This window comes from Paenibacillus sp. FSL H8-0261 (assembly GCF_045040645.1).
Classification (GTDB): domain Bacteria; phylum Bacillota; class Bacilli; order Paenibacillales; family Paenibacillaceae; genus Paenibacillus_AQ.
Genome location: NZ_CP150297.1, coordinates 865,072 through 922,742, shown reverse-complemented (window position 1 = coordinate 922,742; position 57,671 = coordinate 865,072). Strand labels below are relative to the sequence as shown.

At 45.2% G+C, this 57,671-nt stretch carries 48 protein-coding genes (2 of these 48 only partly in view); 13 read left to right on the top strand and 35 right to left on the bottom strand.

Features of this window, described 5'->3' with window-relative positions:
* From MHI27_RS04025 to MHI27_RS04015, 3 genes are all read right to left on the bottom strand, one after another.
* Positions 1 to 760, bottom strand: partial view of a carbohydrate ABC transporter permease gene (locus MHI27_RS04025; protein WP_042184949.1) — the 5' portion only. The gene continues 140 nt to the left of window position 1, outside the view; only the first 760 of its 900 coding nucleotides appear in the window; it begins with the start codon at positions 758 to 760; its stop codon lies beyond the left edge, outside the window.
* Positions 761 to 832: 72 nt separating this feature from the next.
* Positions 833 to 2,149: an ABC transporter substrate-binding protein gene (locus MHI27_RS04020; protein WP_405175659.1), complete on the bottom strand. Its 1,317-nt coding sequence runs from the start codon at positions 2,147 to 2,149 to the stop codon at positions 833 to 835.
* Between the two features lie 58 nt (positions 2,150 to 2,207).
* A complete protein-coding gene (locus MHI27_RS04015) occupies positions 2,208 to 4,301 on the bottom strand; it encodes a glycogen debranching N-terminal domain-containing protein (RefSeq protein WP_405175658.1) in 2,094 nt (697 codons plus the stop codon).
* Between the two features lie 234 nt (positions 4,302 to 4,535).
* Here MHI27_RS04015 and MHI27_RS04010 point away from each other — a divergent pair, with 234 nt between their 5' ends.
* Positions 4,536 to 5,546, top strand: coding sequence for a LacI family DNA-binding transcriptional regulator (locus MHI27_RS04010; protein ID WP_405175657.1), 1,011 nt, complete (start codon positions 4,536 to 4,538; stop codon positions 5,544 to 5,546).
* Between the two features lie 91 nt (positions 5,547 to 5,637).
* Here MHI27_RS04010 and MHI27_RS04005 read toward each other — a convergent pair whose 3' ends face one another.
* The 5 genes from MHI27_RS04005 to MHI27_RS03985 form a co-directional block, all read right to left on the bottom strand.
* Positions 5,638 to 6,291, bottom strand: coding sequence for a M48 family metallopeptidase (locus MHI27_RS04005; protein ID WP_076286153.1), 654 nt, complete (start codon positions 6,289 to 6,291; stop codon positions 5,638 to 5,640).
* A gap of 80 nt (positions 6,292 to 6,371) precedes the next feature.
* On the bottom strand, positions 6,372 to 7,745 hold the full coding sequence (locus MHI27_RS04000; RefSeq protein ID WP_405175656.1) for a hypothetical protein: 1,374 nt from the start codon (positions 7,743 to 7,745) through the stop codon (positions 6,372 to 6,374).
* Between the two features lie 118 nt (positions 7,746 to 7,863).
* On the bottom strand, positions 7,864 to 8,460 hold the full coding sequence (locus MHI27_RS03995; protein WP_076286151.1) for a hypothetical protein: 597 nt from the start codon (positions 8,458 to 8,460) through the stop codon (positions 7,864 to 7,866).
* 169 nt (positions 8,461 to 8,629) lie between these two features.
* On the bottom strand, positions 8,630 to 9,283 hold the full coding sequence (gene bshB2, locus MHI27_RS03990) for a bacillithiol biosynthesis deacetylase BshB2 (RefSeq protein WP_341147093.1): 654 nt from the start codon (positions 9,281 to 9,283) through the stop codon (positions 8,630 to 8,632).
* A gap of 23 nt (positions 9,284 to 9,306) precedes the next feature.
* Positions 9,307 to 9,651, bottom strand: a complete 345-nt coding sequence (locus MHI27_RS03985) for a YojF family protein (protein ID WP_042184926.1) — start codon at positions 9,649 to 9,651, stop codon at positions 9,307 to 9,309.
* Between the two features lie 269 nt (positions 9,652 to 9,920).
* On the opposite strand from MHI27_RS03985, the gene MHI27_RS03980 reads away from it, so the two are divergent.
* Entirely contained in the window at positions 9,921 to 10,379 is a 459-nt protein-coding gene (locus tag MHI27_RS03980; protein WP_405175655.1) for a hypothetical protein, read from the top strand.
* Between the two features lie 150 nt (positions 10,380 to 10,529).
* Here MHI27_RS03980 and MHI27_RS03975 read toward each other — a convergent pair whose 3' ends face one another.
* The 18 genes from MHI27_RS03975 to MHI27_RS03890 form a co-directional block, all read right to left on the bottom strand.
* Positions 10,530 to 11,765, bottom strand: coding sequence for an MFS transporter (locus MHI27_RS03975; protein WP_405175654.1), 1,236 nt, complete (start codon positions 11,763 to 11,765; stop codon positions 10,530 to 10,532).
* A 99-nt stretch (positions 11,766 to 11,864) separates the two neighbouring features.
* A complete protein-coding gene (gene gcvPB, locus MHI27_RS03970) occupies positions 11,865 to 13,424 on the bottom strand; it encodes an aminomethyl-transferring glycine dehydrogenase subunit GcvPB (RefSeq protein ID WP_340974140.1) in 1,560 nt (519 codons plus the stop codon).
* 26 nt (positions 13,425 to 13,450) lie between these two features.
* Entirely contained in the window at positions 13,451 to 14,851 is a 1,401-nt protein-coding gene (gene gcvPA / locus MHI27_RS03965) for an aminomethyl-transferring glycine dehydrogenase subunit GcvPA (protein WP_405175653.1), read from the bottom strand.
* A gap of 54 nt (positions 14,852 to 14,905) precedes the next feature.
* Positions 14,906 to 15,688, bottom strand: a complete 783-nt coding sequence (locus MHI27_RS03960; protein WP_339800480.1) for an SDR family NAD(P)-dependent oxidoreductase — start codon at positions 15,686 to 15,688, stop codon at positions 14,906 to 14,908.
* A 14-nt stretch (positions 15,689 to 15,702) separates the two neighbouring features.
* Positions 15,703 to 18,858 carry a glycoside hydrolase family 2 TIM barrel-domain containing protein gene (locus MHI27_RS03955; protein WP_405175652.1) on the bottom strand — a complete coding sequence of 1,052 codons (3,156 nt, stop codon included), beginning with the start codon at positions 18,856 to 18,858 and terminating at the stop codon, positions 15,703 to 15,705.
* Between the two features lie 78 nt (positions 18,859 to 18,936).
* Positions 18,937 to 19,749, bottom strand: a complete 813-nt coding sequence (locus tag MHI27_RS03950; protein ID WP_076286144.1) for a carbohydrate ABC transporter permease — start codon at positions 19,747 to 19,749, stop codon at positions 18,937 to 18,939.
* Complete coding sequence (locus MHI27_RS03945; RefSeq protein WP_076286178.1) at positions 19,746 to 20,699, bottom strand: carbohydrate ABC transporter permease; 954 nt, start codon at positions 20,697 to 20,699, stop codon at positions 19,746 to 19,748. The genes MHI27_RS03950 and MHI27_RS03945 overlap by 4 nt, the downstream gene beginning before the upstream one ends.
* 62 nt (positions 20,700 to 20,761) lie before the next feature.
* Positions 20,762 to 21,985, bottom strand: a complete 1,224-nt coding sequence (locus MHI27_RS03940; RefSeq protein WP_179085840.1) for a sugar ABC transporter substrate-binding protein — start codon at positions 21,983 to 21,985, stop codon at positions 20,762 to 20,764.
* A 157-nt stretch (positions 21,986 to 22,142) separates the two neighbouring features.
* Positions 22,143 to 23,363 (bottom strand): response regulator, encoded by a 1,221-nt coding sequence (locus tag MHI27_RS03935; protein WP_076286142.1) that lies wholly within the window; start codon positions 23,361 to 23,363, stop codon positions 22,143 to 22,145.
* The gene (locus MHI27_RS03930) at positions 23,341 to 25,089 is read right to left on the bottom strand and encodes a sensor histidine kinase (RefSeq protein WP_405175651.1); all 1,749 of its coding nucleotides are present in this window, start codon (positions 25,087 to 25,089) and stop codon (positions 23,341 to 23,343) included. The genes MHI27_RS03935 and MHI27_RS03930 overlap by 23 nt, the downstream gene beginning before the upstream one ends.
* A gap of 139 nt (positions 25,090 to 25,228) precedes the next feature.
* Positions 25,229 to 26,935: an amylo-alpha-1,6-glucosidase gene (locus tag MHI27_RS03925; RefSeq protein WP_405175650.1), complete on the bottom strand. Its 1,707-nt coding sequence runs from the start codon at positions 26,933 to 26,935 to the stop codon at positions 25,229 to 25,231.
* Positions 26,936 to 27,219: 284 nt separating this feature from the next.
* Positions 27,220 to 28,917 carry a hypothetical protein gene (locus tag MHI27_RS03920; RefSeq protein WP_405175649.1) on the bottom strand — a complete coding sequence of 566 codons (1,698 nt, stop codon included), beginning with the start codon at positions 28,915 to 28,917 and terminating at the stop codon, positions 27,220 to 27,222.
* A 61-nt stretch (positions 28,918 to 28,978) separates the two neighbouring features.
* Complete coding sequence (locus MHI27_RS03915) at positions 28,979 to 29,824, bottom strand: TolB family protein (protein ID WP_405175648.1); 846 nt, start codon at positions 29,822 to 29,824, stop codon at positions 28,979 to 28,981.
* A gap of 141 nt (positions 29,825 to 29,965) precedes the next feature.
* Entirely contained in the window at positions 29,966 to 31,546 is a 1,581-nt protein-coding gene (locus MHI27_RS03910) for a hydantoinase/oxoprolinase N-terminal domain-containing protein (protein WP_405175647.1), read from the bottom strand.
* Positions 31,546 to 32,658 (bottom strand): DUF917 domain-containing protein, encoded by a 1,113-nt coding sequence (locus MHI27_RS03905; protein ID WP_038568756.1) that lies wholly within the window; start codon positions 32,656 to 32,658, stop codon positions 31,546 to 31,548. The genes MHI27_RS03910 and MHI27_RS03905 overlap by 1 nt, the downstream gene beginning before the upstream one ends.
* Positions 32,659 to 32,662: 4 nt before the next feature.
* Positions 32,663 to 33,973 (bottom strand): cytosine permease, encoded by a 1,311-nt coding sequence (locus tag MHI27_RS03900; RefSeq protein WP_405175646.1) that lies wholly within the window; start codon positions 33,971 to 33,973, stop codon positions 32,663 to 32,665.
* A 37-nt stretch (positions 33,974 to 34,010) separates the two neighbouring features.
* Positions 34,011 to 34,592, bottom strand: coding sequence for a TetR/AcrR family transcriptional regulator (locus tag MHI27_RS03895; protein WP_042184917.1), 582 nt, complete (start codon positions 34,590 to 34,592; stop codon positions 34,011 to 34,013).
* A gap of 198 nt (positions 34,593 to 34,790) precedes the next feature.
* Positions 34,791 to 35,240 carry a VOC family protein gene (locus tag MHI27_RS03890; RefSeq protein ID WP_405175645.1) on the bottom strand — a complete coding sequence of 150 codons (450 nt, stop codon included), beginning with the start codon at positions 35,238 to 35,240 and terminating at the stop codon, positions 34,791 to 34,793.
* A gap of 96 nt (positions 35,241 to 35,336) precedes the next feature.
* Here MHI27_RS03890 and MHI27_RS03885 point away from each other — a divergent pair, with 96 nt between their 5' ends.
* Positions 35,337 to 36,275: a helix-turn-helix transcriptional regulator gene (locus MHI27_RS03885; RefSeq protein ID WP_405175644.1), complete on the top strand. Its 939-nt coding sequence runs from the start codon at positions 35,337 to 35,339 to the stop codon at positions 36,273 to 36,275.
* Positions 36,276 to 36,321: 46 nt separating this feature from the next.
* On the opposite strand, the gene MHI27_RS03880 is transcribed toward MHI27_RS03885, so the two are convergent.
* Positions 36,322 to 36,759, bottom strand: a complete 438-nt coding sequence (locus tag MHI27_RS03880) for an Lrp/AsnC family transcriptional regulator (protein ID WP_341127187.1) — start codon at positions 36,757 to 36,759, stop codon at positions 36,322 to 36,324.
* 138 nt (positions 36,760 to 36,897) lie between these two features.
* On the opposite strand from MHI27_RS03880, the gene MHI27_RS03875 reads away from it, so the two are divergent.
* The 3 genes from MHI27_RS03875 (at position 36,898) to MHI27_RS03865 (ending at position 39,361) form a co-directional block, all read left to right on the top strand.
* Positions 36,898 to 37,482, top strand: coding sequence for a beta-class carbonic anhydrase (locus MHI27_RS03875; RefSeq protein ID WP_405175643.1), 585 nt, complete (start codon positions 36,898 to 36,900; stop codon positions 37,480 to 37,482).
* A 38-nt stretch (positions 37,483 to 37,520) separates the two neighbouring features.
* Positions 37,521 to 37,964: a cyanase gene (gene cynS / locus MHI27_RS03870; RefSeq protein WP_283910234.1), complete on the top strand. Its 444-nt coding sequence runs from the start codon at positions 37,521 to 37,523 to the stop codon at positions 37,962 to 37,964.
* 104 nt (positions 37,965 to 38,068) lie between these two features.
* On the top strand, positions 38,069 to 39,361 hold the full coding sequence (locus tag MHI27_RS03865) for a purine/pyrimidine permease (RefSeq protein WP_405175642.1): 1,293 nt from the start codon (positions 38,069 to 38,071) through the stop codon (positions 39,359 to 39,361).
* Positions 39,362 to 39,383: 22 nt separating this feature from the next.
* Here the strand turns inward: MHI27_RS03865 and MHI27_RS03860 are convergent, their stop codons facing one another.
* Positions 39,384 to 40,058, bottom strand: coding sequence for a MarR family transcriptional regulator (locus MHI27_RS03860; RefSeq protein WP_405175641.1), 675 nt, complete (start codon positions 40,056 to 40,058; stop codon positions 39,384 to 39,386).
* Between the two features lie 168 nt (positions 40,059 to 40,226).
* Here MHI27_RS03860 and MHI27_RS03855 point away from each other — a divergent pair, with 168 nt between their 5' ends.
* Positions 40,227 to 40,850, top strand: a complete 624-nt coding sequence (locus tag MHI27_RS03855) for an NAD(P)H-dependent oxidoreductase (protein ID WP_405175640.1) — start codon at positions 40,227 to 40,229, stop codon at positions 40,848 to 40,850.
* A 1-nt stretch (position 40,851) separates the two neighbouring features.
* Here the strand turns inward: MHI27_RS03855 and MHI27_RS03850 are convergent, their stop codons facing one another.
* Genes MHI27_RS03850 through lpdA form a run of 3 tightly spaced genes read right to left on the bottom strand, consistent with a single transcriptional unit; the run spans position 40,852 to position 44,019 of the window.
* Positions 40,852 to 42,012: an ABC transporter permease gene (locus MHI27_RS03850; RefSeq protein WP_405175639.1), complete on the bottom strand. Its 1,161-nt coding sequence runs from the start codon at positions 42,010 to 42,012 to the stop codon at positions 40,852 to 40,854.
* Complete coding sequence (locus MHI27_RS03845; protein ID WP_339800443.1) at positions 41,996 to 42,628, bottom strand: HlyD family efflux transporter periplasmic adaptor subunit; 633 nt, start codon at positions 42,626 to 42,628, stop codon at positions 41,996 to 41,998. The genes MHI27_RS03850 and MHI27_RS03845 overlap by 17 nt, the downstream gene beginning before the upstream one ends.
* A complete protein-coding gene (gene lpdA, locus MHI27_RS03840) occupies positions 42,625 to 44,019 on the bottom strand; it encodes a dihydrolipoyl dehydrogenase (RefSeq protein ID WP_405175638.1) in 1,395 nt (464 codons plus the stop codon). The genes MHI27_RS03845 and lpdA overlap by 4 nt, the downstream gene beginning before the upstream one ends.
* A 195-nt stretch (positions 44,020 to 44,214) precedes the next feature.
* Here lpdA and MHI27_RS03835 point away from each other — a divergent pair, with 195 nt between their 5' ends.
* The 3 genes from MHI27_RS03835 (at position 44,215) to MHI27_RS03825 (ending at position 46,338) form a co-directional block, all read left to right on the top strand.
* Positions 44,215 to 44,781, top strand: a complete 567-nt coding sequence (locus MHI27_RS03835; protein WP_076286126.1) for a TetR/AcrR family transcriptional regulator — start codon at positions 44,215 to 44,217, stop codon at positions 44,779 to 44,781.
* 85 nt (positions 44,782 to 44,866) lie between these two features.
* A complete protein-coding gene (locus tag MHI27_RS03830; protein WP_405175637.1) occupies positions 44,867 to 45,859 on the top strand; it encodes a DUF4003 family protein in 993 nt (330 codons plus the stop codon).
* A gap of 20 nt (positions 45,860 to 45,879) precedes the next feature.
* Complete coding sequence (locus MHI27_RS03825) at positions 45,880 to 46,338, top strand: GNAT family N-acetyltransferase (RefSeq protein WP_405175636.1); 459 nt, start codon at positions 45,880 to 45,882, stop codon at positions 46,336 to 46,338.
* Positions 46,339 to 46,458: 120 nt separating this feature from the next.
* On the opposite strand, the gene MHI27_RS03820 is transcribed toward MHI27_RS03825, so the two are convergent.
* Both MHI27_RS03820 and MHI27_RS03815 read right to left on the bottom strand, forming a co-directional pair.
* Complete coding sequence (locus tag MHI27_RS03820) at positions 46,459 to 49,104, bottom strand: FtsX-like permease family protein (protein ID WP_405175635.1); 2,646 nt, start codon at positions 49,102 to 49,104, stop codon at positions 46,459 to 46,461.
* A gap of 13 nt (positions 49,105 to 49,117) precedes the next feature.
* Positions 49,118 to 49,819, bottom strand: coding sequence for an ABC transporter ATP-binding protein (locus tag MHI27_RS03815; protein WP_042184895.1), 702 nt, complete (start codon positions 49,817 to 49,819; stop codon positions 49,118 to 49,120).
* A gap of 274 nt (positions 49,820 to 50,093) precedes the next feature.
* Between MHI27_RS03815 and MHI27_RS03810 the strand changes: the two genes are divergently transcribed.
* The 3 genes from MHI27_RS03810 to MHI27_RS03800 all read left to right on the top strand — a co-directional run bounded on the left by MHI27_RS03810 (position 50,094) and on the right by MHI27_RS03800 (position 54,662).
* Complete coding sequence (locus tag MHI27_RS03810) at positions 50,094 to 51,869, top strand: ABC transporter ATP-binding protein (protein WP_405175634.1); 1,776 nt, start codon at positions 50,094 to 50,096, stop codon at positions 51,867 to 51,869.
* Positions 51,856 to 53,631, top strand: coding sequence for an ABC transporter ATP-binding protein (locus tag MHI27_RS03805; RefSeq protein WP_042184891.1), 1,776 nt, complete (start codon positions 51,856 to 51,858; stop codon positions 53,629 to 53,631). Before MHI27_RS03810 ends, MHI27_RS03805 begins: the two co-directional genes overlap by 14 nt.
* 632 nt (positions 53,632 to 54,263) lie before the next feature.
* Positions 54,264 to 54,662 (top strand): retropepsin-like aspartic protease, encoded by a 399-nt coding sequence (locus tag MHI27_RS03800; RefSeq protein ID WP_405175633.1) that lies wholly within the window; start codon positions 54,264 to 54,266, stop codon positions 54,660 to 54,662.
* A 12-nt stretch (positions 54,663 to 54,674) separates the two neighbouring features.
* On the opposite strand, the gene MHI27_RS03795 is transcribed toward MHI27_RS03800, so the two are convergent.
* Both MHI27_RS03795 and MHI27_RS03790 read right to left on the bottom strand, forming a co-directional pair.
* Entirely contained in the window at positions 54,675 to 56,336 is a 1,662-nt protein-coding gene (locus MHI27_RS03795; protein ID WP_405175632.1) for a restriction endonuclease, read from the bottom strand.
* A gap of 15 nt (positions 56,337 to 56,351) precedes the next feature.
* On the bottom strand, positions 56,352 to 57,671 hold the 3' portion of the coding sequence (locus MHI27_RS03790; RefSeq protein WP_405175631.1) for a restriction endonuclease. It continues 2,202 nt past the right edge of the window; the window shows 1,320 of its 3,522 coding nt (coding positions 2,203-3,522); its start codon lies off the right edge, out of view; the stop codon is at positions 56,352 to 56,354.

Genomic DNA, 57,671 nt, shown 5'->3' with positions numbered 1-57,671 from the left:
CCGTTAAGGTAGAGTTATTCGGGCCGCCGGAGCCTGCCGAAAAAATATACGATTGATCGAATAGCTGAAAGGTACCAATGACTCCCATGACTACCGTGAAGAAGGTCGCTGGCTTAATCATCGGAAGCGTAATAGAAATAAAACGTCTAAATCCTCCTGCCCCATCCAGCATGGCCGACTCGTACAATGCATCAGGGATATCTTGCAGTGCAGCTAAGAAGACTACCATAAAAAACGGAGCAGTAGACCATATATTCATAAGCATGATCGCCTTAAGAGCGACCGCCGGATCTCCAAGCCAGTTGTAACCATGCAAACCTACGAACTCAAGCACACGGTTCAGCAGACCGTTTGAATTGTAAATCCACATAAAAATAAGTGACAATACCGCCGAGGAAGTAACCGTCGGCATAAAAAATACGATTCGGAAGAAATTTTTAAATCTAAGCTTAGCATTCAAAATAACGGCTAATAAAATAGCAAATGCAGTCTGCAAAGGTACAACGAACAGCGCAAAGGATGCCGTGTTTTTCAGTGCAATCCAAGCTCTCTCGTCACCGGCCATACGTGTAAAGTTATTGAATCCAACCCACTTGTAACTGACATCACCAAGTAAATTTACCTTATGTCCTGATAAATAGAGCGAATAAAAAACTGGCAGGAACAAAAAAGTGCCCAGTACAAGAATAGTAGGAAGCAGGAACAGATAGGCCGTCACATTATTTCTTAGCTTCTTTCTAAATGTTGAGACTTGAGTCATGCTTCACTTTTCCTTTCGTATCAGAATGAAAGAAGGAAGGGGTGGTCCGAAGACCCTCCCCCTTCAATCCGTTTATTTTGCTGCTTCAATTTCCTTATTCGCTACATCTTCAGCTTTCTTCATTGCATCCTCAAGCTTAGAGTTGCCCATAAATGTATCTACAAATTGGTTATTGAAGTTATTAGTGATGGTAGGCAACGTAGATGCGGCTTGCCAAGGCGTTGCATAGGAGGCACCCGCTACAATTGCTCCACGCAGTTCATCCTTGTCGTAGCCCAGCTCCTGTGCGACCGATTTCCGTGTAGGAAGTGCGAACCCTTTGCTGGTCCAGGTCTTCATTCCGTCCTTGCCTGTCAAGAAAGAGATTAACTGCCAAGCCGCTTCTTTCTTCTTCGATTGCTTGTTCATTACATAAGCTACCGTAAAGGCCATTGTGCCTTTAGTGCCGTTCACCGTTGGAAGCTCAGCGGTAGCATAATCCAGATCCTTATAGTTGGATTCCAGGAATGGAATCGCCCAGTTGCCTTCGAATACGATAGAAGCCTTGCCTTGCCCGAACATTTCTCCACCCCAGCCAGCACCTACTTCCTTAGGCTCACCGGAGGATTTGTCAACGTTATGCATATCTACAACAAGCTGAAGACCTGGTAGTGCTTCCGCAGATGCGAAGGTTGCTTTGCCTTCTTCGTCAGAAACTTTTCCACCGAACGCTTGGATCATGAACATCTGACGTGCAAGCTCAGGAGCAACGCCGAAACCATAACGAGTGATTTTATCTCCTTCTTTTTTAGTCAGCTTGATCGCGTCTGCTTTCAGTTCATCCCAAGTTGTTGGAGGAGTCGTAATTCCCGCTTCGGCAAAATCCTTTTTATTGTAGAACATAGCGAGGGTAGAGAAATCCTTAGGGAATCCGTAAGATACATCATCCTTCTTAAAAGCATCAACCATTGGCTGTTCAAAGTCTGCAACATCAAACTCAGGTGTCACATAGCTGTCCAACGGCTCAAGCACATTAGCTTCAATGAGACCAGGTGCCTCAAATGCATCCAGATAGAAGACGTCCGGACCTTCTCCACCTATGAGTCTAGTCTTGATAACATCCATATATTGATCGGCAATCACTTCGTAATTTACTTTCACATTCGGATATTTAGCTTCGAACTCCTTCAGCGTCTGATTTAACAGATCCTGCTCTTCAGGACTCGCTCCCCAGCCTGCAAGTGTAATCGTAACCGGCTCATCCGTTGTCGGTGCTGCTGTTTCTTTATCTGTGCTATTGTTTGTTGCTGCCGTTCCTGCGTTACTGTTTGTTTTGTTGCCACCACATGCGGTCAACAATAGTCCAGCAACCAGCATCAAAGATAGAATTATTAACCCCGATTTTCTCATTTTCAATACAACCTCCTTAGTATTGTCAGGCTTTTTATATAAAAAAATTACGTATTGCCTATAGAATCACTAGTTCATAACCTGTCTGGTTAGATAAAATCTCCAGCTTTGGCTCGTTATCCACACGACTAACTCGCAGGCTGAGCGTGCCATTGCCAATCTGTAATTGCTCCACCTTTAAGTCATTCATACCGTTTAGAAGTGCAGGCTTGATCGTAATCTGCCGGGTTAGAGCATTCGGTTGAAGACCAAGCAGCGCTTGCACGAAGGTCAATGGTGTTCCAGCCGCCCATGCTTGTGGAGAACAGGCTACCGGATAAGGAACAGGAGCACCGAGCTGGTCACCGTAACCACAATACAATTCAGGCAATCTGTAATATTCAAATTGGTCAGCTGCATTCAGTAATCCTTGCATAACGGTGATTGCTTCCTCTGTGAACCCGGACTGACTTAGGCCAAGCAAACAGAGTGAGTTATCATGTGGCCATACACTTCCGTCATGGTAGCTCATCGGATTGTAACCTGTAGCCGCAGTACTCATAGTCCGAATACCGTATCCTCCGAAGAGATCAGGGGCTACTAGTCTTGCCGCAACTGCTTTTGCCCGCTCTGGCGAGGCGATTCCTGACATTAGAATATGTCCTGCATTCGAAGTAACGGAGTCTACCCGTTTCTTATCCTTATCCAAGGCGATTGCATAAAATTGCTCATCATCCATCCAGAAGTCTTCCTCGAAACGGGTTCGCAGCTGAGCTGCATCTTTTTCCATAACCTCTGCCTGTTCTTCGTGACCTAAGCTCTTGAAGATAGGAGCAAGTCGAGTCAGCGCCTGATACACATAACCTTGAACCTCTACTAGCGCGATCGGGGCCTCCGCATAATCACCATTACTATGAATGACGGAATCCGCAGAATCCTTCCAACCTTGATTGGCAATTCCCTTGGATGACTTCTGATAATACTCCACAAAGGAATCCTTATCATAATCGCCATATTCTTTAATCCAATTCAATGCAGCGTTGAGATGCGGCATTAAAGAGCTAACAAAATCAAGATCTCCTGTCCAGTGGTAATACTCTGCCGTAAGCAGCAGGAACAGAGGTGTTGCATCGATTGTGCCGTAATATGGTGTGAACGGAACCTGGTTAGTAGCCGCTAATTCTCCATACCGGATTTCGTGCATCACTTTGCCTGGCTGCTCGTCGCGCCACTCATCTTCCTTCTGCCCTTGGTAGGCAGCCATTGTAAGTAAGGTTCCCTTAGCAATTTGAGGATTCAAAGATAACATCTGCAGCGCTGCAATCAGGCTGTCGCGTCCAAAGGGAACGGAGTACCAAGGCAAGCCTGCAACCGGAAACTGCCCATAACCAAGGTCTGTTAGCAGCACCCGTAAATCTTGAACACCTCGATGGTACAGCTTGTTAAATAACGGCATATCACTGCTGATGGAAGTCGATGAAGCATTCCAACTAGCGTAAGATGCTCTGAGTTTATTCATTGCTTCCTTAGGTTCATGCTGCAGCGGCTCGTTGCCATCTATCATCGGAGCAATAAAGAAAGCGATTTCAACACTCTCCTGATGCTTCAGCTCGACATCGAAATGAACCTCACCTGTCTCGCTTATTCGGCTTTCCTGAGTATCCCATTTCACCTTGGTTTCTCTCAATAACTCATCTGCCCCGAGATAACTGATCACTCTTTCACCTGAAGCACTTCGTTCACCCGTCTTACTTCCTAGCTTTCCATGCTGAAACCCACGAATCACGAACATATCTGTAAAATCTGCATCTAACAGCACAGAGAAATCGAATTGGATTGCTTTTGGATAATAACTTGTTAACTTGAAGGTCTCATATAGTGCACCCTCATAAATAAAGCGTGTACGTTCGATTTCTACAGACTCACGCCACAAAATCAATTTACCGTCTTCCTCCATATGAGGATTGGTAAGACGAATGGTAGAGATATAATTCTCATCGGCAGCGGAGGATAACAATATCGGTCGCTGATTATTAATTCGGATTTCCATTCGGCTTAAGAAACGGGTATCTCTGGTATAGAGACCTAGACCCGATTGATCATTGTCCGGTATGTCTCCACTTTTGTCCGTCATTAGAAACAGATCATTTTCTTTAATAACTCGATAATTCAAAACTTCCCCTCATTTCTTCGCTGTGTATCCGAAACGTTTCGGAAAAAGCACAAAAAAATATATGTCTTCAGATAATCGAATGCTCTACAGACTTACCAAAACGTTTCGGATAAGGTATAATCGAATTATAAATCATGATGAAAGCATTTACAAGATGCATTTTATATTTTATTTTTTTAATATTTAAATACTACATATTGCCTTATTGTCCCTAAATATGAAGGAGGTATCCTAATGGTTACTATAAAAGATATTGCCAAAGCCGCCAGCGTATCCGTAACTACCGTCTCCCGAGCCTTAAATGGTTATGACGATGTTAACGAAGGTACCCGGCTCAAGATTAGAACTATTGCAGACCAATTAGGCTATAGCCCTAACATGGCTGCCAGATCGCTTATATCCAAAAAAACAAAGACGCTGGGTCTCCTACTCTCCAACGTTACAAGAGATAGCTCCAAAGACAATATAGCCTTTGAAGTATTATGCGGGATCAATGATCGTTCAGGAGAGCTGGATTATGACCTTGTACTCTTCAGCACAACCCCGCAAAAGCAAAGAGTGAAATCCTATAAGACTTTATGCCAAGAAAGAGGTGTAGATGGTGTCATTATTATGGGGATTCGACTGGATGATCCCTATCTCAAAGAAATCGTATCCTCTGATATTCCTTGCGTGCTCATTGATATTACACTTGAAGGGCCAAATGTCGGTTATGTCACCTCTGATAATACAAAAGGGGCGCTTCACGCAGTAACTCATCTGCTAGAGTCAGGACATCGCCATATTGCTATGATTAACGGACATACCCAAGCAGATGTAGCACTTCTTCGATTAGAAGGTTACCGTCTCGCCCTTGAGAATTACGGTATTCCCTTTGACGAATCCCTTGTATTTAACGGATTATTTTCCGAACAAGGAGGAAAAGAAGCTGCTCAGCAGATGATGTCCAGCCATCCTGAGGTCACTGCTATTTTTTGTGCAAGTGATTTGATGGCGCTTGGAGCTATGCAGGGTGTGAAGGAAGCCGGAAAATCGGTGCCCGAGGATATTTCAATTATAGGTTACGATAATATTGATCTGACAGCGTATTGCACACCAGCTTTGACTACAGTGAACCAACATAAATACGAGTTAGGAACTAACGCTGCTCAGATCCTCATAGATCTACTAGAGAAACAACAAGCCATTCATCATGTCATGCTTCCTAGCGAGCTAATAAAAAGAGATAGCGTTCGTACCCTTTAACATCATGAGGAACTCATTAACAATAAACAAGGATATCCCTTCATTAGGGACATCCTTGTGTTGTTTCAAATCGTGAATCAATACTAATTTATCACAGCGTCATAGCACGCCCATATCTAGCTAAATACTCTTCCTTCTCCTTATAATCCGGCATGAGGCTTCCAACCTTTCGCCAAAAAGAGCGGTCATGATTCATATGAAGCAAATGACACAGTTCATGAATGATTACATAATCGATAACCTCCACTGGAGCCATCGCTAGGCGATAGTTAAAGGTTAGCTTTTTATCCGAGCTACAGCTTCCCCACTTGGTTCTAGACTCTACAATGTCAATGGTTTTAGGCTTTACTCTAAGCTGTGTTTGATATTTATTGATCCGTTCACCTACAACCTTCTTACAGCTAGCGAAATAGAATTTCTTCAGCTTAAGTTTAAGCTCTTCCTCATTTAAATCCCCTGTCTCTATTAGCTCTTGCAGCGAATAATATTTGCCTAGATACAGGAACTTACCCTCGTCTTCATACTCTTTGAGCTTTGGTGTTTCTCGGTTCGCTTCAATACTTTGCAGCTTCTCCACTATTAATTTCCCATTACGCTCTACCACGCTTTTGATCGTCTCTTCACTTGTTTTCTTGGGAGCTTTGAGCGTTATACGCCCTGAAGAATCTATGTGAATGGAGATTTTCTTGCCGTTTCCATATTGAACATTAAACTCGATCACCTGATTGTCGTACTCAATCTTCATACCCACCATCGTTTCTATAAGGTTATTCGCAAAAAAAAGGAGAACGCGTTTAAGCGTTCCCCCTATTTTAACATGATTCCTCAATACACTGGATATCCTGCCACAAACATCGCTAAATACAAAAGACTCCCCGCAACAGAAACTACAGTAAGGATAGCATCCTTTGATTTCTCTTCAGTGATCGCGACAGCAGCAAAAGCTAGTGGAAATGCAACAAGCAAGTACCGCGGGGCTGACAGCAGCCAGGTAGCTCCGACTACGAACGCAAAATACACGATGAAATAGGCGGTGTATGAAGGTCGTATCTTTTTTGCACCCATGAACATGATAATTAGTGCTGAGAATATAGCGATTAGATTAGGCAGCCATAAGCCGAGAAAAGAACGGCTATCTCCACTCTTAAAGGTGCCCACAGCGTATTCCATCTGATATCTTACCGTATCAAAAAAGAGATAAAACCGCTGAGACCAATGCTCTCTCTGGTAAATACTGAATTGAAACGCATTTCCCGTCACGTGAAAATTAATAAACAGATAAGCCAGCAAGCCCGTTGATATGATAGCGAGAAAACATACAGCGCTGATGATTCTATGTATAAAGACTTTTTTACTTAATAGCTTATAGTTGCCCATCAGATCCCGTCCAAATTCAATCGCAACCGGTACAATCAGAAGCACTCCGGGAGAACGTGTATAAGCTGCAAGTGCACCGCATAAGCATCCGATCAGCCATTCCTTTTTTCTCACAAAATATAAACACATCAAAGATAATGCCAGAAATAGAGCCTCGGTCATCGGAATGAAGAAAAAGAACGCGGCAGGGAATATGAAAATGTATTTCACGACCCGCATGGCATTCTTTCGATGCATGTCTAGTGCAGCAAGCTCATAAGCGACCAGGGCTGCGACAATTGAAGTGATATTTGAAACGATGAATCCAGAAACGAGATAATTCCCTACGAATGCCTGAACTACTCTTATTAAATTTGGAAAAAAGGGAAAGAACACGATATGGAATCTCGCATCACCCTCGGTCACGTATCCATTCTCAGCAATGCCCAAATAACTAGAAGCATCAATTCCAGAGATATGCCAAGTCTCTGCCATTTTGCTAAGCAGACCACCTGAATAGCCATTCTGTATGATCAAAAATGAATACCCGATGAGCATAAGCAGGATACGACTCGCCAATATCCATCCAATAATATAAAGCCAAGCCTGTCTTCTATCCTGCTCCTTACTCTTCCAAGTCACTTCAGGTGCTGGATTCGTCAAAACAAAATCTGTCAATACAGGTATAGTGCGGAGCCCCAATAGCGCAAAAAGCCCGAAACAGACCACAGAAGAGAGGGTGCCCAACATGGTCCAGCTCTGAGTCGAAATGGCCCAGTAAATAGCCGTCACCATCATAACAAGTATGAAGATGAAGGAAATGATTTTGTCGTGCTTTTTCATTTGATCCTCCAGTTATTTAGTCCGAACAATTGTTTAGGAAAAAAAGGATATAATTACCTATAGAAATATAATAGTCTTTGTGTATTTTTTTGTAAATCACATCTTATCTCTTCGTTCCTTACTCCCCCTCATAGCTGAAATAAAAGTTCAAAGGCAATTCATCATCACTTTGAAAACTGTTCGACATCCTGTAGGTTATATACAATTTATCCTCGCCCTTGCCGTATGACCATGATTCTTCGATAGAGCCTGTTAATGGCTTTAGCGGAAGAGTCATCCTGTCAATCGTTAGGATAGATTTTTCGACTTTTTCAGCCGCCTCCTCATCCGCAGGTTTGTATTGGTTCATAAAAGCACGTACCAGTTCTCTCGCATCTTGATAACCGCTTTCCGATCTGGGAAAGACCGTTCCTACCCGGTAACCAATGATTTTATTGGTCTTAACATCTACCACAATCTGCTGTATAAACTCCTTTTGATTCACGGATAAGATATCATCCTGCATAATTGTACCCAAGGTTGTATCGTATTCACCCACTGCATCCGCAATTTGCAAAGCAGCAAGCCCTTCTTCACGCGGCTGCATGAACACAGCCCGATGCTCTTCCACATGTGTGAAAAGCTCAGCATACTTGGGTCTTTCCTTACTGCATGCAGTGAATACCAGCAAAAGAATGACTATTCCACAAATGAGATTGAAATATGATTTTTTCAAACGAATACACCTCCTGGCCTGACGAAACCGGTTTGGTTGATCCCCCCTAAACCTTACCATATATTTGAAAAAAGACACAGATATTCATGCCTTATATTAGAAAAATGAAGCCTGAACACGGCAGTGGGCCCCAAAGAAAAAGCCCGAGCGTTTATGCTCGGACTCAATATCATTCAAATGGATAGATCCAGAAATGCTCTGTTCCAAAACGATCTTGGATTTCTTTATCCTCTAGCGTTTTGCTGCCTAACAGTTCAGCGGCTTGGAATTGAGATTTATGCGCCTGAATGGATGCCATCTTTTGCTTCAGGAAATCTTTCACTTCAATGATAACCTGAGGCTTTCCAATCTCTTCAATATTATTGGCGAAAGCTATACAGTGAACAGGAGGTCTCTCTGCCTTGGGCATTCTTCCAACCGTTCGAACCACTGCAGCTCCGGTAGCATCATGATCGGGATGAACGCTGTACCCCGGATAGAATGTAATGATCAGTGAGGGGTTAAGTTCCTTCAGAAGCGCATCAATATGGCCCTCAAGCAGAGCTTGATCTTCAAATTCAATCGTCTTATCGTGGAAACCAAGCATTCTCAAATCCTGTATTCCAATCGCTCGGCAGGATTCTTCCAGCTCCTTTTTACGGATCTCTGGGAGGGTTACCCGATTCGCAAATGGCGGCACACCCATATTCCGGCCCATCTCTCCAAGTGTCAGACAAGCGTAGGTGACTTGGGTGCCGTTTTGCACATGTTTAGCTAGTGTTCCAGATATACCGAAGGCCTCGTCATCCGGATGCGGTAATATAACTAGAATATGTCTTTCCACTGAACTCCTCATCTCCTCTACCATTAGAACGGCTCCCGGCTTAATTGCAAGGATACGACCAGTTTGCCTTGGCTGTCATGACCGGCCAGAATTAATCTTTCGGTCTCACTCTCTTCATAGTGAGTTAGTCCTTCCGAGTACACCCAGCCTTGTGACATTTTTAGGCCTACGCGATAAGGTCCATGACCGGAAATCGAACCATGAGAATATCGGATCACAGCATTAGTAATGAAAGTAGCCGCTGGGTGCTTAGAACTATCGAAATGGGCAGCGTATGCTCCCGTCGTCATCTCAAGATGGATATATAGATCCTGATCTTTAAGCAGGTCGATCCTCTCTTGTATTTCGGATTGATTAATTAGCTGCAAGGTTACGCCTCCATATCTGAATGAAATTATACCTACGAAAAATAAGATCCTTACCTTATTAAGGACGGATCTGTTAAAGGATAAGCGGGTCCGTATTTCTCATCAAAGTATAACTTCCAAAGGTTTGTAATTCAATGGTCACTCCTGAGAAGAGGCCTTACACATAAAAAAAGAGCATTAGCCCGCGTAGCTTGATCAAACACTGAGATCACAATATATGGTAAAATCATTGTGGAGTCTTTGAATTACAGGAGAAAGGATGGAGTAACTTGGGATTTCATGAAACGTCTCTTTCAATCAAATATCCAAACGTAATGAGAACACTAATTGCAATGTGTTTTTTAGAAGTTTCCTTAATAATTACTATGTATAATAGTACTAACCGCACACCTGACTTCCTGTTCTTCTTTCCAAGAATATGGTTCATCTTTATATTCATTATTATCATATTTTCACTCTATCGATTGCTTAGTTCCAAGAGTATTACACTTGGCGACAATTTTATTATTTCTTTAAATAAGAAAAGATACGATGCGGATGAAATAAGTTCAGTGTTTATCGATGGTAAACGAATTGGAATTAAGACTGTTGACAAAAAGTTGGTTCCACTACATCTGTACTTTACTTTTAAAAAGGAGAATACGGCTAATGGCATAGAGGAAATTAGGGAGTGGGCACAAAGAAACAACAAGCCCATAAGATATAAGTTCTTCTTTGGATGGATTTAATGCAGGTTATGTTAGAAGGAAAAGCGAAAGCCTACTTCAATGCAAAGGGGCGTCCTATATCCATTTCACATGGATTTTTGGACAGCCCCTTATATATTTATTCACACTGCTGTCCAGATTGAATTATTTATGAAAATTGAATTCAGCCATTCATTCTTTCAGCCTTTTATCCAGAATTGGGCGTATGAACCAGATGTAATAAACCAGACAGAGAATCAATACTACAGATGTCAGAAAAAAGGGGATTTCATAATCCTGTCCAATCAAAATCCACCCCGTAAGCAGAGCGGCGGCGGATGATCCGAGGCTCCGAAATACGGACCTCATCCCTGCGTAGAGATTCCTCTCCCGCTCCTTAAAGGCAGACATCAACTGACTATCCAGCAGATTAGACAGCATCGTAAGCCCTCCCCCGCGAACCAGAAACACGATTGTGAACATCCAGACTGGCATAACCCAGGATAATGAGGCGAACACGAGTATGTTAACCAAAAAGACAGATACGATGGCCACATTGTGGCCAAAACGCTCTAATACGTAAGGCGTCATTAAAGAAGCTGCAAACAAAACAACTCCGCTTACCGCCAGCAGAATGGACACTTTGTCATCCATCCAGTTCAGTCTATACTTCACAATTACATTAAGAAATGACCCAGTGATGGCTATCGCTCCTCCGAGCAGGGCCATGAATACCGAGAACAGCCAGAGTGTGCCGGAAGGCAGCTTTTTCCTCAAGCTAGAGACTTCACTGTTCACTTCCAGAACTTCAGAGGTTCTAACCGTTTCGCTTTCCCTCCCCTCAGAGGGAAGCCAGAGTCCTCTAATCATACTGTGAACAACGAAAACCAGTGCAGCAAGCAGCAGCGTTAGCCCATACCCATCCCCGCTATCAGCCGAATTCGGCAAGTATCCGGCAGCCAGGGTTCCTGCCCCTGTAAATGCCGTAAACACGGCAAACATCAGGGAGAAGGCACTGGCTTCTTCCTTGCGCGAGGCACAATAGTGAAATAGCAACTGCACCTCAGTCGTCTCCACAAGAGTAAGGCCAATCGAGACCAAAGTTTGAGCCAAATAGAATATGCCGGAATGATTGCCAATCGCATAAAGTGCACTTCCTGCCGCTATAAACATGATGCCGGATACTAGCAGCTTTTTACGACCTATACGGTTTGCCGATATGGATACAGGAATAGCCAATGCACCCATGATCAGTATACCTATGGACATGAGCAGCCCGATTTCATCCTCCTTCATTCCTTTGGACAGCAAATGCAAATTAAGAACTAGCGAATACATACCGATGCCGATGCCATACATGGCTTCGGTCATAAGAAACCGGCGGACGCCGACAGACAGGCGCAGCAAGTTCCTCATATACCCAGACATACCCATAACCCCTTTCTTTGGTGATACAGTCAAATAGGAAGGGCTCCAAACGGAGCCCCTCTACTTTCAAATGTATATTTTAATTGTAGGGACCAAGCCCTATTCCGGCTGTGTCTTCTTTAGATAAGCCCGCCACGTAATACACCACTTTGCAGGATCATCAAGAGAAGATTCCACATTCCGGTGAACGGTACTGTTGTGCGGAGCTAGTTTGACGATATGCGGCTGCGTGTAAGCTTCATTCGAAATATGGGTCAGCGCCTCGATATATTCATCAAGATCTTCCTTCGAATAAGATTCAGTCGGCTCCAGGGTGAACGGCTGCGGAACGATGTACGGATGATGGGATGTCCAATAATGCAGGCCGAAATCACACATCCGGCGGGTGATGTCTTCTGTCGTTACGCCAGTCTCATCCGTAAGCTGCTTCCAGCTGTACCTTACCTGTTCAAGACGTCGACCTTTGATGTAAGGAGCGCTGGCTCCGCGGATTTGCAGAATTTTGTGATACAGGTAGTTATTATTCAGTACAGCGATTTGGGCCACATTCTTAAGACCGTCTGGCCCCAGGCTCATAATCCAAGCGTAGGAACGAAGTACAGTCTGGGCCACGCCGTGGAAGCTGCGGACTTTGCCGATGCTATCACCGCTTTGCTCTACAAGGACATAACGACTACCGTCCCAGTCAACAAGCGGACCGGGCAGGAAACGCTTAAGGGAATCGGTTACCCCAAGAGCGCCTGTAGCCGGCCCTCCGCACATGTGAGGTGCGGCAAAGGTCTTATGCAGGTTGAAGAAACACATGTCAAACCCGGCTTCCTTGGCCCGGGTGATACCCAGCAGCCCATTCGCGTTCGCCTGATCGTAGAAGCAGATTCCTCCTGCTTCATGAACCACGTCCGTGAACTCGCGGATGCGATGATTGTATATACCTGTGTCTTCCGGATTGGCCACGACGAAACCCGCCGTGCGTTCAGAAATGGCATTCTTCAGCTTCTCCAGATCCGGGAATCCGTCTTCATCAGGATGCAGTGTAATGATCTTATACCCCTTGACAGCTGCGGTCGCCGCTTGGGACGGATGTGAAAAGATCGTCGTAATGATCTCATCCCGCTGGTCTCCCTCGCCACGTGAATCATGATATGCGCGTACAATGGAAGCCATGGCCAGCAAGGCCTGGGTGCCACTGCTTGGCTGGAACGAGAAAGCATTCATCCCTGATATTTCACGCATCGCCTGGTCCAGCCTATAGTAGATTTCCAGAATTCCTTGAACGGATCCAGCATCCTGCAGAGGATGCAGTTCCATCAGATTTGGGGTACGTATAAGCATTTCATTGATACGGGGAATATATTTCATAGTACATGTCCCCTGTCCGATCTCTACATTAAGGTCGGAACCCAAAGTCTCTTGAGAGAGTCTTAAATAATGCCTAAGAACTTTGGCCTGACCGATCTCGGGCAGCGCCGGTGCTTCTTTTCGCCGCATCGCTGATGGAATTCGGGCGGAGCCTTGACCGACAACCTCGGCAATCCCAGCCTCGGTGCCCGGCGGGATCACTCCGCGCTCACCCGATCGGTGAAGCTCGAAGATCACCGGTTCATCCCATTTGGCCTGGTGAAAGCGGCGTACCTTATGATCTCTACGAATCCGTTTCATGGCTTTCCTCCTACTCTTCTGTACTATTAATTCTTGCAGACAATGTTCTCGATAGCTGAGGCAAGCCGGTCCAGATCTGCCTGCATATGAATTTCAGTTACGCAGTACAGAGCACATTGTCCCCACTGGGGATATGCGGAGGATATATCTTTTCCTCCGAAAATCCCTACTTCCAAAAGACGCTTGTTAATCTCAGCAACAGATATTCCAGTCTCGTTGAAATCTAAGACAAATTCTTTGAAAAAGGCTGTATCTTTAAAGCGCAAAGAGACCCCGGGAATGGCACACAGCTTATTCGCCGCATATTGAGATTTCTGTATAATGGTCTCCCCTACTTCCTGCATCCCCACTGGTCCAAGCAGGGATAGATAAACTCCGGCGGTAATTCCCCACAGGGCTGTCTGTGTTCCCACCGACTCTTTCCCCTTCTCCCGTTGGGCAAAGGATGTACGCTCATAGGCTACATCACCGAAGCCATATTCACCTTCCACTTCAGTAGGAACAATACCGAACAGGCGGGACGGATATTCCATCACATAAGTCTCTTCATCCCGGGTAGCGATGAATCCGGCTTGACCTCCACCATAGTTCATATGCATGCCCAGCGGCTGCAAATCCCCACAGACAATATCAGCGCCATAACGGCTTGGAGGTTCCAGTACGCCAAGGGAGATCGGATCAACGCCCACAATAGAGATAGCATTTACCGCGTGCACAAGCTCAGATATTTCAGCACCCTGATCCTCAATAATTCCGAGATAACCTGGATTCTCGAAGTAGAACGCCGCCGTTCCTTCCTCAAGCTTGCCCTGCAGATCATCCAAATCTATTTTTCCTGTCACCGGATCAATTTCCACGTACCTAATCTCCATTACAGGTGTACAGTAATTGGTAATGATCTTGGCTTTATCCGGATCGACGGATCTGGAGAGCAGCGCAATCCTACGGCCTGTAATCCGACCTGCCATTCGGATGGCCGTGGAGGCTGCCTGTGCCCAGTCGAAGGTAGGGACATTAACTACGTCCATATCGACGAGTTCGGCCATCAGGCTCTGATACTCGAACAAGGACTGAAATCGGCCGTGGTCTTCGTAAGGCTCTCCTGCATAAGCCGTCACGAACTCCGAGCGCTGATTAATTTCGTCGCATACAGCCGGAACGAAATGCTGCCAGCAGCCAGCCCCGAGAAAGTTGATATAATCGGCGCCATGCTTGTTCTTCGCAAGCAGAGCCTCGATATGTCGACGAAGCTCATATTCATTCATAGCTGGAGGAAGATTCATCTCCCGCTTAAGCTTCAGACTGTCTGGAATTGCATCATGCAGCTGGTCGACGGAGCTCAGGCCGATTTCCTTCAGCATTGCCTCACGGACTTCCGGTGCTGTATTCGGGATATAGGGATGGGCATAAGTTCTGTGTTCAGACAAGGTTAACGCCTCCGTCCTTAAAAGGTTGATTTAAAGTATTTATTTCTTTAACCGTTAGGCAATGCCGCCGCCATCCACAACAAGTACGCTTCCGGTGACCCAGGAAGACAGATCGCTAGCTAGGAACAATACCGCATTTGCGATATCACGTGGTGTACCCAATCGCTCCAATGGACGTCCCCCAGCAGAGGCTACGAGGAAGGTAGCTTCGTCCTGTTGAAGCTGCTTGGCTTCATCGCGTAAAAGCGGCGTATCCGTGTCGCCTGGGGACACGCAGTTCACGCGAATGTTTGCGGAACCGTGGTCAATGGCCATGGCTCGGGTGAGATTGACCACTCCAGCCTTGGCTGCACAGTAGGAAGCGGCACGGTCCCCGCCTTTAAGGCCCCAGCCGGAGCCGGTATTAATGATGCTGCCACCGCCTCCGCGCTCCATCACCGGGATTATATATTTGGAGAGTAGATAAACTCCCTTAAGTGATACATCCATTACCAGATCCCAGTCGGCTTCCTCAAGCTCGACAACGGTCTTACGGCGGATAATCCCCGCATTATTGAACAGAATATCGACCTTGCCGTACGCGTTCTCAATCTCTGAGGCAGCACGCTTACAGTCCTCCGAAGAGGAGACATCGCAGCGGTGGAAGCTTGCTTTCCTTCCCCGCTCTTTCATCTCATGAACAGCCTGCTCCCCTTGCCTTACATTGATGTCCAGCACAACCACATGTGCTCCGAAATCCGCAAGCAGTCCGGCCGTAGCAAGGCCGATACCTGAAGCACCTCCGGTAACAACAGCTATCTTTCCGCTTAAATTGAGTACATCCTGTGTGTGGAGCATGCTGTCCCCTCCTCTCATTGATGCGATTGTGGTAACCCGTACAGCATTTGTCTACCAAGCCACTCTGGCGTGGTATCTTCTGATAAAAACGGAGTGAGCAGAATACGGAATGTAAAAGCTTCCGATGTTACCTTATGATCCGGCATCTGGGCAGGTCCACAACTGTTGCTGCCCAGCCCATTCTGCCGGTAATCCAGATTCAGCGTGACGAAGTCACGCGGAACAAGCTCGCTTGCATGTTGTGCCTCTTCAAGATCCTTGTCCGTATAACGGCGCGCGCTGAATTCAAGCGTCGGACTACCTGCAGCAAGTAGACCAAGTCCGGATGCGTCTGTGACGGATAACCATCTGACATCCATCCGGTTCCCATTCTCCTGCGGATATATATATGGAGTGAATAGTCCATCAATTGAAGCTGTGTACACTCCAACACGGCATGCCTCTTTGCTGTCCGAATAATTCTCACCAGGTCCCCGGCCATACCATTTCACTCGATCCATGTCGCCTGGAATCTCCATCTGAAGTCCAATCTTAGGCAGCATTTCTGGCGGCTTGCCCTCCGGTGTGCCCTGCACATCCATAGTGATTTGCCCTATACTGGTTACGGTATAGGTGATTACACACCGGAAACCCCAATCAAAAACTGGCGGAGCAATCCTTGAACTCACAGTGATGCGGATGTTCCCTTCATCAAGCCAGGCCCAGCTAACCTCATCAACACGTTCTGTTAGCCGGTCCAGGTGTGCTTTGCGCCAGTCCGGTAGCACATACATGTCATTGTCGATCGGTGCACGCCAGAAATTCAGCCGCGGTCCGGCTTTCATTAGTTCCTTGCCATTCAGACGAAGCGAATCGATTCGCCCGCTCCGCGTGTCAAAGATCATCCGGAAGTCCTCATTTGCGAGAATGATCTGTCCAGCAGCTTCTGTGCAGTGAAGATTCCGCCTGATCTGCTGACTTCTCATCCCAATAGCAGCATTGGAATGGTCATCTGAATGCCCTGTATGATTATCGCCAACACGATTTCCCAACTCATCCTGCATTAGAAACTGAGCCCAAGCCACTTCATGCCCCTGCTCCGCCCAAAGACAGTCAGCGGCGATCGAGAAGCTGATGTTCAGCCACTGTTCCGCATCCTCACTGCGAAGGAGAGCATCAAGACTGTGGTCATAAGGAATCTCCACTTCTGCCTGTCCGCCCGCTTCAATCTCTGGCAGTGCAAGAACCCCGCTTTGAACGGTACGTCCATCCATGGTAATGCTCCAATCAGCATATAGGTGATCCAGTGTCAGGAAATCATAGCGGTTAATCACATTAACCTTGTTCCTGCTTATATACTCGACGCGAACCGGCTCGATAATTTTCTTATATTCAAGCAGGCCCGGTGATGGCGTTCGGTCCGGCCGGACTAGACCATCTATGACGAAGTTGCTGTTATTGGGCACATCCCCGAAGTCCCCGCCATAAGCATAATCAGCCTTCCCATCCGCCGTCTTCCAGCTCAGCCCGTGGTCAATCCATTCCCACACAAAGCCGCCCTGCAGTCTATCGTACTTGTCAAAAGTATCAAAATAAGGTCTTAATCCACCGGGGCCGTTGCCCATGGCATGCGCGAATTCACACAGAATATGCGGCTTCGGATGATCAGTCAACTGACCGAAGCCTTCCATCTTCTCAACGGAGGAGTACATCGTGCTTACCACATCACAGACCTCAGCTTCGCGATCTTCTTCGTAATGAATAAGCCGTGTTGGGTCAGCTTCTCTGCACCACTGCGCCATCGCCCGGAAATTGCAGCCGAAGCCGGACTCATTCCCAAGCGACCAGAAGATCACGGAAGGATGATTCTTGTCGCGCTCAACCATTCGCTGAACGCGCTCCACGTAGGCTTCCTGCCAGGCAGGATCATCGCTGAGTCTGGAAATGTTGCCTAGCAGTTCGAATCCGTGTGTCTCCAGATCGGTCTCTTCCATAACATATAAGCCGTACTCATCACACAGATCATAGAACCGGGGATCATTCGGGTAGTGCGCGGTTCTTACAGCGTTAATATTGTGCTGCTTCATCATCTTGATGTCCTGTAGCATGGTGGAGACGGTGACTGTGCGACCTGTATCCGGGTGATGATCGTGACGGTTGACTCCTTTGAGTTGAATCGCCTTTCCATTCACCAGGAATTGTCCGCCGCGCACCTCAACTGTGCGGAATCCAACCCGCTGAGCCGTCATCTCTACCGTATCTCCACTTTCATCCAACAAAGTGATCTTCAGATGGTACAAATTGGGGGATTCCGCACTCCACAGTTCCGGCTGTCCTACCGGCATTATAAGCTGCACATTCTTTCCTGCAGTAACCCGATCCTCAGCCCATGCAACAGATTCACCACTTCGTTTAAGCAGTTCAAGCCGCAGACTGCCCTGTTCAGCAGCTTCCCCTTGTATGTTCACATGAACAGACAAGATCCCATCACGGCTTGATTCATCCAGTTCCGTTATAATCCGATAATCGGCAATGCGGAGCGAAGACGGCTCGGAGAGCAGATACACATCTCTAAAAATTCCGCTCATCCACCACATATCCTGATCTTCCAGATAACTGCCGTCCGACCATTGGTACACTCTAACGGCTAAAGTATTGTGGCCCGGTTTCACATAAGGAGTGAGATCGAATTCTGAGGTTAGGCGGCTGCCCTGACTGTATCCGACCGGTTTGCCGTTTACCCAGATATGAAACGCACTATCCACCCCGTCGAACTTAATGGCGACATTCCGTCCGTTCCAGGATTCAGGCAGCATGAACTCTCTAACATAACTGCCTGTCGGATTCTCGTCAGGCACATGCGGGGGGTCTGCCGGAAACGGATAATATAGGTCCGTATAATGTGGAGTTCCGTATCCCTGTAGCTGCCAGTGCCCCGGAACCTGAATCTCATCCCAGCCGGAAGTATCATACGCCTCCTCGTAGAAATAATCCGGAGCCCACTTCGGCCCTTTTGCATAATTGAACTTCCATATGCCATTCAAGGATTTGAACCAGGGGGAGCTTCCCCTATTGTAAGTTAGTGCCCCTGACCAGTCAGAGTAGGGGATGAAGTAGGCCCGGCTTTTGGCCCGCCCTCGCTGAAGGATGCCAAGATCATCCCAATCCCTCCTGATAGTTTGCTGTGACATGGTTCATTTCTCCTCTCTTTTCTCTACTCTACTCTGCGCTGTGTGCTGTTATTAGATTTCCGAACCCGCTGCGGCGAATCAACCTTTGATGCCCGTAGTCGCAATGCCGCCAACGATGTAGCGTTGAGCGAAAAAGAAGATTGCCAGCGGCGGAATCGAGATCAGAACTGTAATCGCCATAATGGACTGCATATCCACACCGTACATCCCTTTGAACTGTGAGAGCCCTAGGGTCAATGTGTATTTCGTCTGGTCGTTAAGGAAAATGAGCGGACCCAGATAATCATTCCAACATCCCATAACCTGGAACACAGCGACCAGGATCAGCGAAGGCCCCATCAGCGGGACAATAATCCGTGTTAATACGGTCAGCTTATTGGCTCCGTCGATTGTAGCTGCTTCGTCTAGCTCCCGCGGGATGGTGAGAATGAACTGCCGCAGCAGGAAAATGAAATAGGCGGACCCGAAGAAAGACGGTACAATAAGAGCTTTGAGCGTATTAATCCATCCCAGAACGTTGAACAGCATATACTGCGGGATCATAGTGACTTCCCAGGGAATCATCATTGTTGCCAACACAACCAGGAACAGAAAATCCCTGCCCTTGAACTGAAATCTGGCGAATCCATAGGCTACGAGCGTGCATGAAATCAGTTGACCAAACGTCGACAGGATGGTAATAATCAGTGTATTTTTCAGAAACATATTGAAGGGCTGAATGTTCCACGCCTCTGCAAAATTGCTGAACTTCCATACAGAAGGAATCCATTTAGGTGGAAAAAGATACAGCTCGGACTGTGACTTGAGCGCAGTCGTAACCGCCCAGAACAGCGGAGCTATGAACAACAGTGAAAAAAAGAGCAGCAGAACGTATACGAGTATTTTCTTCACAAAGAACGTCTCCTTCCTTGAGCCTTCAGCTTCTCCTGAGGATTCTTCTTCATTTCACCTTCGTAGAACACCCAGGCTTCCGAGGATTTGAACACAAGAAAGGTCAAGCCGAGCACGATCAGGAACATGAACCAGGCGTTAGCTGCCGAATATCCCATTTTGAAATACTTAAACGCATTCTCATACATGTACATGGCATAAAAATAGGTTGCTTTCATTGGACCGCCTCCGGTCAGCAATAAAGCCAGGGTCAGCTGCTGGAAGGCTGCAATGATGGATGTAATTAAGTTAAATAAAATCGTCGGAGTGATCATCGGAATCGTCACACTGAAGAATTGTCTGAGCTTACCTGCCCCATCAATGGAAGCGGATTCATAAAGATCTCTCGGAATCCCTTTGAGGCCAGCCAGAAAGATCAGCATCATCGAGCCTTGTCCCCAGAGACTTGCGACCACCATCGCTACTAATGACCATTGCTTATCGTTGAGCCAATCAGGGCCCTGAATTCCGATCAGGGACAGGAAGTAATTCAGAATCCCGTAATCACCGCTGTACACCCAAGACCAGATCATAGCCAGAGCGACACCGGATATAACGGAGGGAATATAAAAGGCGGTTCGGAATATAGCACTGCCCCGTGTCTTCTGATTCAAGAGAATCGCAAGCCCAAGCGCCACAATGATGTTCAATGGAACGAACAGAGCTGCAAATTTGAGGGTGACCCCGAGTGAGGTCCAGAATAACGGGTCATCCGTAAACATTTCCGCATAATTGCCAAACCCGATAAAGTGTACTTCGCCGACAATCGGCCAATCAAAAAAAGAGATGATAAGGGAAAATAACAATGGCCCCAAGGTGAACACGAGGAATCCGAAGATCCAAGGAAAAATGAAGAGGTAGGGAACAGCCCTACCCCAACTACGTTTTCGTGTAGGCTTGAGCTGGGCCATAGGCTCCCCTGCTTGATGCAGAAAGGTCTGAGCCATCTCTTAACCTTCTTTCTGTAAATGTGTTATTTCAAATAACGTTGACTATCTTTAACAGCCTGATTCAGCACTTCCTGGGCATTGCTGCCGTGCATAACCGCTTCCACCGCAGCAGAGAGCTGGCGGTTCACTTCATTCCATTTCGGATTGAGCAGGAACGCAGGTGTATTGCTGGAACGCTCCAGCATCGTGTAGTACGGTTTATAAAGCGGGTCCTGATCTTTCTTCAGCTCATTTACGACACTGACCCTTACAGGCAGATCCGCCACACGCATCTTGATCGAATCATTAGACACATAGAATTTCACGAATTCCCAGGCCAGATCTTTCTGCTTCGAATCCTTGGCGATGGACAAAGCGGACTCCGCAAGCACCCCTTTGACCGGTTTGCCTGGGAACGCCGGGATTTCGACCGTACCTACATTTATACCAGCCGTCTTGAACGATTCCAGCGGCCAGATACCGCTCTCCCACATAGCGATTTTACCTGCTTTAAAAATGTCATCTCCGCTCTGCTGGCCTTTGCCTCCGGTCAGCACAGCCGAGCCGTTCTTAACCATGTCGCCGAGCATCTGGATAGACTCAGCTGTCTCTTTGCTGTTCATAAATCCTTCAATCGTTTTCCCGTCATCAGAGATGAACGAGCTTCCGTTGCTCCATACGAAGCTCTGAAGGTCATACGTATCGTTCTCTGCCCGAACCCCGAACCCGTACTGCTTCTTCGACTTATCGCTGAGCTTGGCCGCGATGTCCTGGAACTCCGTCCATGTCCATCCATCCTTCGGATAAGGGATCTTGGCATCATCGAACAACTTCTTGTTGTAATAGACCACACGTGTGGTGAACCCTGCCGGAATGCCATATAGCTTGCCGTCAATTTTGCCATAGTTGAACAATCCCGGATAGAAATCTTCGATGTTCAATTCTTTATCTTTGCTCGAATAGCTGTCCAGTGGTTCCAGGGATTGATGATAGGTCGGGAAATCCCACATATACATCACATCTGGCGGATTGGTTGCCCCGAATCCGGCGGCAAGCTTCTGGTCAAAACCGTCTGCATAAGCCTCTACCTGAACCTTCGTACCCGGATGGGCTGCTTCGAATTTCTTGGCGATGTCTTGCTCAATCTTTAGCGCGTCTCCGGTATCCCATGTCGCAAAACGAAGCGTCTTCGTCTCCCCTGAGCCTGCAGCACCTGTGGATGATGAAGGCTCACTGTTCCCCCCGCAAGCTGTGACCATAGTTGCCATTAACGTAGTGGCAAGTACAATAAGAGAAATTTTCTTTTTCACTGTGGCAGCCTCCCCTTTGAATGAGGTAATAATAATTGAACCGCTTTCATCTTAACTTTTATGAAAGCGGTTCAAAACCGATATCTATTCGAATGTTTGCGTACTTTTGTTCGATTTACAGATCGGGGTGTCCATCTGTTCGAATCACGGCGTCTTTTTGTTGTATGCGGTAATAACTAGGCGTCTGACCCGTGCAGCGCTTGAACCATTTGCTGAAATATTTACTGTCGCCCAGCCCTGTCCGCTCCGCAATATCCTGCATCGTCAACTGCGTATCCCGCAGCAATGCCTTGGCAAGCTTAAGCTTCCTTTTATATTGAAAAGCCACAAAGCTGTCGCCAACCGTCTTCTTAAATAGGATCGAGAAATGGCTTCGGCTAAGTCCCACCTGGCTCGCCAAATCGCTAACCGACCAATCCGCTCCAGGGTTCTCATGCAGAAGCTTCACGGCCTTCCAGATCGGTTCAGGCCAGTCCTGAGACGAAATACCATGCAGCTTCTCCACTTCCGCTTCCTTGTGAAGCGCCATGAAGGCCTTGCTTAAATCTTCAGCGTTGCCCAGCGGTCCTCTCTTAGCCCATTTCAGCTTCTCGATTTGGCTTTTCATCTGAACGAGCAGACTGTCCGCAATTTCCTGCTCGTCACCAGGTACAATCCAGTAGCAAAGGTCCTCACCGTAAGGGATGATAACAGGTGCACTGTGGGGCATCCGGCTATTCTCATCCTCATTAAGCTTGACGAGATCCAGGTAAGTACAATCGCATCCACAGGTCTTGATCAGATAAATGTACAAGGGTTCCCTATTCAGCGGCAGCTTCTCCCTAATGAGCTTATCTATTTCGTCAACAAATTTGCTGCTGTGTCCACTCTGCCAGGCAAACAAGAGAGAGCCTAGACGTTCTCCATAGATTTCGCTTGTTTCAGCATCCGCTACGGGAGCAGACGATGTCAGCTCCCTCTGGAACTTCTCCAGCATTCCTTCCAGCTCTTCATCTTCAAAGGCCGTCTTAAGCAGATATCCTGAAGCCCCAAGCTTAATTCCCTGCTGAGCAAATTCGAAGTCACGGTGACAGCTCAGCAGAATAATCCGGGTGTCCTTATCGACCTCTTTAACTTTGCGTAACAGTTCAATCCCATTCATCTCCGGCATGACAATATCGGTAATCACTATTTGAGGCAGGTGAATCTGATAGGCCTCCCAGGCTTTAAGGCCGTTCGGCGCATCCGCCACCACTTCCATCCCATACTTATGCCAAGGAATTGTAGAGCGAAGTCCTTTGCGCACGATACTCTCATCATCTGCAATTAACACTTTAATGGTCTTGGTTGTCTCCATGCGGACTCTCCTCCTTCTTGGGCCACCGAATTACGATAGTAGTGCCTTCACCTTTCGTAGAATGCACCATCAAGCCATACTGCTGTCCGAAATGAAGCTTGAACTTCTGATTCGCGTTCTGAACGCCGAGTCCTCCGCGTCTCTGCGGTTTGCTTTCCGGCTTTGCACGCATAAGCGCCTTCAGCTTCTCCTCAGTGATCCCTGCACCGTCATCAGACAATGTTAACAACAGATGCTCGCCTTCCTCCCGTACACTTAACGAAATGTTACCCTCCCCATCTTCAAATCCATGAAAAAAGATGTTCTCGAAGAGCGGCTGAAGGGTCATACGGGGAATCAGATACGGCTTAAACTCTTCGTCACAGGTCTGTTCATAACTGAATGCGGACCCGTAACGGATCTCTTGTATTTTCAGAAAATGCTCAATCATGCGGAGTTCACGGCCAAGCGTGATCAACTCCTGAGAGATATCCAGATTACCTTCGAGCACCATCGTCAGATGATAGAGCATCTGGCGGATATCCTCTGCCCCTTGGAGCCTTGCCTTCCACTGGATAGAATTCAGCGTATTGAAGAGCAGGTGGGGATTAATTTGGTAGTGGAATGCCTTAAGCTCGGCCTCCTTCTTCAGCCGCTCACTCTGCTCCACTTCCTGCACAAGGGATTGAATCCCCCCCACCATACGGTTGAAGCTGGTGTCCAGGCTACCGAGTTCATCCTTGCCTTCCACCAGGGTCCTCGTGTGTAGCTTGCCAAAGCTGACCTTCTGCATCGAGTCTTTCAGCCTGCGAATTCGAGCTGTGAATTTCGATGAGAATATATAAGCTAGCCCAAAGGCAAGCAGACAAGAAACAATGGCTACAAGTACTGTGTTGGAGCGGATCAGGCTCGAGGAAAAATAAAATGCTTTGGCCGGCAGCCTTGCTTCAATCTTCCATCCGTTGGCTGCAAGTGTCCTATTCCACACCACATCACTATCGTCTGGAGTGAATGGAGAATCTGACTGGTATATGGGTTGCCCTTCAGAACCAGTTATCGTCAAATGCGCTTTGGTATCTTCCTCAAACATATGGAACATATCTAGAAGAACCTGCGCATTCTCTTCTATTAAGATCGTGCTTCCGTGCTGGGTTCCAGCCGGATTATTAATCCGTACAGCGAGCCCCAGTATAGGTTCTCCGGTATCCGAAGCTTCCATGCCATGATTCATAGGATAGAAGCCCAGCCAATAGGGCCCTTTGGATGAATAAGTAAGGGCCCGCCAGGCGGGGATATCATTAAGCTTACTGACATCCAGATTATTCTCTCCATAGTAATAGCCGGAGCGGGTAATCAGATAAATACCTCTTGTCAGATCCGTCTTAAGTGATTTAAGCAGCGCCTCGAAGTCATCTTTATCCATAATCTCCTGATACGTAGTTGGAACGTGATCACCTAGTCCCACCCGTGCAGGATCAAGGAGATACGAATAGATTGTTCCTGTCGTCTGATTCATCCGGTTCAAAGCGGAGCTGATCTGCTGATCAAGTTGTGCCACGGTGTTCTCCCCGTATTTCCCGAATTGAGAGTTGATGACTATAGCGGATTGATAATAGTTCAAGGCTCCCAGTGACAGTAGCGGAATAATCGCGACAATAAGAAAGCAAAAGAGCAGCTTAGTCCGGATGCTGAAATAAGAGCGAATAGAGAAGCGATGATATAACTTCTTAAAGAAATGACTCCACATGACTTCTCATCCCCGCCTTATAAATTTCATTTTTATAGTTGAAGTGTAGCACGGACTGGCACACTCGGGAATATCTCGGAAAATGGGAAAGCACTTCCCCTCGCGCCGGTCTTGACCAGGAGGAAGTGCCCGTATGTTTTTAAGTTGTATACTCGTGCCCTAGGATTAAGAAGACACTTGAGGTCCAAGTAAACGCCCTGTCGCGAAGCCCTTGACCCGTCAGAGCATCGAAGTTCTCGGCCATGCCACTCTTGTTCAGCATATTGCAGAATCGGCGGGCTACCTCGCTTGCCAGTTCAACATCCCCCGCCGCGGCCACACCTTCCACGAGCAACATGGTTGATGGCGCCCAAATCGGGCCCCGCCAATAGCCATCCGGCATGTAGTAAGGGCTCTTCACACTCTCTGTAGCCCAGCCGTTCGGCGTCAAGAAGCGGCTCTCATCCCGCAGGCCATCCAGCAGTGCGCGCAGGATTGGCTCCGGCAGCCGCTTGCCAAGCAGAATGGGCATGAAGAGCAGCAGGCTGTCGCCGTCGGATGCTTCGTGAGTTCCAGAACGGCAAGCGGTGAACCTTCCATCCTTCCAGAAATGACGCAGCATTTTCTCCAAGGTCTCCTCGCCTAATCGTCTCCATGCGGTGCTTTCGTCGGTAAGCCCCAGAAGCCCGGCAATTTCGGCAAGCAGTTCAATCTGCAAGATTAAAAATGCTGCCAGATCCGGACTCTCCACCGGAATCCCGTTATTAAAGGCAGTACTGTTGTCCCACCCCGAATCGTTTCCATGATTGTACTGTGGTATACCGTCCTTGTCGTTATCCCGGTAATGGAACCACCAGTTCGTCCACTTGCTCAAGGGCCCATACACTTCACGAAGATGGGATTCCTTAATATAATCCGTCCGCTGCATCATCCAGGCCAGCGTCCAGCCATGAATAGGGGGTTTGTTGCAGTTCCAAAGCTCGTACTTGTCGTTGATAAAGTCCGGAATCAGGCCACTCTCATCCTGGCGGTCGAAGAAAATCATAAACTGGTCCCAGGCCAGCTCCGGGTGATGTCTGACCAGAGCCATCGCATTGAAGCAGTGATCCCAGCTCCAAATATTCGTCATCCAGTTCTTCGACATATACATTGCTGGCCGGGTCAAACATCCTTCCGCGGGAACCAGACAGGACCAGGTAATATAAGCCGCCAGTTCACGGCCGTCTTGCCAGCGTTCGGGAACGGTCAAGCTGGCACCCAGCCACTGGTCATATTCCTGTTGCACCGCTAGTACCGCTTCCTCCCATGGTGTCCAGGCATCACGCCGTTCCCATACCGTGCGGAATTCTTCCACCGCGAACTCGGCAATTTCCGTACCCGCTTCAGGGATGAACTCCGCCACAATGCGGGAACTTTTGATTTTGTCCCAAGGTACCTCCATCCGGAGAGCCCCGGTTAACCGGGTGAACATGAACCGGCATTCATGGGTGAAGCTATTTACTTCCCAACTGCCTGCGCTGTGTTCATAAGCATAATCATAGGCTGAGGTACGGAAGGTGAGGCGAATGCCACATCCTCTGCTCTTGAAACGGACCGTACGGCCATCTGTGATACAGATCTCCGCATAGATATTGTCGGTATCCGTATTCAAACGAAGCAGTGCAGGCTCTGCCTTAGCCTCGTACGGAATATACTGATTACTCTCGTCCAGCAGTTCAATTTGAAAAGCTTCACCAAATTTATCATCCCCACCACGCACGGTCCGTAAGTAAAGTCCCTCCGCCCTGACATCCGATTCAGGTAGTTCAGAAATAGCCAGAAAGGTGCCTCTTCGGCTGAAGGGTACCGTGTTAAGATTAAAGTTCATATCGTTGGACTCCTTTCCAAAGCAAGTATGCGCTTTCAGTTTATCCAAGGCGTTAGAAATTCGAAACAGACAGGTGTTAGCGATGGGGAGTCATATTGTTGGAGTGAGAAGTCTGAGGCGTACACGGGTGTCTTTTTGTTAGATGATCAGGGGTACAAATGTTAGCACGTCTTTATAAACGAGCATATCGATAGGGAAACGGCATATGAGTTTGGTAGAAAAAAAGGTTATCCGTAATACCTCATGTAGGCATTAACGGGATAACCTTTTGCTGGTAATTTAATTTAATTTAATGGGATCGAATAAAATAGTCTGGATCCTTTGTTGTTGGTATACCATACAATTTTGTCGCCGCTAACAATAGGGCTGCTTTCTGATAGTACAAAGTTCTTAATCGTTTGGATACCGCCAGTGGTTGCACCCGCTCCATCTATAAGAACATATTTCAGGTCACCCGGATGATTCTCTTTATCAAACTCCTGCCACAGCACCATCATTTTGTCGTCTGTGATTTTTACTAGTTCAGGGATGGACGCGATCAGGTTCGTACCAACATATTTAGCCAAGGTGATGTGGTTCACTGCTGTGCTAGACAGGTTGGCTTTTGGCAGAACACTAAGAACGATATCTCTCTGATCCTTCTCTAGTCCCACCATCTCATAAGACGTATATTCTTTGACAAGCGAATGGTCAATCGTATTCATAGCGACAATATAGTTCGCCGAAGACATCTCAAATCCGCCTATAGAAACGCCTGTGGTGTTCGCTCCGATTTTGCCGGGAATATTAAACAGGTCTACCTCGTTATAGCTGGTTCCATTTCCTTTATTCAGCACAATCGAACGAGGATAGGCATCACCATGATCCACTAGAACATGCGTAGCACCATCAAACAATACATATTGATCAAAAGAGTGACTGACATGATTCTTCTGGAATCTTCCCAGATCATTCGTCACGGTCATTGTTTGGGTATTCACGATAATGGTCAGCTGGGATTGATGATTTAGTTTATCTTCTGTCGTGTACCTTGTACGTGAAGTGTGGAATACAAGCATATCACCAGCCTCGGCCATACTACCAGAGCCAGAATCAAAAGGGCTAACCGTATAACTCTCGCCACCCTTAACGGAGACACTATCTACTCTATTGAAGCTTTTATCATAACGGACAATACGAATCACTTCTTTGCTATCATTCTCTTCGCGATTCTCTTGTCCAAAAGCAATATAGTTATACTTCTCCCCACTATAGAAACCACCAAATATCGGAAGTTCAAAAGGGATACTCTTATTTCCAGTTAGTTCAAACTTCTCATTATATGATTCAATCGTAACTTCCTTATTCGCCTCAAGGACACTTACAGTCCCGTCATTATTATTCACGAGATAGGAAGTGGCCGTACTTTTCCATCTGGGAAAATAAGAAGATACAGCGTTACTTTCGGTTTTCACCGCCGTCTTTACCCGGTAAGCATGATCTGGAACTTTTGAGAACAAGGATATTCGATCAGACTGAACGTCATATTCGATATCAAATGGAATTTTCCCCGCCAAATCTCGCAACTGAACATAGTTATTCTCGTCAATATTGTACGCCGTAATCGACTGTAGCTGTCCGTTCACTAGCACTTTAGAGGTCGACAGCGTAGCTGAATAATTTCTATTGCGACTATAGTAGTTGCTGCTAGCTTTCTTTTCGGGAGTATAGGCTTGCCCGGTTATGATCTCTATTGCATTGTTTGCTTTATTCCAAGTGATATCAAATTGACTGGCTGTTCCCGAGAAATACTCCGCTACATCGCGCAGCCGAAAATAATTGCTGTTCGAGATATTGAATCCGTTCAGATCCCTTTGTTCTCCGTCAAAATATGTACTGCTCTCGGTTACCTTAGCCTTCACCGTACTGCTCGCAAAAGTTGTAGTGCCGAGCGCTGGTATAACCAGTAATACAATTAGCAAAACACTAAAAATCCTCTTCATCCAACTTTTCCCCCATTTATATATAAATAAAAATACTATAATTTTTATCGGTATTTTATTCCTATTCCTCCACCACATAACTTACAAACGCCAAGCGCTTACTATCCGGAGACCACGAATTCACGTTAATCGTACCTTGTCCTCCAAACAATTGTACTAGTGTGCGATAATCTCCTCCCGTGCTTGCCATCAATCGAATCTCAACATCCTTATTCGCAGGGTGATCGCCAGGATCTACATCTCCTTTGCGGTAACTCAGGTAGGCTATCGTCTGACCATCTGGCGATACATGCGGGAACCAGTTATTACTCTCATCAAAAGTCATCTGTGTTTGCTCAGTGCCATCGGCATTCATTCGCCATATCTGCATCAGCCCTGTACGCACCGAGTTGAACCATATATGTCCCCCATCTGGTGAATATTCAGGCCCATCATCCAGCCCAGGCGAATCCGTCAGTTGTACCTCTACTCCCCCGTCTACTGGAATGGTATAAATATCATACTGACCATTGCGCTCTGCACAGTAAGCTAACTCAGCACCGTTTGGAGACCAACCATGTAAATAACTTGGAGCATTCGGTGTAACTAGAACCGGTTCGCCACCCTCCATGGGAAGAGTATATATACGAGATTTACCATCTTCTTTTGTATGATGACTAATTGCGATCTTGGTGTTGTCAAAAGACAGAACATGATCGTTATTACATTCCGTAGCAAACCCCGAGTCAATTTGAACAAGCTCACAGGTTGCGATGTCGAACGAATAGAGACAACCTCGACTATTATAAATAAGACGCTTACCATCGCTAGTCCAATTGGGTGCCTCGATTAAATAATCAAATGAGCGGAGCGCAGTACGTTCCCCAGTCTGTACATCTACGATTTCTAATGTGCTAATCACTTTCATTGTCCTCTCTCCCATCGTTAAAATATGTACATAACCCACTTCGACAGCTATTCTAAATCCCCTTTCTTCTGGTCATACCATTGTATAAGAAAAAAGATCCGCCTCGAAGAGTTCACTCCTCAAGGCAGATCCATAATCATCTTATAAACGTCCAGCCGCTTTTACTTTTACCAGCAAGGCATTGCCCGGCAAGTATGCAATCGGAATATCCTCAGACAATACGATCTGAACGGTATTGCGATCTGCACCGGCTAGAACAGCTTGCTCTATTGCATGGCTGCGGGCATCTTCCTTAGCTTCATCATAAGACATTTCGTCCAGGGAATAAATGCGCTCTGTCTCCCCGCTCACCTCACCTAACGCAGCGCCAATCGCATTCGCAGCATCATAGTGATCCGGTCTCACAATCCGTGATACACCTTCAAGCTTGTCTGCCACAAGAATACTTCCGCCACCGACCAAAATGACGTCAACAGGATCTGAGCTTGTCTTCATCCTATCAATCGCTTCCTCGATATCCCGCGTAATGATCTCATCTGCTCTTTTGCAGATCGATTCATCAAGTGCCTCAGTCTGCGCATCTTTCCACTCGTATCGATTAAGCTTCACCGCCACATCGGTTGCTGTGAGCGTATCACCACCAAAGATGAGGCCGCGCTTCAATAGCTCGTACCCCACGCTGTCCGGACCCACTGTTACCTGATCCTGCGTTTCATTCAAGCGAACGATTGTACCGCCGCCGATCCCGATCGATAAGATATCCGGCATGCGGAAGTTCGTGCGAATCCCGCCAATCTCAACCGCAGCGGAGGATTGACGCGGGAAGCCTTGCATCAGGACGCCGATATCTGTCGTGGTGCCACCGATATCAACAACAAGTGCATCATTCAGACCTGACAAGTGTGCCGCGCCCCGAATGGAATTCGTCGGACCGCAAGCAATCGTCAGAATCGGGTAACGAAGCGCATATTCACTGTACATCAGTGTTCCATCGTTCTGACAGATGTATAGGCTCGCGTCAATTCCATAAGTGTGAAGCGCCTCTTCGAAGCCCTTTACGACTCCAGCAATGACGTTAAGTAATGCGCCGTTCAGCAACGACGCGTTCTCACGCTCGAGCAATCCAATACTTCCAATCTCATGAGACAACGTCACAGGCATATCTGCGCCAAGTACTTGCTTCGCTAGTTCTTCGACACGTTTCTCCTGCGAGGTATTCACTGGAGAGAACACACCACAGATCGCAACCGCTTCGACTTCACCCTTCATTTTCAAAAAGCAGTCTAGAATCTCTTCTTCATCCATTTCAACAATCGTGCGCCCATCATATTCATATCCACCATGAACAACATAAGCATGTGGGCAAACCGTTGCCTTAAGTGTATCGTCCCAATCCGCAAGTGGAGGAACCGCAGTTGTTGCCGGTGCCCCGATTCGAATCAAGCCGACTTTCCCCAAGTGCTTGCGCTCCACAATAGCATTCGTACAGTGCGTAGTTCCGAGCATTGCATAACGAATCTGCGCCGGATTCACACTACTCTCTGCTAACAAACGACGGATGGATTCAGTAATGCCTTCATTCACATCACGTGTGGTATGCACTTTTATCGTATGAATGGTGTTTAGCTTGGAGTCGAGCAAGGCTGCATCTGTATTTGTCCCGCCGACATCAATCCCAATGCGGTATATTTCTTCCATGTTGTCTACATTCGTATGAGACATTACTCTGCTCCCCCTTTCTCTGCTGCCAATTGTTCAATTGGAACATAAGGTGCATCATAGCCAAAATATTGTGGACCTACCGTCTCGAGGCCCTTTGGTGAACGCCATTTCGGATCACAAGGGAAACCAACCACACTCACCCGGGCACCGTATTTCAAATTCTCAGTCGTGATTGGCATACCGGTATCCTGGTCAAGCACAGAGATCAGGTCAGGAGTAATAGCAATTGAATGTCCATCTTCTGTGGCAAGAAGGAACTCATTCTGGAAGAACAAAGTCATCGTACGTCCCTTTTTAGCATCTGTACCTTCGAAGATCGCTTCACCGCGTGTAAATCCGCCTTCTGTACGACGGCGAATGTCTACTGCCTTCCCCTGGAACAACGCATATCCATTCAGCTGCTTCAGCAGCATTTCAATTGGATTCTGCTTCAATTCCTTGGACTCGAACAATGTTTTTCCGATTTCATACGCAAGCGTCAAGGTATGTGGGATTGCACTTTGCTTTACCTGCGCTCCAGTTACCGGATAATCACAAATCGAAGCTGATCCGCCCATTTGAATCGTAACTGCACGCGCCATCCGCTCTTCCCAAACACCGTCGATCGCATGCATAAGCACACCGTTGCCGCGTTCATCTGCCATCGTAATCGGACTGCAGTCAATACCGTCCAAGTAGAACGTCACCATTTGCGATTCTGGAAAAGCCCGTCCCATGGCATCCGCATCTACGATAGGAATATTGCGTTCCGCAGCCGTAATTACGGGAACCAGAGAGTTACCGCCACCGACCTCAATCGGCATAATGGCGCTCACCTTGCGTCCAAGCTCTTTCTCAATCATATCTAAAGGCTTGATCATTTGCTGAATCGAAGGAATCTTCTCATTCATAACCGTAGGTGCGCCAATCATGGATATAGGAACAACCAATGCATCGTCCTCCAGATCCTCAGGACTTACTAAACGAACAGGACCATATTTGCGAATGGCTTCCATCGCCATCAATTTACCAATATGCGGGTCACCGCCCCCGCCTGTTCCAAGAACGGCTGCACCAACAGCAATGTATTGCACCGCTTGTTCATTTAATTCTGTTAGTTTGTGATTTCTCATGTTGTTATCCCTTCTTTGTCATGATTTTGCCGATAATCCACTGCACAATAAAGGCGAACATAAACGCATCTAATGCCGGAACGCTCGTGATTTGGAACCATCCAAATCCATCTGGCGCTGCGGTTGTCATAAAAGCGAACAACGTAGCTGCAACCCATACCGCTAAGGAGCGAATCACCCAGTTTTTGTTGCGATCCAAACCTTCAAAAGTGAATTTTTTTCGATCTACAAGCAAAAATTCGGACGTGTAGATCCCCCCGATTGGAGAGACAAACACCGTAATAATATTTAGGAAAGATAAAAACTTATCATAGATGCCAAGTACGGCAAGCAACGTAGCAAAGATACCTGCCACAATAGTAATTAGCTTTTTCGGAACCTTTTGGAACACGACAGAGAACCCTAGCGAAGCAGAATATAAATTGTTCGTGTTTGTCGTCCATTGGGCAAGGGTTAAGACGATAATGGCTGGAAGCCCAAGTCCTAGCGCAATGAAAATATTCGTCAGATCATCTGTGTCCATAATTCGAGATAGGAAAATAGCTACAATTGTCATAAAGCTGTTACCCACAAAAAAGCCGATAAAGGCCGCGGTTATAGCATGCTTCGGTGTGCGCGCCCAACGAGCGATATCCGGTGAAAGCACCGTGCCGACAATAAAGATACCAATAACAAGCGAGATCGCTGTCCCCATCGGGATCGCTGCTCCGCTAATCGGTTCCCACACGGCTGAAGCTCCTTTGGTGTGGAACGCGGAATAAATAGCCACTCCGATAAACAAAATAAGCAATGGTACGGACCAGGTGCTTAGTCGTTCAATAGATTGATATCCCCAAATAGCTGTCGACATCATCAAAAGCCCACCTATGAATGAAAGCACCCCTAAGGACAGATGAATATCCCATAATTGACTAAAAGCAGTCTGCATATTCGAAGCGAAGAACCCGACCTGCACCCCAAACCAACCCAGTGAGAAAATACCGAGGATAACTGCTACGACACGCGCACCCACATTTCCGAATAGAAACCGAGAGATCATCGATGTCGATAACCCTGTTTTCACCCCTACATACGCACATAACGCTCCGATCACCCCTAGGATTAACGAACCGATTATTGTTGCTGTGAGTGAATCCGTCAGATTCATTCCATTGCCAAGCTGAGCACCCAAGAACATCGCTGATAGGTCAATCCCGATGGCGATCCAGACGAGCGACATAGATAGCCATTTTTTACGCAAATGCGCTGGAACCGGCTCTCTCTCAAAATCCCCCGAGCTGAGCTCGTTCCCCTTTACTTCACTTACTTCTGCCATTCTCCCCATCCCCTTGTTGTTATCTTCTTCTGTAGCGCTATGAGGACGCACCCTTCCAATACATTTCAAACGCATGGTTTAGCTTACGCTCATAAATTCCCTTAGAAGTGTAATAGAAATACTGCATGCTTAATCCATCCATCAAGTTGAGAAAAGCATCTGTGAGAAGCTGCACGGATTGATCGCGAATTACGCCCTCTTCCATCCCTTTTGAGATGAATTGTTCAATGATCTTCGTCAGCATCGCGTCGGACTCTAGGAATGCTTCCTCAATCGTTTCCTTTAAGAATGCCGGTGGGAAGACCACATACCTCAGCACAATTTTGCTTGCTTCAGGACTCTTCTGATAGAACTCATACTGTCTAGACAATATGCCTCGTAGACTTTCCTGGGCACTCAGTACTTTCTGTTCTTCCGACAGCTCTTGAATATAAGTGTTATAGGACTGCATAGCCTCACGAAAGACCGTCATAAACAAATCCTCTTTATTCTCAAAAAAGGCATAGATCGCCGGAGTCTTCACGCCAACTTCCTTCGTAATTTCAGAGAGAGCCGTACCCTCGTAACCCTTCTCTCCGAATAGTCGCATCGCTACTTCTTTCAACTTGTTTTTGGTCAAGACATTCCACATCCCTTACTTACTTAATTAACGTTAATTAAAAAACACTATACATCTCTATGCATAATAATTCAATAGTTTTCATAAAAAATAAACCTCAATACATGCAAAAAAGCCGACCAACGTCAGGATAATTCCTGAATTATGATCAGCTGAGCGGTGAAATGGGTTTACTTTAAATGCATAAACGTGCTTGGGTTAATGTAATCTTTCATCAAACATGAGTTGAATTTGAATACCAAAGGGATCTTCAATGATACCATAGGCTTTACTAAACACATTACTAGATAAAGGAGCAATAATTTTTACGCGCTCATCCGTGATTAAGCTTTTATAGAAACCTTCAATTTCCTCTAAGTCAGCACTTTGAATACATAATGAAGTGTTATTACCCACTGTATATTTCTCATTCGTATTCATTGTATCTTCTGCTATCATTATTTTTGTTTTTCCGATTAACAGGACAGAGTGAGTAATATAATTCTTATTTTCATCCGTAAGCTGTATGGAGCTGTCACGTTCTGCTAGTTGTTGATAGGTAACACGTAACAATTCCTCTGCATCAAAATGCTTTTTGTAAAATTCTATAGCTTCCTTGGCTCTTCCCTTCATCGATAAGAAAATAGCTACTTCTAGTGTTGTACTCATAGTGTAAATCTCCTTCGTATATTTGATATGTGATCTTAAACTTATTATCATATATAAAGGTATCAAAACATGACACCTTAATAAGGAGCTTTTTATATGAAGAAATCAGAACGATTAAATGACATGATGAGATACTTAAACGGGCGAGAGTTTTTTAATCTAAGTGACCTTATGGAGAAATACAATATTTCAAAAAGCACAGCGCTACGTGATATTAGTTCATTAGAACAATTAGGAATGCCTATTTATTCAGAGCATGGCAGACACGGACGTTATGGACTTTTAAAAAATAGATTGTTATCCCCTATTATTTTCACGATAGATGAAGTCTATGCACTGTACTTTGCTATGCTGACGCTAGAATCTTATCAATCTACACCTTTTCATTTAAGTGTTAACAAGCTAAACGAAAAGTTCGAGCACTGTCTATCGAGTACACAAATCATCCAGATTCATAAAATGAAAAAAGTTCTACAATTCGAAATGTATCAGCATAAGCATGTCAGTCGTTTTTTAGATAAAATCCTGGCAAGTATTCTAAATGAATGTGCCTGTAACATTGAATACACAAAAAATAACCAGACAAAAAGCTACCCTGTACAATTCTTCAGAATTTCCGCGAAGTTTGGTCAATGGTATGCTACTGGAATAGAGTTAAATACGAATACATATAGGGTGTTTAGATGTGATCGAATAACCTTCATTGAAGAAGAGGAACGCACAGCCCGCTATTCTATAGAAGAACTTCTTAGTCGTTCCTTAGAATTTTATCAATCCGAGAACAGCATTCACTTTGAAGTTGAGATTGCGGAGCAAGCTAAGGATATTTTTTATAAAGAGCATTATCCCTCTATGAAAATAGAAGCTGGCCCGAAAACAGTCATAAAGGGATTCTATAATCCAGGCGAAGAAGAATTTCTAGCTAATTATTTCATGAGATATGGTCAATATGTTAGAGCGGTGAAGCCTGAAGGCTTGAAACAAATAATTCAGGATAAAATAGAGAATCTCTTACATCATTATCAAAAATTATAAATTGGAAAAAGAAAAGAGGGGCCTACGCCCCTCTTTTTTGTATGAATTATGATTTTATTTTTCCAATGGATAGACTCACTCGATAATTGCCATGCTTCAAAAGTTGTGCCAGAAATGACTCAAGCTCCTCATTCGTAGCAAAATGTCCAGTTAACACATAACATCCTTCTCCGCTAATTCGATGCACTTCGGAAATAGCTTCCTCCTCCATCACGAACTTCTGGAATAAAGGATGATTGGTTGATTCCACAAAAAATGTAATAAAGGCCGTGATAGAAAGACCTAGCTTTGCTTTATTAGTAACGATCGTATATTGTTCGATAACCCCTAAATCTTCTAAACGCCTAATGCGATTTCCGACCGCTTGGCCGGTCATATGTATCTTTTGGCCAATGTCCTTCCACTGAATTCTGGAGTTTTCTTTTAGTAATGCTAGTATCGCAAAATCGATATGATCAAAAATAAAAATCAATCCTTTCGTCATGAAAGCAAATGGATATATAGCGTTTCGCCAACTTATTCAGCATTTAAGCATGAATATCTATACTTAGTTATATCCTGATTCACTAGTTAGTAGCCATTGAAACAGTGATAACTAAAACACTTCAAAGGAGGCCCAAGAATGCTATTACAAGAAATTTTGGAGTATAACGATCAGTTCGTAGAAGACAAGGAGTATCTACCTTATGAGGGAACGAAATTCCCTAAAAAACGCATGATTGTCGTAACGTGCATGGATGCGCGACTGATTGAGCTGCTGCCTAAAGCCCTAAATATACACAATGGGGATGCCAAAGTCATCAAAACAGCAGGTGGAACGATTACCCATGCATTTGGAAGCATCATGCGCAGTATCATAACGGCTGTCTACGAACTGAATGCGGAAGAAATTTATATCATCGGTCACCACAATTGTGGCATGAGTCAAAGTAACCCTGAAGGAACACTTCAAAAAATAATGGATCGCGGAGTCGCGACACCAGAAATTCTTTCTTCACTTGAATATGCAGGTATCGATCTTCATAAATGGTTGTTCGGCTTTACGAATGTCGTAGATTCGATTAAAGGAAACATAGATCTGGTGCGTAATCATCCGCTCATTCCGAAAGAGGTAGCTGTTCATGGTCTGGTGATTGCACCAGACACTGGTAAACTCGATCTGATTGTAAATGGATATGAACAAATAACAGGCCACGACAAGCACTAAGCGATACTCATTATACTAAACTAAAGGGAGCAATGAAAATGAATAGAAAAGAAGCGACACAACAGATATTGGACGCTAAATTTGCAAAAGGATTAACTTGGGGCGAAATCGCAAAGGAAAGCGAGCATTCAGAAAGCTGGGTTGTAACTGCACTGTTGGGCCAAGCGACAATGACGCGTAATGAAGCAGATAAAATGGGGAAATTGCTTGAACTCGACGAACAAGTGGTTCAAGCACTCACACAAATCCCACACCGTGGCGATGTCATCGATATGCCGCCTACAGATCCAGGACTGTATCGCCTATACGAAATGCTGCTTGTATACGGTCCAACGATTAGAGAACTTGTTTTGGAGAAGCTTGGCGAAGGTATCATGAGCGCGATCGATTTCCAATTCGACGTACAAAAGCAAGAAGATCCAAACGGTGACCGCATCATTCTGACGATGAACGGAAAGTTTTTGCCATATCGCAAATGGTAATAGATTAAGAAGCGAGCCAGCCACCTTTTAACGATTTCACATCGAAAGGTGGCTTTCATTTTCCTTATAGATTGTATAGTTAACAATAGTAAAGGTGAGTTGATATGGAGAACAAACGTGTTACCGATAGTCTCAGCACTGTACAATGGTTCATTTTTTTGCTAGCCAATGCAGTGGCTCTGCCCATTGTCATTGGAGGTATTTTTCAATTGTCGTTTGAACAAATTTCAACCTTAATGCAGCGGACATTTTTCGTTGTAGGAATCAGTTCATTTATTCAGGGATGGTTAGGACATAAATACCCTATTGCAGATGGTCCTGCGGGATCATGGGTAAGTATCTTTGTCATATTAGGCAACTTAGCCTTAATTCAAGGGCAAGATCAAATGTATGCATTACAAATTCTAGAAGGAGGATTAATCGTAGCCGGGCTTGTTCTCTTCGTATTAGGAACTACAGGGCTAGTTTATAGGCTTCAATTTTTATTTACACCCTTAGTTTCGGGTTCATTTTTATTCATTCTCGCCTTGCAATTAAGCGGTGTATTAGTCAAGGGCATGCTTGGGTTACAGGGAACAAGCGCCGAACCAGATGTTATGGCAGCACTCATATCCTTTTTTATTTTTGGACTTGTTATTTTTCTCTCTATTAAAGGGAGAGGATGGATTAGTAGTTACGCCGTACTGATTGGAATCGGCTTGGGTTCGGCATTATTTGCAGCATTCGGGAAAGTGGGGCCAACATTTACAGATTCAACTTCCGTCTTGAAGTTCCCTCATATTTTTGCTTGGGGAGTACCTCAATTCGATCTAGGGATCGTGATTACCTCACTGTTGTTTACGTTTTTGTTAGTATCCAATACAATTTCTTCTATTTCCGCTGTAAAACAAGTAGTTCCGGTTTTACCGAAAGATGAAAAAACAGCATTAAGCCGAGGGATTTGGACGGGAGGGATCTCTCATATACTAGCCGCCCTATTCTCAACGATAGGCGTTGTTCCATTGCCAGCCTCGGCGGGCTTTATGAAATTAACAGGGCAGAAGCGAATTCGGCCATTTCTTATGGCCTGTATGTTATTAACCGTTATCGCGCTTATACCGTCCGTTGTCAATGTACTGGCGTTACTTCCAGCTCCTGTAGCCAGTGCAGCACTTCTAGCTACTTTTGTACAAATCGTAGGGATTGCATTCCAATCCTTGCTACAGGAACAGCTTGATCATCGCCGATTAACGATACTAGGAATAACGTTGTTGGTAAGCATTGGACTTATGTTTTTGCCTCCAGCGGTATTTCAGAGTCTTCCTTCCACACTTCGATATATTTGCAGTAATGGTCTGCTTGTCGGCACTATACTGGCCATGCTTTTAGAGCAAATTTGGAAAGGTGAAAAAAAATAAATCACTGTCAGAAATTATAAAGCTACTCAAAAGAGGTAAAAAACACATCTTGAAGAATGGCCTTAGCTTTCTTAAGATTGCGTGTATCAAGTTGGTTAAGCATGTCTACGATTTGACTCATTTCATCGATTTCCATTGCCTCAAGAGATTCTCCAGCATTTAATGGTTCTTCTTCAGCAACCGATTCCGGATGAACCCATGATGCTTCTAAAGTATCCTCGAACGCTTGGATCAGAAATAACAATTCATCTGTGTTATATCTCTGTAGAAACCGATTTATCCCTTTATTCATCTCCTTATGTAGTGTTTGATGCAAATCGAATATTTCTTTTCCAAGAGGTGTTGTAAGAAACAGCACTTCTTTTTTATTATCGGGGAGAAACTCCGTGCGAATAATTTGCTGCAGAACTAATTTTCTAGTGATTTTGGACACGCTACCTTTCGGAATTCCGAAATGCTTCGAAATGGTAGTGCCATTCACCGGCTCAAGCTGTCCAATTGCATCTATTACATGCAGCATCATGACTGTGGAGTCTTGGAGGAAATCAATGATAAGAGGATTACTACAGTTCTGAATCAACCACGCCTTCTCTTCATCATCCTCCGATTGAAATCGCTTTTGTAATTGGGGAATCATCTCTATCAGTTTTTTTATCAAAATATCCTTATTAGGTAAGTTCTCGAAAGAATGCGTCACTGTTAAGTCTCCTCGTAAATTCATCTTATGCTCATTTTAACAAGACACTGCTCATAAATAAAGTTTCCTAGAAATAATATTGACAACAAGGAAACTTAAAACGTATTATTGTTTCCATAGTCAATATTTTATTTCTAGGAAACAATAAAACGAAGAGAAGGTATTTATATGAATGTCATAGTTATTTTTGATCATCCATACGGAGCATCAGCGTCCGAGAATATCCCACATCAGCGAAGCTATTCCGCAGCCTTATTAGTCTCCGTAATGCGAGGTCTTACCACCAAAGGCCATACGATTGATCTTATCGATCTGCATGCCGATGGATTTAATCCAGTCATGTCGCGCGAAGAACTTGCTGCTTGGCGACAAAAGAAAACCACCGAACCCCTAGTCGCCAATTATCAGCAACGGCTTATGGCAGCAGATCATATCGTCTTCCTATTCCCCATTTGGTGGGAGGCCATGCCCGCTCTTACCAAAGGCTTTCTTGATAAGGTATTCGCAAAAGGTATTGTCTACGAGGAAATTAAACCTGGACGGCCCTTCAAATGCTTGCTCACGAATCTTAAAGGAGTGTCACTGCTGACCGTAATGAACACGCCCGACTTCTTTTATCGCTGGATTTTTGGCAACCCCATCACCAAAATTCTGTTCAGAGGGACCTTCCGCAAAATGGGAATACGGAAGAACCTCCGTTGGTATAATTATGCCGGGATGTCAGATCGCAGCTTAGAAGAACGTGTGAAGCATCTTAATAAAACAGAACAACGTTTTGCACGACTAGAGTAGATTAGATTACTGAAGCTGGGACTGATTTCGAGAGCTGAACCTCGGGTTTGTTCGCCTCCCTGAGCACCAGCAATCCGATGAATAAGGATACAACACCAATAATGATCAGCAGTGCTCCCAGCTCCTGACTGTAGGCTGTTAACGCCACATCCCGAAAAGCCATCCCGCGTATAAGACGATTAAGCCAGTTCATCGGCAATGCCCAAGCGGAAATTTGAAAAAACTCCGGAAACGCTAATGGGCTCAATTGGATTCCAGTGGCAAGAAACGACGGATACAATACGAAATTAGTTCGTAAATTAACTTTGGATACGTCTTTGGCAGTATAACCAATCAACAGGCCCATAAGTGACAGAGCAAAGGCATACACAAACAGCGGAATAATAAAAAGATAAGGTTCTGCTTCAAAGCGCATTCCCCCCACCTGCTTTAACAAGCCATAACACAGGAGCAGCGAGATCGTTGATAAAACAGCGTAAGGTACACTACGAACCCAAATCTGCCAAGGAGACTTCCCGTTTGCAAAAAGTTTCCCCTCCTGCCGTAAGCGAGGGGCAATTGAACCTGCTGCGCTTGTTGTAATCATCAGCACCACAATATTCACAAATCCAATGACCATAAAACTCACATAACTTGTGGTCGGATTAAACAACATCCGCTGCTGCAGGGACAACGGAGAAGCAAGTCCTTTAGAGGTTTCGGCATCCATCCCCTTTTGGAGGAGACGGGTCATAGAAAGAGTCATATTTTCCGTCTGGATGACTTCCTGAATCGCAGTTCGGATGCCGGTTAGACCTGATGGCATGGTGTTATCCATTAAGATGCCGAGATTCGTTGATATCCCCTGCTGCTGATGCAGCCCTAACGCTTTGGGAAGGGTGATGACCGCGACAGCCTGCTCATTTGCCAATAATGTTTCTGGATCTAAGGGGCTGGCATACACATTAGTTACCTTCATATATGGAGAAGCATTTATTTTAGAGATCAGCTGTCGTGAATACGAGCTGTGATCCTCATCAATGACTACAACATGCGATTCGCTGATTTGATTCTTCGAGAACATCAAGCCAAAAAATATAGCCGCGATAAGCGGACCAATAAAAATCAGGCGTAAATACTTACTGCCCGCCACGTACTTCCACTCGTCAATCAGTGATTTCATCGAGCTTCACCTCCGCTGTCATCCCCGGAAGCAAATCAGCATTCGCATCCATAGCTATACGGACAAGAAACATGCTTAAATCGGCTTGCCCTTTTTCACGTGACATGCGTAAGCTCGCAAATTGAGGGGCGGCTGCGATGGAAGTAACCACACCCGTCACCTCGGCTTTATGGTCCAAATACGGAAAATGAACGTCGATACTTTGATTCACCTTTAGCTTTTGGATTTCGCTCTCCTGTATGTAAAGGTCTGTATAAAAGTTGTTTTTTTGCAAAACCGCCATTGGCATTCCTAGCTGTATTTGATCTCCCGGCTTCACAACAATCCTGTTGACCGATCCGTCATCCGGCGCGAGTACATCTGTTTCTCCTTCTTCAGCGGATTTAACCTTGAACAATACCTCTCCCTGTTTTATAGAATCACCTACAGCCACACTGACCTCTACAATTGACCCTGGACTGTTCTGATAAAATATAGTCTTTTGCTCTGCATCAAGAATCCCTTGTTTCCTGCTCTCAGCTTGACTGACAGCATCCTTTCCTTTTATAGCAAGTAGCGAACCTCCAACGATTAACGCAATCGCAATTCCAATATATAAACCTGCTTTTATCTTCATTTCCCACTCTCTCCCCTTACCATTTTTTTAGCCGTATTTTCGGCAGCCTCCATAATCACTTCTCCCAATGTGGGATGAGGGTGAATGGTCATCGCCAAATCCTCTACAGTTGCTCCCATCTCAATGGCAAGGGCAAGCTCCGACACCAGTGTAGATGCTTCTACTCCAACAATTTGGGCACCAATAACGATTCCCGAGGTTGGGTCCGCTACAATTTTGACGAACCCTTCCGTTTCCCTCAAGGCCAATGCTCTCCCGTTAATCCCAAAAGAAGATTTGCCAATAACCAGCGGGATGCCTTTTGCCTTTGCTTCTGTTTCACTTAAGCCAACACTGGCCAGCTCTGGATCAGAAAAAACAACAAGCGGAATGGCTCTATAATCAACCTCGGAGGAAAGACCTGCTATGGCTTCTGCCGCAATTTTGGCTTCATAGGACGCCTTGTGAGCAAGGGCAGGACCCGACGTAATATCTCCAATTGCAAAAATATTCGAGATAGCCGTTCTGCACTGTTCATCTGTCTTAAGGAACCCCCTGCTCGTCACTGGCAAACCTATACGGTCCAGCCCTAAATTGCCGTCTGTATTTGGTTTTCTGCCGACAGTGACTAACACATATTCCGCTGTCACATGCAGCTGCTCCTGATTTTTCAAATAATGCAGTGTGATGGCGTCTGCACTCTGCACTACGTTCACAGCTGTAGCTCCGGTAATCATCTTAATCCCATCAGCTTTCAACTGCCTTCCAACAGGGCTCACAAGCTCCGCCTCAAATCCAGGCAGTACTTGATCTCCTCCCTCCAGAATCGTTACCGTTGTTCCAAATTTGGCATACATTTGCCCCAGCTCAACGCCTATATATCCACCGCCAATAACTACTAGGCTAGTTGGAACTTCACGGAGCGACAAAGCTTCTGTCGAAGACAAAACACGTCCGCCAACTGGAAAGGCTTGCAGCTCAATCGGACGTGATCCTGTGGCTAAGATGGCATTTTTAAAAGAAATGCTTTGCTCTTGTCCAGACTGACTGATAATAGCGGTATGCTCATCGACCAATCTGGCCTCCCCTTCCAAAATGCTCACACCTGCAGTCTTCAATAAATAGCCAACTCCACCTGCCTGCTTATTCACAATTCCTTGTTTGAAATCCTGAGTATTCTTAAATGACACTGCCGCATCCGCAGAGCTGAACGGTCTAAGCAACTCGTAACGATGGGATTCAGCAATTAATGCTTTGGAGGGAATACACCCAACATTAGTGCAGACCCCACCTAGCTGATTGCGTTCAACAATCGCCGTTCTCATTCCAAGTTGTGAAGATCGCAGCGCCGCCACATACCCACCCGGACCAGATCCAATGACCAATGTTTCTACGAACTCAAGATTCCCCATCTCCTGATACCTCCTGTACCTGCTATTTAAAATATGATGATCGTAATATATTATTACCATCATATTTTAAAACCGTCAACAACCGTGTTTATCCTTTCATAAGCAGACAGTGCTCAGAATCGTTAAATTGACAGGCTTTATTATGATGCATATAATATTTTAAAAGTAGAATTATGAAGCTATGGAGTGATTATGATGCCCTATCCCAAAGGCCATAAAATAAAAGTACGTAATACGATTGTTGAAAGTGCTGCCCAGGCTTTTCGCACCCATGGCATTCATGATGTAAGTGTTCCATTCATTATGAAGGGAGCCGGATTGACTCACGGCGGGTTTTATTCACATTTTGACAACAAAGAACAACTCGTCGCCGAAGCCTGCCGGTATGCCATCAGCGATACCATCGCACTTTTGCAGAAGGTCGCGGACCAGGAAGAGCAGAACCCCAAAATCAATGCGGTCATTGACTATTATTTAAGTCCGTATCACCGCGACAAAACGGAGATGGGCTGTATTATCCCTGCCCTTTCTGCCGAGATATCTCATTCTTCCGAAGAAGTTCGGCAAGTATTCACCCAGGAACTGGAGCGGATGACTGCTTTTATCTCCGATCTGGCGGGAATTGAACCCTCCAAAGGTAGCGCACTGTTCAGCACCATGGTTGGCTCTCTAGTTCTTGCAAGGACTGTAAATGACCCTGAACTGAGCGACAGCCTTCTTTCGTCAGGCAAACGGTATGCTAAAGAGCTGGTTACGATCTAAAAACAATAAACACCCCAAACAAATGAATCCAACTCAGAAAATTTTCGTAATATTATGAATTATAGATAACTGAGGGGTGTATCCAATGAACGAGCAGTATACAGCAAGGGTTGAATTGTTCGCAAAGAACGCGCAGAGGATCAAAAAGGCTTTTCCTTGGCATAATGCAATGGTTAGCCGTTTGGCGGGGTTACTGTACACAGCAGAGAATAAAAGTGCAGATGAGGATGCGATTCGTGCGAGCCACGAGCTTATTAAAGAAAATACCGGAATGTTTTCTTCGTTTAGGGGGAACTCTGCAATCAGTATTGCTACTATGCTCTCTCTTTCTGCTGACAAGGAACAACAGCTTGCAAACACACTGACCGTGTATGACTTATTGAAGGACATCAAATTTAGAGCCTCTGATTATCTCGTCGTTGCCGCTTATCAAATCGCCGCTAATACGACAACAGATCAGTATCAGCGTACGGTAGAACGCGCAAAGATGTTTTACGATAGTATGAAAGCGAAGCACCGTTTCCTTACCGGACATGATGATTATATCTTCTCTGCCATGCTCGGCCTTTCCGATATCGACGTGGACAGCGGCATCGACCGGATGGAGCAGCTTTACACTACACTAAAGCCTGAATTTATGTCGGGGAACAGTGTGCAAGCTCTGACACAGGTACTGGTTCTTGGAAAAGAAGCTTCAGAAGCAGCGGATCGTGTACTGGCATTACGAGATGCGTTCCGTGCACATGGCATCCGGTTAGATAAGGAATATACCCTTTCTTCGCTGGGCGTGCTAACTTTGCTCTCCTCCAACAATAAGGACATGGTTACGGAAGTCTCAGAGACCTTCGAATTACTGCGTACCAAAAAAGGCTTTGGCAGCTGGTCCATTGTAAAGCAGGAATTGCTACTGCTGTCAGCTGCGCTGGTAGCCTTCAAATATGTAGAGGATGTGCAAAGCGGCATTGTAACCTCGATGCTTTCCACCAGCATCACTAATATTGTGATCGCACAGCAGGCTGCTCTTGCTGGGGCTGCGGCTGCGTCGGCTGCGGCTGCAGCTTCATCTTCTTCAAATTAAGTGGAAATGCGAGGGAAGACATGGACTCGATACAACCAATCACCGCTAGAAATGAAGAATGTTTATACCGTCTACTGAATATTTGGGAATTATCTGTGCGGCATACCCATCTATTCCTGTCTGAACAGGACATTGATGCGTTGCGGCCACTGGTTATACAAGGGATGGAGCATATAAGTCATCTGCATGCTTTTATAGATGACCATGACCAATCGCTTGGATTCATAGGGATTCAGGATAACAAGATTGAAATGCTATTCGTAGAACCTGCTGCAATGGGAAAAGGAATTGGTAAATCGCTCGTTGCTTATGCTATACAGACACTGAACGTACGCTACGTTGATGTAAATGAACAAAATCCGCAGGCCTTAGGTTTCTATGAGCATATGGGTTTTCAAGTTTTTGAGCGTTCTGCACTGGATGAACAGGGGAATCCTTTTCCTATCCTGCATATGAAGTTATCGATCGGCTCACGTTAAAAGATTCCATCGCCTCTCAAAGCAAAAGAGACCGCTTCGAGTAGCCATAACAATGGCTGTTCGAAGCGGTCCTTTGTGTTTAAGTAGGATCAACTTTTGTTTTTGGTGTGGAAGCTCCGCTTATTCTACCGACTTCAACGCCTCAATCATATGAATCCGTTTGAGCTTAATATGCATGAAAGCCATGACTATGCCTGAGAACAGCAGTGTTAATAGCGCGGCATACACATAGCTTGGCCACTTAATAATCGGCGCGAACATCGTCGCATCCAGCTCAGCTGTATTCAAGACGAAGCTGTGCAATATAATGCCAAGACCCGATCCGGCTACAATACCAAGTAGGCTTAGCAGCATATTCTCGCGGTAAATATACAACGTTACTTCCTTATCATAAAATCCCAATACCTTGATGGTTGATAGTTCCCTGATCCGCTCAGAGACATTAATATTGGTCAAATTGTAGAGGACGACAAAAGCCAAAGCAGCAGCTGATACAATGAGTACCAAGGTTACAACATCCATACTCTTCATGGTGTCATCAAAGGCAGTACCTACGTTGCTGGAAAAGCTGACCGCGGCCACTCCCTCATTGTCCGTTAGCTTCTCGCCGAACTTGTCCTCCCATGCTTTATCGTGCGTGGTATAGTTCAGCAGCTCTGTGTTGAACACCGGTTCTTGTCCAAATACGGAAGAATAATACGCAGGTGTCATATAAACATAGTGCATTACATAGTTCTCTGTAATCCCTATGACCTTAATCTTGAATGTCTCGTTATCCTTGTTCACCACATTCAACTGGTCGCCGGGTTCAAGCCCGTATAATATAGCCAGCTTCTCCGAGATTATAGCGCCCTCGTTCGAAAGCGTGCGTTTTTCTCCACTCACTCGATCCCGCAGCTCCACATAATCGGATATCGCATCAACAGATGCAGGGATGAACATATGCACATCCTGATCATTTACACCACTGCTGTGCGCTTTCATCGTTTCCTGTGCCACACTTAGTGATCCAGTTATAGTGGACTCGCCAGTGATCAATTGCTCGTAGGCATCCCGCGCATCAGCAGACGCATCTTCATGCAGCGCTACAAGTGCATCATATTTCATAATCGTGCCGAACTGCTGAGGGGCAATGCTGCCGATCGAGTCTTTAAGACCAAACCCGGTCAGAATCAGCGCCGTACAGCCGGCCACGCCGAACACAGTCATGAACATCCGCTGCTTGTAGCGGAATAAATTCCGTGCGGTAACTTTCTGAACAAAGCTCAGCCGTTTCCATACAAACGTAACTCTCTCCAGTAGAATCCGCTGCCCGCTCTTTGGCGCCTTCGGACGCATTAACACAGAAGCATTGCTACGCAGCTCTACACGTGCGGCAATCCAAGCCGTCAATGTAGTGCAGATAAGCGCCACTATAATGGAAATGATGGAATACGACGGATAGAAGCTTTTGATAAGATCCGGCAGATTATAAAGTGAACTGTACGCATTATAGATAATGGTTGGAAACATGGTAAAGCCGAGCGCAAGTCCCGCAACCGAAGCCGTCAAGCTGGCAAGTGTACCATAAACCAAGAATTTGGCCATAATGTCACGGTTACCATACCCAAGCGCTTTAAGTGTCCCAATCTGCAAACGATGCTCCTCGACCATTCGAGTCATAGTCGTCAAGCTGACCAGCGCAGCAATCAGGAAAAAGAATACCGGGAAAGCACTCGCAATTGCCGATAATCGATCAGCGTTGTCTTTATATTCGGCATATCCCGGATTGGCACTGCGGTCAGTGACATAGACCTTCGGGAGCCCTAGTTCTGCAAGCTTTTGCTCCCCTGCAGCCAGTTCCGCCTTGGCAGAGACCAGCCCATCAGCAATGGCTTTCATGTTTGCAGCTTGTCCCTGCTGCACCACTTCTGGCTGGCGCTTTAAATCGGCGAGCTGCTTCTCGGCGGCGGCCACCTTGCCTCGTCCACTGGACAGCTCCTTCTCACCTTCCGCGCGCATCTCCGCAAGCCGAGCTTCCGGCACACTGGACATCGCCTGCTCTACTGACTTGGTATGCTGTTCGATCACTCCCTCATACTCTGGTGAATAAGCCTTCACTCCGGTTGTATCCTTGAAGGATAGATAGGCTTCCGTATAGACCGGGAGCTTAAAATCTGACTCTGGGATCGCTGCGAATGCATCCGCCGTCCCTTTACCAATTCCGCTGGTGCCCCGGGTACTCTTCTCTATAAATTGAGGACTTCGCACAAAGCCCACAACAGTATAATTCAAAGTTTCAAAGTTGTTCGACAACTCCGCATCCGTTCCAGCTCCGCTGAACGTTATTTTGTCGCCCAGCGAATACTTTCCAGCCAGCTTGTCATCCAATACGATTTCTCCGGAATCTTCTGGAAGACGTCCTTCAATCATACTGTACTGGTTAAGAGGTTTATCTGAATTGTAAGAATGGACTTTGAGTATCAAAGCATTATCGCCGCTGAACACATCTGCGCTGTAACCCGGCTGGACTTCATCGATCCCCGGTACATCGCTCAGCAGTTCGATGTTATCTTCGGTCAGACCATAGTTGGTCTGCACCTTCAGATCCATTAGTCTCGTCTCTTGGTAAAAGGTTCCGGCTGTATCCAGCATATCTGGACCGGCTGACTTGATGCCAGAAAAGAAACTAACGCCCAGCATAATGATTGCAAAAATCGAAATAAATCGGGCCTTAGTGTGCCTAATTTCACGAAAAATATCTTTCCATAACGCACGCTTTTTCATAGATGCCTTCTCCTTACCATTCGATATCTTCAACGGATACTGGCGAAGGATTGGTTACCATCTTCCGTACCTTAGCATTATTAATCTCAATAACCCGGTCTGCCATTGGCGCAATCGCCAAATTATGCGTGATTACGATGACCGTAGTGCCTGTGTTACGGCAGGTATCCTGAAGCAGCTTAAGCACTTGCTTACCAGTATTGTAATCTAGCGCACCTGTTGGCTCATCGCAAAGGAGCAGCTTCGGCTGTTTAGCTAGCGCTCTGGCGATAGCGACACGTTGCTGCTCGCCACCAGACAGCTGAGCCGGAAAATTATCCAGCCGTGCACCTAGTCCCACATCCTCCAACACCTTACGCGCATCTAGTGCACGCGGGGAAATCTGAGAAGCAAGCTCAACATTCTCCAGTGTGGTAAGATTCGGCACTAAGTTATAGAACTGGAACACAAAACCCACGTCATTGCGGCGGTAGCCCGTCAACTCTTTGGCACTGAACTTGGCAATGTCCGTACCGTCCACAATGACCTGGCCTTCGTCAGCAGAATCCATCCCGCCAAGAATATTAAGCACCGTCGATTTGCCCGCACCACTGGGGCCGACAATCACTGCAAACTCACCTTTATTTATCTCAAAATCAATTCCGTCGTTGGCAACGATCACACTTTCACCCATTTTGTAACGCTTGTACTCATTTTTGACAGCAACAAAGCTCATTTTCCATCCTCCTGTCTCTATCCAAACCAAGCCTAATCACTTTACATTGTTTCAGTTTATCATAATTAGAACGCCCAAGCCCGAATGGCAAACCCTCATTACTCAAGGATAAATTCACATCATTAATAAGTTCATTTTTTTGTAACAATAATGTAACAAGGAAATTTTACCGTAAACGATACTTAGTCAATTGATAATGTTATAATCACTTTGTTTTATTCACTCTTTTCAGGCAAGAGTGAAAGAACAAGAACAATCAGAAACAGGTGATCAGATGTTCGAACTGAAATGGCTATGGCAGAACTTAGAGGGCAACCGGACACGGTACATTCTAGCGCTCTGCCTCTCAGTAGTGGGTTCAAGTCTTACGATTGTAAACCCTTACATCAGTCAGCGCATTGTCGATACGTTTATAGCAGGTGACAATGCTCTGCAGAATCTTACACAAGAACGGCAATTATTGATTATGCTCTGTCTGGGCATGATTGGATTTTCTCTACTGCGCACAGGACTTGCTTATATTACAACCATGCAGTACGAAAGATCCTCGCAAAACATGATGTACAATATCCGTATTTTTTTGTACAACAAGATTCAAGGACAGGACAGAGAATATTACGACCGTAACCGTACCGGTGATCTCATGACCAAGATGACCGGGGATCTGGACATGGTTCGGCACTCGATGGCATGGATTTTCAAAACGATCATTGAATCGCTAACGATCTTCATTGCTGCTGTTATCTATTTTTTCACTATAGATGCTCAGCTAACGCTGTGGATGCTAATCCTGTCACCGCCCATTTTTATCGTGGCTTACATATTCGCTAAACGCGTCCGTCCTATGTATATTGACCTGCGTGAGCGGCTGTCCCAGCTTAACACGACTACTCAGGAGAATATTTCAGGCAACCGTGTGGTTAAGGCTTTTGCCCGCGAAGAGTTCGAGGTGCAAAAATTCACGGAGAAGAATGTCAATTATTCTACAGCGAACAAAAAGGCCGCTCTTGTATGGCTTGATTACTTTCCTTATCTGGAATCCTTCGCTCAGGGCTTCAACGTCATTCTAATGCTGGCAGGTGGTTTATTCCTGATGAACGGCCGAATCACCTTCGGTGAATTTACAGCTTTCTCTTCACTGATCTGGGCTATATCCAACCCTATGCGCAACATTGGGATTATTATCAACGACATTCAGCGCTTTTTTGCGAGCTTGTCCAAAATCATTGATATCTATTACGCAAAGCCTAATATCGTAAACGAGCATACGTCTACTAACAAACGCCGTTACGAAGGCCGTATTGAGTTCGATCATGTCCGCTTCAAATATGACAGCGCTATCGTACTTGACGATGTTAGCTTTACCGTTGAACCTGGTGAAACCATAGCGATCATGGGCTCGACCGGATCAGGCAAAACAACAATCATCAACCTGATTCCTCGCTTCTATGACGTAGCCGAAGGACGTGTACTCGTCGACGGCGTTGATGTCCGAAAGCTGGAGCTCGATGAGCTGCGCGATAATATCGGCATGGCGACCCAAGATGTGCTCTTGTTCTCTGATACTATCGATGGAAACATCGCCTACGGTGATCCTGATCTTCCGGAAGAAGATGCGATAAGCTTTGCCGAGCTCGCAGCCGCACATGACTTCATTACCAAAATGCCTGAAGGTTATGATACCGTTGTCGGGGAACGAGGAGTCGGCTTATCTGGAGGTCAAAAACAGCGTATTGCTTTAGCACGCGCTTTGGCAGTTCGCCGTCCGATCCTCATTCTGGATGATACGACCTCTGCTGTCGATCTTGAAACGGAGGAACATATTCAGAAAAGTCTACGGGAGCTGGATTATCCTTGCACGAAGATTATTATCGCGCAGCGTGTATCTACGACCGCGCAGGCTGACCGTATTCTCATTCTGGATAACGGGAAGCTGGTTGAAGAAGGCACCCACGCCGAATTGTTAGCGAAACGGGGCTACTACTACGATGTATTTAAACTGCAGAACGAGGGTATTGGAAGGCAGGTGACCGCAAGTGGCAAGGAATAAATTCGACGTCGATGAGAATCTGGAATCGCCGTTTAATATAAAACACTTCCGGCGTGCGATGGTATACATCAAACGAAAGAAAACGCCAATGATTGTTGCATTTATACTCAGTGCACTTTCAGCGGCCATTTCACTATCAGCTCCACTGATCATGCAGCATGTGATCGACGTGACCATTCCGGCAAAAGCGAAGCTTGCGCTACTGGGCTGGGCTGGACTGATGCTTCTGACCATTGTAGTCAGCGTTTATCTGGCTACCATTCGTTCACGTATCATGACGAGTGTTGGGCAGGATATTATTTTTGACATCCGAACAGATTTGTTTAAGCATCTGCAAGAGTTGCCCTTCAAGTATTATGACGACCGTCCGCAGGGCAAGATTCTCATCCGGGTCGTAAACTACGTTAACGCCGTTTCAGATGTGTTATCCAATGGTATTATCAACTTTATTCTAGAAATCGTGAATTTGCTCTTTATCGCAGCCTTCATGTTCGCTGTTGATGTGCGTCTATCATTTGTCATCCTTGCAGGGCTGCCAGTATTCTTTGTCATCATGATGCTGATCAAAACTCGGCAACGCCGGGCTTGGCAAGCAGTATCCAATAAAAGCTCCAACCTGAACGCCTATTTGCAAGAAAGTATCAGCGGTATTGGTGTGACGCAAATGTTCTCCCGGGAACAACGCAACGAAGGAATCTTCACACGTCTCGCAGGTAATTTCCGTACAGAATGGATGAAGGCTCAACGTTACAACTTACTTATTCCGTTCTCCGTAGACAACTTGTCTACGATCGTTACATCATTGATTTTCCTTGTAGGCCTACTAACACTGAGTCCTCAAGACATGACCCTCGGCGTCATTCTGGCGATGAGCAGCTACGCTGCCCGCTTCTGGCAGCCGATTCTGAATCTTTCGAACCTGTACAATAACTTCATCAACGCCGTTGCCTATCTCGAGCGTATCTTCGAGACGCTGGATGAGCCCGTTACCGTCAGTGATATTCCGGATGCGAAGACACTGCGGCCTGTAGAGGGCCATGTCACTTTCGACGATGTGACCTTTGCCTATGACCCAGGACTCAATATTCTGGAGAATATCTCCTTTAAGATCAAAGCGGGAGAAAGCATCGCTCTAGTGGGACCAACAGGTGCAGGCAAAACTACAGTCGTCAATCTGATCTCGCGCTTCTATAATATTTCTAGCGGTAAGATTCTTATCGACGATCAGGATATCTCGCAGGTTACGCTGAAGTCACTGCGCAGCCAGATGGGGATTATGCTTCAAGACAGCTTCATCTTCTCCGGTACGATCTTGGACAATATTCGTTACGGTAAACTCGATGCCACCGAGGAAGAAGTGATTGCTGCGGCGAAAGCCGTGTGCGCCGACGAATTCATCCGTGAATTCGATCAAGGCTACATGACGGAGGTCAACGAGCGTGGCTCCAAGCTGTCTCAGGGACAGCGGCAGCTCATCTCGTTCGCAAGAACGCTTTTGGCTGATCCGAGAATTCTCATATTAGATGAAGCCACTTCATCGATCGATGCGAAGACTGAGCGTTTGCTGCAAAAAGGTCTGAATGAGCTCCTTAAAGGACGTACCTCATTCATTATCGCGCACCGCCTGTCCACCGTAAAAAACTGCGACCGCATTATGTATGTGTCTAACAAAGGTATCGCAGAAAGCGGCTCACATGATGAGCTTATCGCACAAAAGGGGCTTTACCACCGCCTTTATACGGCGCAGAAGATGGAAGCTTAATTGAATAAACACCAAAAAAGCTCAGGCCGAATTGTAGCCTGAGCTTTTTTGCATAGGTACAATGTATTTTGGTTTCAACGTTTAGAAAGTTGCCCATTCCGGGATTTTAAGCCAAAAATCCGACGCCTGACCTCAGGGGTCTGCAAAACCTCACTTGTAATCTTAACCTAGTCCCCTCAATCTTGTTAAGGACAATATTAGCAAATTCATGGTAATATTAGGGTCTTAAGATGAATGCTTTGGATAAGCGTTAATATTGCTTTTGGAAGCTATGTATAGTTCTTAAATCCAGATTATATATTCTATCTGCTTACCTTTCAGGTTCACTCCCCGATTACAATAGGTTATAATTATATAAAGCAAGAATAATTACAAGGGCGTGATAAAGATGCAATGGCAAGAGGTTCGGTCAATTTATCCCGATCAATATGTGCTGCTCGAAATTTTGGATTCTCATACCCAAGATAACATACAGTTCATAAATGATGTTGCTCTAGTGCGTGCCATTCAAGACCCCGATGAGGCTACCCGCCTATTATTAAACTGCAAGAATAACAATATTGTTTATCATACCGGACAAGAGAATATCACCGTCGAACTGAGAAATCATCCTCTGTATAGGAGTAGATAAGATGAAAATTGAGTTCATGCACGACTTAATTCAGACATCGATGACGATTGACTACAAAGGAAGTTCCTTAAGAATAGACAATTTAGTCATTGATACAGGTGCTGCTCACTCTCTACTGTCGTCAGACATTGTCTCTGAACTAGGCATCAGATTCGAAAATGGCGATAAACTTGTCCGTAGCTTTGGAATTGGCGGCGATGAATATACGTTTCAAAAAACTGTTGATCAAATCCAAATCGGTGAATTGATCATGAAGGATATCCCCATCGATTTTGGTGTTTTCCATGAAGGTATCAATTACATCAACGGTCTTATCGGACTGGATATTCTAAAAAGCGGAAAAATGGTTATTGATCTAAATCAGATGGAAATGTACCCTGCAGAATCCAGTCACAGATAGAATCAAGAAGGATCAAAAATACATTTGATCCATATCATTCTCCAAAATATCCTCAAAACACTCTATCTTCTTACAAACAAGATCATATGCGCCCTGTTCACTGCTTACTCCTTCCAGTTCTATTAAAGATATGGGTAGGATCATCTTACCTCCCGAAAGCTGATGTTTAATTTCTTTCATAGCAAACGGGGAGAAGCCCGTTCTACTGAAAATCATTGCACCATGTATTCCCTTGGCTTCCATAGTTGGAACCAGATTTCGTATATCAGATACCGATACTTTATTCTTTCTATTTTTGCATTCTATTAATATTAAAGCGCCTAACTTCCATAAAAAAGCATCATAAGAAACATTACAGCAATAAATATCCACTTCTGCTCTTCCTCTTTTTTCTCTAACCCCAGTAATTTTTATACCAGGTATAGTACGAATAAAATATTGGACCAATTCTTCAAATTCTATCCCCTTATCATATGCAGCAGGGATTAATGTCAGTTGGTGAAGCTTTTCTTTCCAGTAGTTATAGTCTAAATTAATCGATGACTGAGGTATTGGAACAACCAAATTGGAATTATTGCTAATAAACTGGCGAACAACGGGTAAATAAGCATTCCGGCTTCGCATCATCAGTAGAATATTTTTTGATATTCCTGTATCCTCTTCACCTTTCAAGTACTCTCTTATTTTACCTAGTGTTAATATCAGTATGGCTACGGCTTCATCCTCCTCGATAATCTTTTGCTCAATTATTTCGTAAGAACATATGTTTTCACCAATATACTTTAAGAATTTCCGATATAGCAATCGGGCATTCACAGATTCTAATTCCATATCATCAATGGTAGCCATCCCGTAAAGAAAGACATAAAACCATTCACTAAATACATCAATATATTCAAAATATAAACCAAAACCATAAATCGGGTTAAGCAGTATCTCCTCTACTTCTCCGATTGTCCATTTTCCAATATGCATACTATTTATTTTGCTCATTCCTGATTCAAAATCATCTGCAAGAGGTAAAAATATGCCTCCCTCCAACAACATACCCCAGTTACCATACATGTCTGGAAAAGTAGCCAATACTTTACGACCAACCATATTGCGTAATATAAAGGAGTAAATCATACACTGATTTCCTTTTAAAAAAGGTCGCTCACGCTCCAGCCAGAAAGATATTGAATGTCCTAATTCTTCATTTGGATTATATGTCGGATCATTTGTCCAATAAAAAACCAGTAACTCTAAATTTTCGTCCTCAGTCCCAAAAGTCATTCCCCTTGGATATTTAATATGATCACTTTCAATGACTTGGGATAAATATAGCCAATGCATCGTTTCCAGCGAGTAGTATTCTATTTTTCGAATTTCTCTTTCGATTATCTTTGACATATTCTTTTGGCGTAAAACCCGATCGAATGCTTGCCTAGTTTTTTCATTCCAAACATGTTTTATACGAGAAATCTTATCTTTGTGCCCGGCAATAATATATAGTTTAGGGGCTTCTGTAACCCCCTCGACATCACTTTGAACCAAACTGTTAGTCTGGCTATTCGCCACAAAATCCTTGAAAGGATAATGATAATTATCGATAGATTGAACAATTATTTCTTCCTCCTTGATAAAACCATCCACAATAGAAAGCAATACACCAGCACTGCTGGGGAATCTCATAACTTCTCCTCCTGATTACTCTTCTCCGAAAAATCTGCGAACCTGCGAAGCTTGCTTATATGAGTCCAGTCGGTAGTCATAATCAGCTTCTATTGCCTGCTTTACCATGACCTGAACTTGGTGATAAGCATTCCATAAAAAATCACATACACCTAATGAATTGAGTATTTCCAACAACTCAGGGTTAGCATTATGTTCAGCTAAGTCAATATCAAATTCATTTTCTCCATAACTTTCAGAACCGTACTTTTGAATAAATCGGCTCAGATCCATTAAGGACTCTTCTTTAACATCTTCTCCGCTAGAAGAGTCCATCAGAAATTCGATATCGAGTAAATCATGACCAATAAATTCAAATATTGAGGCTTCTAAACTATTACAACATGAACCAGGATTCTCAGGAAGCGTTGTATCAGAAGGCAGAATATAAGTTAAAGTAAGATCAAGAAATTGGAAAGTAGAAGAAGTAACTGTTTTAGGATCCTTTGAATCAATAACGGTTAAGTAGTCATTAAAAGCAGGAATTAAAAAATCCCGATTAAACCCTACAAGATCCATTTCAGAACATAGTAACCAAACATCGTGTTTGAAATCCCAGAAGTCATTTTGTAAGTCCAGAAATTCTTTATAAGAATTTGAATGCTCACTAGTATTGTGAGAAAGAAATACCTTTAGTGACAAGTACGCTTGAAACACTAATGTCTGAAACATATACCACTTCCCTTTCTGAACGATGAAGGGAAACGATAATATTGTTAGCAGGTCAACTTGATTGGTTTCAAATACATGTTGAAAGGCTTTATGCCTCTCTATAGTTTCTGCAGAAAAAATTGTTTGCCCCTTTCTCAACATATCTAAAGCAAATTCCGAAAACATTTCTTGAAGATTATTATCATGATTTGTGGGTTCGCTATCTTTGATTAGAAAAGCAGTTAACTTTTCAAAAAACAGTAAGCTCGTTGCAGGTATCTGTTTCTCATCATGATAAAATTCTAATAAGAGCGATAATCTATTCCAGCTCCCAAAAAACGGGTGAATAAACCATGGTTCTTCATTCTCATATAATGATATTATAATTTCCGCCTCTGACGCAGTTCGCGCATTCTTAATTATAAAGTCAATAATTTCTTGATCTTCTAAGACTTCAGCTTTACTACCTAATAGCGCCCTTTTTTCCTCATTTATAATTTCTTTTATTTTCTCTTCGGATTCTCTTCTTTCTATTATTCTCGTATTTCTTTCTGCCTCATATTGATTGTTTATTTTTGGTTCATTATCATACCCCATAGTCAATCTAAAAACTTTCCAAAAAGACTTACTATCACGTAACTTATA

Excerpts from the sequence above, each read along its gene's own strand:
- MHI27_RS03920 (WP_405175649.1), bottom strand. The coding sequence starts at position 28,917 with ATGAAGAGGATTTTTAGTGTTTTGCTAATTGTATTACTGGTTATACCA.
- lpdA (WP_405175638.1), bottom strand. The coding sequence starts at position 44,019 with ATGGGGAATCTTGAGTTCGTAGAAACATTGGTCATTGGATCTGGTCCG.
- MHI27_RS03830 (WP_405175637.1), top strand. The coding sequence starts at position 44,867 with ATGAACGAGCAGTATACAGCAAGGGTTGAATTGTTCGCAAAGAACGCG.
- MHI27_RS03875 (WP_405175643.1), top strand. The coding sequence starts at position 36,898 with ATGCTATTACAAGAAATTTTGGAGTATAACGATCAGTTCGTAGAAGAC.
- MHI27_RS03910 (WP_405175647.1), bottom strand. The coding sequence starts at position 31,546 with ATGTCTCATACGAATGTAGACAACATGGAAGAAATATACCGCATTGGG.
- MHI27_RS03955 (WP_405175652.1), bottom strand. The coding sequence starts at position 18,858 with ATGTCACAGCAAACTATCAGGAGGGATTGGGATGATCTTGGCATCCTT.
- MHI27_RS03855 (WP_405175640.1), top strand. The coding sequence starts at position 40,227 with ATGAATGTCATAGTTATTTTTGATCATCCATACGGAGCATCAGCGTCC.
- MHI27_RS03820 (WP_405175635.1), bottom strand. The coding sequence starts at position 49,104 with ATGAAAAAGCGTGCGTTATGGAAAGATATTTTTCGTGAAATTAGGCAC.
- MHI27_RS03890 (WP_405175645.1), bottom strand. The coding sequence starts at position 35,240 with ATGAGTACAACACTAGAAGTAGCTATTTTCTTATCGATGAAGGGAAGA.
- MHI27_RS03795 (WP_405175632.1), bottom strand. The coding sequence starts at position 56,336 with ATGAGATTCCCCAGCAGTGCTGGTGTATTGCTTTCTATTGTGGATGGT.
- MHI27_RS03810 (WP_405175634.1), top strand. The coding sequence starts at position 50,094 with ATGTTCGAACTGAAATGGCTATGGCAGAACTTAGAGGGCAACCGGACA.
- MHI27_RS04005 (WP_076286153.1), bottom strand. The coding sequence starts at position 6,291 with ATGAAGATTGAGTACGACAATCAGGTGATCGAGTTTAATGTTCAATAT.
- MHI27_RS03975 (WP_405175654.1), bottom strand. The coding sequence starts at position 11,765 with ATGTCTGGGTATATGAGGAACTTGCTGCGCCTGTCTGTCGGCGTCCGC.
- MHI27_RS03935 (WP_076286142.1), bottom strand. The coding sequence starts at position 23,363 with ATGGAGACAACCAAGACCATTAAAGTGTTAATTGCAGATGATGAGAGT.
- MHI27_RS03865 (WP_405175642.1), top strand. The coding sequence starts at position 38,069 with ATGGAGAACAAACGTGTTACCGATAGTCTCAGCACTGTACAATGGTTC.
- MHI27_RS03960 (WP_339800480.1), bottom strand. The coding sequence starts at position 15,688 with ATGCTCCACACACAGGATGTACTCAATTTAAGCGGAAAGATAGCTGTT.
- MHI27_RS03825 (WP_405175636.1), top strand. The coding sequence starts at position 45,880 with ATGGACTCGATACAACCAATCACCGCTAGAAATGAAGAATGTTTATAC.
- MHI27_RS03815 (WP_042184895.1), bottom strand. The coding sequence starts at position 49,819 with ATGAGCTTTGTTGCTGTCAAAAATGAGTACAAGCGTTACAAAATGGGT.
- MHI27_RS03925 (WP_405175650.1), bottom strand. The coding sequence starts at position 26,935 with ATGAACTTTAATCTTAACACGGTACCCTTCAGCCGAAGAGGCACCTTT.
- MHI27_RS04000 (WP_405175656.1), bottom strand. The coding sequence starts at position 7,745 with ATGAAAAAGCACGACAAAATCATTTCCTTCATCTTCATACTTGTTATG.
- MHI27_RS03850 (WP_405175639.1), bottom strand. The coding sequence starts at position 42,012 with ATGAAATCACTGATTGACGAGTGGAAGTACGTGGCGGGCAGTAAGTAT.
- MHI27_RS03930 (WP_405175651.1), bottom strand. The coding sequence starts at position 25,089 with ATGTGGAGTCATTTCTTTAAGAAGTTATATCATCGCTTCTCTATTCGC.
- MHI27_RS04020 (WP_405175659.1), bottom strand. The coding sequence starts at position 2,149 with ATGAGAAAATCGGGGTTAATAATTCTATCTTTGATGCTGGTTGCTGGA.
- MHI27_RS03900 (WP_405175646.1), bottom strand. The coding sequence starts at position 33,973 with ATGGCAGAAGTAAGTGAAGTAAAGGGGAACGAGCTCAGCTCGGGGGAT.
- MHI27_RS04010 (WP_405175657.1), top strand. The coding sequence starts at position 4,536 with ATGGTTACTATAAAAGATATTGCCAAAGCCGCCAGCGTATCCGTAACT.
- cynS (WP_283910234.1), top strand. The coding sequence starts at position 37,521 with ATGAATAGAAAAGAAGCGACACAACAGATATTGGACGCTAAATTTGCA.
- MHI27_RS03905 (WP_038568756.1), bottom strand. The coding sequence starts at position 32,658 with ATGAGAAATCACAAACTAACAGAATTAAATGAACAAGCGGTGCAATAC.
- MHI27_RS03845 (WP_339800443.1), bottom strand. The coding sequence starts at position 42,628 with ATGAAGATAAAAGCAGGTTTATATATTGGAATTGCGATTGCGTTAATC.
- MHI27_RS03835 (WP_076286126.1), top strand. The coding sequence starts at position 44,215 with ATGCCCTATCCCAAAGGCCATAAAATAAAAGTACGTAATACGATTGTT.
- MHI27_RS03800 (WP_405175633.1), top strand. The coding sequence starts at position 54,264 with ATGAAAATTGAGTTCATGCACGACTTAATTCAGACATCGATGACGATT.
- MHI27_RS03915 (WP_405175648.1), bottom strand. The coding sequence starts at position 29,824 with ATGAAAGTGATTAGCACATTAGAAATCGTAGATGTACAGACTGGGGAA.
- MHI27_RS03945 (WP_076286178.1), bottom strand. The coding sequence starts at position 20,699 with ATGGCCCAGCTCAAGCCTACACGAAAACGTAGTTGGGGTAGGGCTGTT.
- gcvPB (WP_340974140.1), bottom strand. The coding sequence starts at position 13,424 with ATGAAACGGATTCGTAGAGATCATAAGGTACGCCGCTTTCACCAGGCC.
- MHI27_RS03885 (WP_405175644.1), top strand. The coding sequence starts at position 35,337 with ATGAAGAAATCAGAACGATTAAATGACATGATGAGATACTTAAACGGG.
- MHI27_RS03880 (WP_341127187.1), bottom strand. The coding sequence starts at position 36,759 with ATGACGAAAGGATTGATTTTTATTTTTGATCATATCGATTTTGCGATA.
- MHI27_RS03940 (WP_179085840.1), bottom strand. The coding sequence starts at position 21,985 with ATGGCAACTATGGTCACAGCTTGCGGGGGGAACAGTGAGCCTTCATCA.